The sequence below is a fragment of the Bacillus sp. CZDM1 genome (assembly GCF_055502545.1).
The window spans coordinates 115,344-167,131 of sequence record NZ_JBUESO010000011.1; the positions used below are offsets into that span (position 1 = coordinate 115,344).

Here is a 51,788-nt window from a genome sequence, read left to right on the forward strand (position 1 = left end):
TCCATGACAATAATCTTGTCTGCTTCTCTTATTGTCGAAAGTCTGTGAGCAATGATGATCGCCGTTCTTCCTTTTAAAATTGTTTTTAAAGCTCTTTGAATCTTTACTTCAGTCTCTGTATCAATACTTGCTGTTGCCTCATCAAGAATGAGGATTTTTGGATCCGCGAGCAGAGTCCTTGCGAAGGAAAGAAGCTGGCGTTCACCTACAGACAAAACATTACCCCGCTCTTCAACTTCAGTATGATACCCATTTAAAAGTTTCGTAATGAAAGAATCAGCACCGACAGCTTTTGCGGCTGCAACTACTTCTTCATCGCTCGCACTTGGGTTGCCGAAGCGGATGTTTTCCATGATTGTACCTGAAAAAATAAACGTATCCTGCAGGACGACACTAATTTTCGAACGCAAACTGGCAATCGATAAAGCCTGAATCGAATGGCCGTCAATTTTAACTACTCCTCCCGTTGCATCATAAAATCGGCTGATTAAATTAGCGATTGTTGTCTTCCCTGACCCTGTGTGCCCAACAAGCGCCACAGTCTCACCTGCCTGAATCGAAAAAGAAATTCCATTTAACGCCAGTCTTTTTTCATCATAGGAAAACTTTACGTCTTCAAACTCAATCGAGCCTTTCATCGAAGGCACCACCCGTGCGTTTGGAGCTTCTGCCACAAGCGACCGTTCATCTAAAAACTCAAAAATCCGCTCGGAAGACGCCATTCCAATCAAAAGCTGGTTATATAATTGCCCAAGACGGGAAATCGGTTCCCAGAACATCCCTAAATAAAAGGCAAACGAAACAAATTCCCCAATGGTACTTTCGCCGTTCATCACAAGAAAAGCACCATACCAAATTAGAATCGCCGTCCCAATCGCATTCGTCATTTCCACAAATGGACCAAACATCGCATTTTTCTTGACTGCTCCCTGCCATGTGTCAAAGTTTTCTTGGTTGAGTCCTTTAAAAAATTGAATGTTTTCATCTTCTTGGGTAAATACCTGTGTGACTCGAATCCCTTGAATGCTTTCATTCAAATGAGAGTTAATTTTTGATTGTTTCAGCCGGACCATCTGCCACGATAATCGGATCTTTTTACGCAGACTTGTCGAAATGAAAAACATAATCGGTAATATAACCATTATCGCTAACGTTAGTTTAGCATTCAACGAGAATAAGATAAAAATGACCGCCACTAACAGCAGAAAATCAGTTAATAGATTAATAACACCATTGGTAAACAGCTCCTGCAGTGAGTTAATATCATTCATGATCCTTACTAGAATCGAACCTGCCGAACGCTGGTCAAAGAACCGGTGGGATAATGATTGGACATGGGTAAATAAATGCTTGCGTAAATCATAAATCACATTTTGCCCAAGCTTATTCATCCAGCGAATTCTTAAGGCATTGACCACATAAGACAGCAAATATAATCCTGAAATGATGAAAACTAGATTCAATAGCAGTCCTGTATCTTTTTCAATAATCGCCCGGTCGAGTGTATAGACACCAATCAAAATCGGAATGATTAATCTGATGGCCGTTGACAGGATAACGGCCAGGAATGAAAGTGGCAGATAAGATTTCGCATACGGTTTTACATACTGCAATAGCCGCCATATTTGCTGCCAGTTAAACGCTTTATCAATCACTTGCTCATTTGAGTAGTGAAACCGTTCTAAAATTAATTTTTTCTTACGCTGATCTTCCATTTTCCCACCTACCTTGCCTTTTCCATGATTGCTGCATGATCCTGATATTGAATGTGATAAATCCTTTCATACGGGCCGTGATTATTTACCAACTGTTCATGTTTTCCACGTTCGATAATTTTTCCGTTTTCCAGCACTAAAATTTCATCGGCATGCTTTAACGACGATATTCGATGCGCAATAATAAAGGTTGTTCTCCCCTTCATCACTTCCCTTAGAGCCTGTTGAATTTGAAATTCTGTTTCCATATCCACCGCGCTTGTCGAATCATCTAAAATGAGAATCGCAGGATTGGTACAGATCGCACGGGCAATGGCAATCCGCTGTTTTTGTCCCCCTGAAAGCCCCATTCCCCGCTCCCCAAGTATTGTGTTATATCCATCCGACAGCTCCATAATGAAATCATGTGCATCGGCACATTTAGCAGCAGCGATAATCTCCTCGAGCGTTGCCTCTGGTCTCCCATAAGCAATATTCGCTTGGATTGTCGTTGAAAAAAGGAAGGTTTCCTGTAAGACAACCCCAATCTCTGAACGCAGCGTTTTTAAGGGATATTCATTCAATTGACGGCCATCAATGAGAATCTTACCTTCCGTTGGTTCATACAAGCGGGATAAAAGCTGGATGATGCTTGTTTTCCCTGAACCGGTTGCACCAATCAAACCAATCGTTTTACCCGGATGTGCTTCAAAGCTTATATCCTGAAGTGCCGCTGTTCCTTCACTTTGATAATAGAATGTCACTTGGTCGAAGACCACACTTCCCTCGATTTTTTCAATATTCCTGACATCCTCTCGATCATATATCGTTTCATCGGCTTCCAAAATTTCCAGCAGCCGCTCGCCAGAAGCTTTCGCCTGTGAGAACATATTAATCGTGAATCCAAGGTGCATAATAGGCCACAAAATATACCAAATAAGGCTGTAAAATGCGACCAGCTCACCTGGTTTTAGGGCGCCATTGATGACTTGATTGCCGCCATAACCTATTAAGATAACAACAGAAATATTTCCAATCAGCTCCATCAGCGGAAAATATTTGGACCAAACTGCAGCGGTATTCAGCTGTTTCACCCGGTAGTCTTGATTTGCTTTTGTAAACCGCTGAATCTCCACTGCTTCTTTTGAAAGGGCCTTAACTGTATGTATTCCGCTGATATTTTCTTGTACTTTTGTATTTAAGCGTCCAAACGATTCACGAATCCCACGGAAAGCCGGGTGTACGTCTTTATCAAATTTATAGACGACAACACTAATAAACGGCAGTGCCACAATCGTGACAAGCGTAAGAGAAACCGAATAATTAAACATGACAAATAAACTAGCAGTGACCACAATAACAAAGCGGAGAACCTCACTAAACCCGAAGGAAATAAAAAAACGAAACCCTTCTACATCTGCGGTCAAACGTGACATAAGATCGCCAGTCTTTGCATTATCGTAGTAGCTGAACGGGAGCCGCTGCAGTTTTTCATATAAGGTATTGCGCAGATGAAAAACGGATTTAATTCCAAACATATCTGCCAAATAATGTTGAATAAAGGCCGACAATCCTTTTACCGCCATAACTACAATAAATCCTAAAGAAATCCAAGGTACCAAATCATATCGGTTCCCAAGAACTACTTCATCAATGGTCAGTTGCAAAATCATTGGATAAACTACTGTAATTCCAGCTATCAACACCAAGAAAAGCATCGACCAAATGAAATCCTTATTATAAGGAAGATAAAACGACTTTAATTTTTTAAAAATTAACATAACTACCTCCTCTTAAACTAAAATTTCCCTTAGCTTACTGTGAAAAGGACTTCGGGTAAATATGTAAAATTTATTGGAATTGTCTGGCTATATCATTACTCAGTAAGCCTATAAATGATGATATGTTATTTTTGCTTGAGTATGTAATTTTTTGGATTTTAATTGGTATGAAAAGGCTTAAGCCACAAAACTTAAGCCTTTGAACATATTGTCTCTTTTTGTGTAACCCATCCATACTCCGGTTAATTCGGCATAGCATTGTTTCTATTATTTAAACACTGGCAGCCATTCTCCATGTGCTTCGATTAAGTCATCACACAATGAAACAATATCATCTAATGATAATTCCGATGCTGTATGTGGATCCAGCATGGCTGCCTGGTAAACATGTTCTTTTTTTCCCGTAACCGCAGCTTCGATGGTCAATAGCTGGGTATTGATATTGGTTCGGTTTAGTGCAGCAAGCTGTTCAGGAAGCTCGCCCATATAGCACGGTGTTATTCCGCTGCGGTCTGAAACACACGGAACTTCTACCACTGCCTTCCGAGGCAGATTACTTATTAAGCCGCCTGTATTTAAGACATTCCCGCCGAACTTAAATGGAATATTGGTTTCCATAGATTCAATGATTCTAGAACCATATTCATTTGAACGGTTATGAGAGAGATTGGAATTACTTGTTAGTTCTTCACGCATTCCCTCCCAGCCGCGGATTTGATTTTCACAGCGTCTTGGATATTCATCAAGCGGAATATTGAATTTTTCAATTAAATCCGGGTATTGACGTTTAATGAAATAGGGATGATATTCCGCATTATGTTCAGAAGATTCAGTCACATAAAACCCGAATTTGTCCATTAACTCAAACCGCACCATATCGGGATGCTTGGACAACTGCCTCTGTTTAGCAAGTTTTTTAATTTCAGGATATAAATCTTTTCCATCCTTCTTTACCTCAAGCAGCCAGGCCATATGGTTAATTCCGGCTACTTTCTCAATGATGCCTTCATGCTCCATTCCCAATGATTCGAATAGATCCCTTGTGCAGGTTTGGACACTATGGCATAATCCGACCGTTTTCACGTTTGTATGGCGAAGCATCGCACCAGTTAAAGCGGCCATCGGATTTGTATAATTTAGGAACCACGCATCCGGGCACACCTCCTCGATATCCTTAGCAATACCAAATAAAACTGGAATGGTCCGTAATGAACGAAATATCCCGCCAATTCCAACCGTGTCTGCAATTGTCTGGCGGAGACCGTATTTTTTCGGTATTTCAAAATCAATGACTGTACTCGGTTTATAGCCGCCAACTTGAATGGCATTTATCACATATTTAGCTCCATGTAACGCTTCCTTTCTGTCTAAATAGGCATTAATATGAACACTTTTGTTATAACGATTTCTCAAATTCGTCAGCATAGCCTCTGATTCTTTTAGGCGTTTTTCGTCAATATCAAATAAAGCGAACTCAAATCCCTCAAGAGCTGGTACCATTAAGCAGTCCCCAAGGACATTTTTAGCAAAAACTGTACTTCCTGCACCTATAAACGTAATTTTTGACATAAATATTACACTCCTAAAAAAAATTGTCATATATCGTTTTGATTAATTGATTATTCAAGATAAACAAAAACTTGATATACTCATAGTATGGCGCTTACGTTATTTCTACAATGGTAATAAATTGCGAATGGAGGGTAAAATATTGTCTAGTGGAAAACGTTATGGTAATTATGGGTTCCGTTTTCAGGATATGCCCCAGATTAATATTGCAAATATTTCATCGATTGGATTAGAGCAACAAACTTCCACAGATTATCACTGGGATGGGATGCTGAGAAAGGATATTCAAGGGGTAGAAAAATATGTTTTTCAATATACCCTCTCCGGTCAAGGTGCCATTACCTTCGAGGATAAGCAGTACTCCTTACATCGCGGGGATGCATTTTTTGTCCAGCTGCCTAGTCAGCATTGTTACTTTCTTCCCGAAAGCAGTGAAAGCTGGGAATTTATTTATATTACATTAATAGGAGGAGCCGCTACTTCCTGCTGGAACTTTATTCATGATCATGCTGGGAAGATTGTACCTATTCCTCCTGAAGCGAGTCTCATTCAACTATTGCATCGGATCCTCCAAGAAACAAATGAAGAAAAAATGATCGATGCTTATCTTTCATCAGCCAGAGCCTACGAATTTATCATGGAATGTTACCGTTTCACAAAAAACCTGAATACAACCAATCAAGAATTGCCTGAACCCATTTCGCGGGTAATTACCTTTCTTCACCAACAATATGGGGACTACATAACTGTTGAAAAAATGGCGGTCATAGCTGGGCTATCAAGCTATTATTTCATTAAACAATTTCGGAAGTACACCAATACGACGCCGTCACAATACTTAACGAAAGTCCGAATCAAGAAAGCTTCGGAAATGCTTCGTCATACCGATTTATCAATAAAAGACATCGCCGCTAAAACAGGATATGAAAATTCCAACTATTTCAATAAAGTCTTTCGAAAAATTACGGGTTTTACTCCAGGAGAATTTAGAGAAAGCCGAATAAGCAATCTGGATTATTTAATCCTGTAGTAAGGGTGCCTTTGATTTTCTTTTCTCTGGTTTCTAATGATTTCGATGTTCTGTCGTCAAGCAGCCAATGCACATTAAATATTCCGAGAAAAATAGAAAGCCCTGACGTTGATGTCAGGGCTACAGTTGTTTTCAATTACTCTATATTTTGACTTTAAAAACAGCTTTTCTCACCTTTTCGGAACCATTAACCATCATTCCAGCCATATGGGCATCTTGCGGATAGCAAATGATAAAGTCACCTTTTTCAAGCTTTACCTTTGATTGCAGGCTTCCTTCTAAAAAATAAATATCATCCTGCTCATTGTAGTCTTCTTTGATTTTCATTCGATCAAAAAGTTCATACCCGATGAATTCATTTCCCTCGACGATGACTTGGATATCGATATATTTTTTGTGTGATTCCCACACACGCTCTTCGACACTTTTTGTTTCATATTCAACGAGATTTAAGAAAAGTTCTTCTCCTTCTATCTCATAGAAGCCTGGCTCCAACTGTTCAAGGTTCGTGTTTTGGATATAGTCAAAGGCTTTACCAAATTTCTCATTGAGCCCTTTGTAAAATTTGAAATTGCTAATATGATTAACGATCATGATGATTGCTCCTTTTTAGACGGGTTTCTCCCGTAAGTTATCCTAATACAGGCTGGTCCACAAACCTTATACTTTCTTTATGGTCATGTAATTCCAATATGACAATTTCGTTTTCACCCTTTTGCAAAAATGGAGCTGGTACATAGAGAGTTTGCTGTGGACCGATTTCCCAGTAACGGCCAAGATTATGACCATTCACAAAGACGACCCCTTTCGTCCACCCAGACATATCGATGAACGTATCGGCCGCTACATCAATATCTAAGGTTCCCCGGTGTAGATAAGGATGGTTTTCTTTTACCTCATTACAGGTGAAATGCAACGAACTCAAATCATTTAGCGGTAATGGATATACAGTCCAATCAAATAAAAATTGATTGCCTGCTCTCACACCTTGGGTAATCCCTTTAAAATCATTAAGGAACGGACCATAATTAACTCTTCCCATATTTTCAACGACAATCTGCAGTTTTGTTTCTGCCTCGGTGATATCAACCTCAATACTTCTGCGGCCGCCAATTCGCTCGACTAAGCCAGCATATTCACCGTTTAAATAAATTTGCCCGCGGTCATGGATGTCCTGAACCGTGATTGTCTGCTTCCCGTAAGCTCCTTTAATCACCGTTTCATAGACAATGAATCCATAACCTTGCCCATACTCCTCCATCGTTAAAGGAGTTCGGCTCTCTAGTGGACTTGAGAGTTGATTTAATGAATCTAGCAAAGCAACGCGCTCCCCCAAAATGACCTCACCATACTGTTTTTTTGGTGTCACAGGAGGTAATTTCATTTCTGGCAGCTCAACGTATTTTTCAAACGTCTTTCGCACCGCAAAGAATTTTTCTGTTACATCCCCGGATTCTGTCAACAAGCCATCATAGTCATAGCTTGTAATCGTCGGCTGATAGACTTCCTCATTATGATTGGCTCCATTATAGAAGCCAAAATTCGTCCCGCCGTGGGCCATATAAAAATTGACAGAACCATTTTGCTCTAGAATACTATCCAATGTCTCGATGACACTTTCAGAGGAACGCGTATGATGCTCCTCCCCCCAATGATCGAACCATCCATGCCAAAACTCCATGCACATCAGCGGTGCGTTTGGCTGAAACTGCTTTAATTGCTCAAATGCACTTTCTGCTCGTGAACCAAAATTGACGGTTTCAAACACACCCTCAATCATCCCGCCATTCAGCATACTTGGTGCCGGACCATCAGAAGTAAAAAGCAGCTCCTGACCAATCCGCTTTTGGATACTGTCTCGCATATAGTGCAAATACTTTTGGTCATTCCCATAACTGCCGTACTCGTTCTCAACCTGGATGGCAATAATCGGACCGCCGCTTCCACGCAGCAATGGCTGTAATCGTTCAAATAACACATCGAAAAACGCATCTACTTTTTCTAAATACGGTTGATTATAACAGCGTAGTTGAATATTCGGCACTGTCAATAACCAATAAGGGAAACCGCCAAACTCCCACTCGGCACAAATATATGGACCTGGTCTGACAATGACATGAAGACCAACTTTTTCAGCCGTTTTGATGAAAGTTTCAATATCAGCGATACCCTCAAAAACAAATTGTCCTTCCTCAGGTTCATGTAAATTCCATGCAACATAGGTTTCGACCGTATTAAAGCCACATTCCTTTAACTTTATTAAACGATCCTCCCAGTATTCTGGCACGGTACGGAAATAATGCATCGCCCCGCTTAATAAGCGAATATCTTTGCCATCCAATAAGAAGGATTTTTGATTATAGGTTAATGCTGACATACTACACCTTCTCTCTTAATTTTTTCATTAATCTGTTCCCTTTTTTGAAGGTACCACTCTTGGTCTTGTGGATATTGATCAAAGGTTATTTCATAATCCAGCCCTTCTTGCAAAAGTGCTAATACTTCCTCTCTGCCAACAACGCCTTCTAGCAATTGAAGCGCTCTTAAATCTTGCAGTGCTTCATTCATTACCTCGAGTCTTATCGATTCAATCGGACCATCTTCACCCGGATAAACGAGAAAAGCGTCTCCGGAAGGGAATGCATAATTGGCATCAGTATTTTTAAATGGATCAATCGCCTTTTTTGAATATTGTGCATACCAAAAATTATAACCCCAATGAAGAAAGCCAGCGATTTTATATTTATATAGCTGGATACCTAAAACTCGATTACGAAACGATGGCATCGAGAAAAATCGGTTTGCAACCTTTTTATATTGGGCACAGCAATAATAGGTCCAAAGATTTTCTACCCCATTCTCTATAAAGGCATTGATATGATCATTGGATGGAATCGGATTTTGGACAATGCCTTTTTCATAGAAGGTATAGTCTGAAAGCGCGTCAATAACTGGAAAATCCTTTAGTAATTCTTGCAGGATTAAACTAGCATTTTTATAAGATTCAACCTGTGTCAGATGCGGCTCATCCGAAACATGGAAAAAGCATTGATCTTCTAAATGATTCTGGTTAATAAATTCTATCAAACTAGGAAGAAATTGCTGTAGAAAACCTCGATATTCAAGACTCATTGCATCCGTTTCCCAGCCAAATAATTGTTTCAATTCTCCATTTTCATATCCAACTATTTTCGGCGCATGATTTGCTCCCCATTGTGTAAAGAGATGAGAAAACTCAAAATACTTTATTCCTTGTTTTCTACATAAATCAATCCATCTTTTCAGCTTTTCAAATTTGAAAAAGTAGCTTTCACCTGACTTTTCTACGCCAACTAGCTGCACAGTTGGCCGCTCTCCCCCGACTTCGGTATCTAAAGGAGGTGTAAAGATTGGTGTGAGAATCATATTCATTCCATGCTTGGCCGCAGTTTGAACAAATTGCTCAATTCTTCTCCAATGCTCCTCACTAAAGACCTCTGTATTGTAATGAGTAGCCAGGCAATCCGTATGGAACCATTCTGTATGTATTAATTTTTGTTGTGGCAGTTCGGCGGCTATAACCTCTAATTCGAAAACCTCCTTCCCAAGAATTTCCCCGTTTTTCTTTTCAAAGATTACTTCAATAGGGTATCTGCCTGGATTACTTTCACCCTGAGGATCGACAGTAATCCAAATAGCACGCCACTGTTCTGGAAAGGCTATTAAACCATCTATATCATGCACCGGATAAAGGGGATCTGGATATAATCCTGGTGTGGATTTAAGTATGAGCTCATCATGATCATGGTAACATGGCAATTCAGATGGAACGAGCCCGACTGAACGGACTGTGATCTTCTCATTAAAAGCAGAATTTACTTGCACTCGAATATTTTTTAAAAGTGTTCTAGATTTATAGGCAATCTGGAAAGAGTACGATTCATTTTTAAGTGCTGAACCTTTGTTAATAGGCTCATCTTTCAGTTCTTGATCAGCAAAGACCTTTGTTAAGGAGCTTAAACTTTTTGTTAAAAATTCCTGTCCCACCAAATTATCCCACCCTCTCAACCTAATTTACATAAATTATATCACCACAACTTGTTGTGTCAACCCAACAAGTTAAGCTTTGATACAACTTTCTTAACTGTCACTCTGTTAGACACAGCTGTTGATTGGAGCGAAAAAGCTTTTTCTCCAATCAACAGAGTTATAAAACCTACTTTAACAAAATTTATAAGTGTTAAGATTCGATTCATATAAAGATTATTTTAAAGTAAATGAATATTGATATGTTTGATCAGAAAATAATGTGAATTCAGGATGCGTCTTTGCATTCCAAGAATCATCTCCGCCGACACCCATTTGCTTATGATTTACTCGTAAATACGTTTTTGTTCTTTCAGGCAATTGATACGTATGGCCTGCTTCCTGCAATTCTGTGGCAGAGTAAGCACTTGCATTTATTTCGAGTAATGAATCACTCGTAACGTGGAGCTTCACCCCGGCACCATTGTCAATTTCAAACGAACGAACATCGATTTTATTCCCGTGTTCCTGCGGTTTTAAATAAGGTATGAACTCATTTTCCACTGTTGATACGTAGCAGCCAATTTTCGCCCCTTTTTCACGGTCCCAATAGTTTTCATGAGGACCTTTTCCGTACCAAGAAATATTTTCGAACGATTTTACTAAAGGAAGGATCATCCCGATTTCAGGAATTTCAGGCAAAGAATCACCTGGAAAAAGTTCAAATGCAACGCGGATTTCTCCATCTCCTGTTATTTCATAATGAATTGTACATTGTGATGCTGGTGAAGTTTGTAATTGCAGTACCGTTTCTATTTGAACAGTTTTATCCGCTTCCGTTACCTTCATTTGTTGCAAAATTGCCGTCCTGCCTGCATGTTCCCAGATTCCTGCACGATCACCTAATTTGTTTCCACGGTCATTATCGGTTAACGCCCGCCAGAAATTTGGTACAACCGGCCCTGCTAAAACCTCTTCACCTTGTTTGATAAATGAAGTAATGAAACCAGATGTTTTACTTACAGTTATCGAGAATTCCTCTACCTCCACCTTCACTTGCTCATTTGTTTCCTCAATGTTCTTCAGGGACAGGCTAGGTGCTGGCTGAACATAGATTCGATCGTTTAGGACAAATTGATCGAAAGCAATTTCATAACCCTTTTCGGCCCCAAGACTATCTTTCAACGTGTGGAAACTGATGGTTAAAATATATTCATTACCTTCCATTATATAGATTGCTAGCACGTCTTTAAGATCAATCGTTACAGATGATAATGGCTTACAGGAAACACTTATGCTGTCACTCGCTATTTCTTCCCCATCTTTCAGCATTGTCCACCTTGCTTCATATTCATTAACATCGGTAAATAAATTCTTATTGATGACTGTAAATTGATCATCCTCCAATTTGACATCAATTGGTTGATAGCATTTTTTCACTTCATAAATTTTCGGTGTTAACGTCCCATCTGCAAATAACAGTCCATTACCGCAGAAGTTACCATCATGTGGTGATTCACCAAAATCACCGCCATAGGCTAAATACGTTACTCCTGATTCCGTTGTCGTTTGGATGGCTTGGTCTTTAAAATCCCAGATAAACCCGCCTTGTAAAATCGGATACTTATTAAATAGATCGGTATATTGACAGAGATTCCCTACAGAATTTCCCATCGCATGAGCATATTCACATACAATATAAGGCTTGGCCGGAATTTCACTCTGTTCTGCATGTAAGGCATATGCTTCTAGTTTCGAAGGATGCTCGTACATCATGCTTTCAATTTCCGATGCTTCACTTGAGGCACGATAATGGGCCACCCCTTCATAGTGAACAAGACGCGTTGGATCCTCTTCCTTCATATAATTCTTCATTTTAATAAAGTTGGTTCCGCCGAAAGACTCATTTCCAAGCGACCAAATCACGATGGAAGGATGATTTTTATCACGATGCAGCATCGAATGGCAGCGATCGATCACATTTGCCGTCCACTCTTCCTTATCTCCTGGAACCGTATCAAGGATTTCCTTTTGGCCATAACTCCAGGAACCGTGCGTTTCTAAGTTTGCTTCATCGATTACATATAAACCATATTGATCACATAATTCATACCAATAAGGATGGTTCGGATAGTGGGAAGTTCTTACGGCATTAATATTATGCCTTTTCATTGCGAGTACATCTTGAAGCATATCTTCTTTCGTTACAGAACGGCCTCGAAGATGTGAAAACTCGTGGCGATTGACTCCATTAAACAGAACCCTTTTTCCATTCACCAACATTAGGCTGTCTTTAATTTCGATTTTCCGAAAACCAACTTTACAGCTTTGCGCTTCTATTATAGTGCCGTCAGAATTTTTCAATGTAATGACAAAGGAATAAAGCGTTGGCTTCTCTGCACTCCATAAGGATGGTGATTCCAAATGTTTTGAGAAACTCAAATCGCTTTCTTCTTCATTTTGCAAATATTGGTCTGCAATCACTTCACTAAATACTTTGCTGCCATTTTGATCAAATAAATGTGCTTCGATAGACACTGGCTCATGAAAAAGACCAGCATAATTAGATACTTTCAAGTTTACAAGAAGCTCTGCATCCACATAGTCAGCATCCAAATTCGTTTGTACAGAATAATCAGAAATGTGGAGGACAGGTGTGGAATATAAATATACATCCCTGAAGATTCCACTTAAACGCCAAAAGTCCTGGTCTTCTAACCAGCTTGCATCACTCCAGCGATAGACCTCAACAGCAAGCTTATTCTTTCCTTCTATTAAATAGGGAGAAATATCAAACTCACTTGGAGTAAAACTATCTTCACCATATCCAACGAGGTCACCATTTACCCATACGTAAAAAGCGGACTCCACTCCTGCGAAATGTAGATATACAGGCTGGTTCTCCCACTCTTTTGGAATATTAAAATAGGTAATGTATTGACCAACAGGATTGTATTTTGTTGGTGCAAACGGAGGTTTTAATTCTTCCTGGTTTTCCCATGGGTACCGAACATTCGTATATTGCGGATAATCATATCCTTGGAATTGCCAATGGGAAGGAACTTGAATCGGTTTCATCTCACTTTCATCGAAACCATCTTTATAAAAATCTTTACTTCTGCTATCAGGATTCTTTGAAAATAAAAACTTCCATTCACCATTCAATAATTTGCAGAATGGTGAATCCATACGGTCTACTGCTAATGCATCTTCTACTGACAAAAACGGCATACTTGTTGCATGCGCAGGCAAACGATTTAATTGAAAAATTTCAGGATTGTTATTCCATTCTGGATAACCATTACGAGGTGGTGCATAAACATACTTTTGTTTTGCTTTTAACATCGTTCCTTTTCCTCCTTTCACTATCACCTAGTAAACTCTTCTTTTTGAGAGTGCAAATAGTGGTAAACCGCCCCAATCATTCCGGCATGATTGGATAGTTTAGCAAGAACAATTTCCGTATTTTTATTAAAGGAAGGTAACAAATATTTTTCGACTTCCTCTTTTACTTCTTGCAAAAACTTCTCTCCCCGAGCTGTAATGCCGCCGCCTATGATGACTTTTTCCGGGTTAAAAATACAAATAAGATTCGAGATGCCCATCGCTAAATAACGGAAAAATTGTCTGACAGCCAATTGAATCTCTTCATCACCTTGGTCATATAAATCAAAAATTTCTTTTCCGGTCCATTGACGTGTTTCTTTATAGTGATTGGCAAACTGAATTAATCCAGACACTGAGGCATTTTTTTCAAAGGGTTCTCCGTCAACAAGCATATAGCCCCATTCCCCTGCACTGAATGAATGCCCCGAATACATCTTTCTATCAATCACAATCGCTCCGCCGATGCCTGTCCCCACAGTCAAAGCAATGAAATTGTTTGATCCGTGATCACCAAGCCACATCTCACCAAGCGCTGCACAGTCGACATCATTTCTAACTTCAACTGGCAGTCCGAGTGCCTCACTGACAAGCTTCTTGATTTCAACACCCGTATAATGAGGGATTGTATCACCAGCTGCGACAATCGTTCCCGTACGGAAATTAACCTGACCGGCTGTGCTAATGGCAATTCCACTGAGGGAATGGTCCGCCACAATGCTTTTACCTGCTGCAATTACTTTTTCAATGATCGCCCGGCCGCCAAGATGGGCTTCTGTATCCATCATAAAGTGAGAAAGAATATCTCCTTTTTCGGTCACAATCCCATATTTAATTTGTGTTCCTCCGATATCAAAGGCCAGATAGTGCTTCATTCTTAGCGAATTCCCTCCGCAAAAGCTTTTGTGATTAATTGGGGTCTTGAGATTGCGCCACCTACTACGATTGACCAAGCACCTAATTCCAGCATTCTGCGTGCTTGTTCTGGTGTTTGGATACGGCCTTCGGCAATGACAGGGATCGGTAATCGTTGGGATAGCTTTTCGACTAGTTCAAAATCTGGATCATCTTGTTTCGGACTGTCATCCGTATAGCCGGAAAGAGTCGTAGAGACCATATCGACACCACATTCCAGTGCATATTCGGCATCCCTAATGGTTGCAATATCCGCCATAACTAACGCATTACTATTTTCATGAATATAGTCGACTAAATCCTTTAAGTTTTCCCCATTTGGACGCTTACGATAAGTGGCATCTAACGCAATGACATCAGCCTCTACTGCCAATAGTTCCTTTACCTCTTTAAGGGTTGCTGTGATAAAAACCTCACTGTCTGGATAATCACGCTTGACTAATCCAATGACCGGAAGTCCTGTTTGGAGTTTAATCGCAGCGACATCAACTGCAGAATTGCTTCGAATGGCACATGCCCCACCTTCTTTGGCTGCCTGAGCCATTTTCGCCATGATTTCAGATCCGTGCAGCGGTTCATGTTCAAGCGCTTGGCAAGATACAATTAAATCTTTGTGTATAGTCGTGAAAAAAGGATGATTGTTCATGTGATGATCTCCTTATCGTTTTATTATTTAAAGTATTTTGTCCTTCATAAAGCTTATGAAGGACAGGTGTAAAAAGAAGGCGCTATTAAGATACTTTTTCCACTTCTTTTGTATAGGTGCTAATCAATTGCTGGATATGATCATTTAACTCTGACAAGGAAGCATGATCCTGCTGAGCTACTGGTAATAATGGAAGCCTTGGGGCACCCGTTTCAATATTTCGTAAGGATAAAATATACTTACAAGCACCGTATAAAGATGGATAGCTTAATAGCTTTTTAATCACGCTATTAATTTCAAATTGTAATTGCTGTGCCTTTTTGATTTCATTGGCGCGGTACAATTTGTCGAGTGAACAGAATAGTTCCGGCATAACTCCGTATGTTCCGCCAATGCCGCCATCTGCACCCATAATCCTGCCGCCTAAGAATTGCTCATCCGGTCCGTTATAAACGAGGAATTCCTTTCCTGCATTCGCTTTAAATTGTTGTAAGTCAAAAACACTTTCTCCAGACATTTTAATCCCGATTACTTTTTCTTGGGCAGCCATTTTTTGAAATAGAGATTGAGTCAAGTTAAATCCTGTTGTTTGTGGGATGTTGTAAATAATAAATGGCAAGGAGGTGCTGTCAATCATTTCCTGCCAATGCTTTTCAACCGATTGCTCAGATAAACGGTAATAGATTGCTGGAACGGCTGAGATCGCATGGGCACCGCATTTTTCTGCGTGAATGGCTAGCTCCTTGCTTTCTTTTGTAGAGTTTGCCCCGACATGGACGATAATCGTTAGCTCTCTGCCAACCTCCTCTGTAACAGCTTCTACTACTTTCTTTCTTTCTTCCGCTGTTTGCAGGATCCCCTCACCAGAGCTTCCTCCTACATATAAACCTGTTACTCCGCTATTTACATAAGAACGAGCAAGCTTTTTCACTCGTTCCTCACAAACCTCGCCTGCCTCATCATAGGCCGAATACATCGCAACAAATACACCTTTAAATTGATCTAAATCCCAAGCCTTCATGTTGGTATCCCCTTTTTGGACTTTTTATAGTAAAACTAGTATTTGTACTTCTGGAAATTTATCTATTATTCTACGAATATATTTGCTCTAAACTTGATTGATTTGGTTTATGTCTTCCTTGCTCAATCTGGACAACTTTCCCTCCTGAGCGAATCGATTCCGTTGCTGCACAGCCAACGGCTACACTCATACGGCCGGCAAAAGGCGTTGTTAAAGGCTGTTTATTATATAAAACTAAATTCACAAAGTCCTGACAGATGCGTGGGTCTGCTCCGCCATGAGTCCCAGGCATTTTCTTCATTTCATACGTGATATCACTCATTTCCTGCCACGACCCAGATTTTCTCGTTTTTACGTAGATCTTGTCATTCACATCATCATTTTCGAGACGGCCTTTTGTTCCAATAAAGGTATAATTCCGTGAATAGTCAGGTGTAAAATGACATTGCATATAAGAAGCCTTAATACCGCCTTCTAATTCCATAATCAGCATATTATTATCTTCTACATCAACTTCTTGTCTGAAGGCACACTGTGTTAATGTTTGTAAACTAACATCCGGACAAGTATCTTTGATTTCGCAATCCGGGCAATGCAGGTCATTCGGCTGATCGCCGCCATAATAATCAAGACTGCCAAATGCAGAGACTTTTGTTGCATAACTGCCTGTCAGCCAATGAATCACATCAATATCATGAGAGGCCTTTTGTAACAATAATGATGTTGTATTTGCTGCAGTACCGTGCCAATCATGGTAATAATAATAGCCTCCAAGCCCGACAAAATGTCTGACCCATACAGCTTTAATATCGCCAATGACACCGGAATCAATGATTTCTTTCATGGTTTGGTACATGCTCATATAGCGCATATTAAAACCGATCATTAAATGTTTTCCTGATTTTTCTGCTTCATCGATAATTCTGTCGCAGCCCTCAGGGGTAATGGCCAAAGGCTTTTCACAATATACATGCTTTCCTGCCTGTAATGCTGCTGCTGCATGTTCTTCGTGTAAGTAATCAGGCGATAAAATCGCAACGGCATCGATGTCTGCCCTTTCAAGCAGTTCTTTATAATCGGTCGTTACAAATAAATCTTGATCAATCTCATTTTTAAATTTTTCCAGTGCTTTCACAGACACATCGGCTGCGCCAACAACAACTGAATTCCCCTCAGGGTTATGCCAATATTTCGCAATCGTACTCCTTAAGCCTGTACCAATTACACCGATTCTTAACTGTGTCATGATATCCACCTTTTTAGATCAAGTTTTTATAATAAGCTCTTTTCTTAAACTTTGTTGCTTTTTGGTACAAAATTTTAATCATTACGAAAACAGCCTTATACTAAGCCATTATTTATCTTTTCTAATTTTGAAACCTTTTGTTCCAGTCTCGTAAAGGCCGATTTCGCCATCCACATTAGTCCAAACGCCAGTACACTGAAACTAAAAAACGGAATAAGTGCTGGAACCAGAACCATCACCATGCAGAAGCCTGCAATAAGCGCAGCCATACTTAGACAATGAAATGGATTTGATATAGCAATGATTAGTGCATACTTAACAACATTAATCAGTTTGATGTCAAAATGAACATAGACTGGAATAATAAGCAGGGCAGTCATCAAATAAAGGATGCCTACAATCCACACGGCAATGAGTAATACAAGATCTATCATTCCCTCTCCCCCTTTGAACAGTTGGAAATAATAATAGAGACTCAAGCCCGTTAACGTGGTAACCCAACCTAGTAAATTGGTCTTTAGAAAGCCTTTACGGTACATATCCCAGAATGTTCGAAAAATAGGAAACTCCGTTTGTTTATTGAGCCATTTTCGGCAAATAGCAAACATCGAAAAGGTTGCCGGGAATATGCCTCCAATAACCAGACCCACAAGACAGAATAATATCCATATTAATTGAAGGACAAAGAACCTCATTATCCATTCCATGATTGTGTTTAACTTCTCCATGTAGCCAGCATGAAACATATTCCCACCTCTTTTTAGATTTAAATTAACTTGGTACTTCTTTCTTGCTGGTGATTGCTGCATTCGCTTCGATCAACTGTTGAAAACGATCAGCGATGATTTTATCGCCTTCTCCATTTGGATGCAGCCCATCAGGCAAATATTTTTCAAACTCTTCTCCAAACATTTCAAGTCCGTCTATATAATAGACGTTTTGATCACCATGACGCTTTAGCATATCAATGACTTGAACGATTTCAGTTCTCACTTTTTCCAGTGACAACCCAACTTCATTTTCGTTTTTTTCTCTCTCCCTGTGAAAAATAGGAGAAATCACCACCAGTGGCACATCCTTGTGTACATCACGAATCGTTTGGATAAATCCAATTAATGCAGGCGAAAAGGTTCTTTCCGATAATGTATTTCCACCTACAATATTGATTCCTGCACATATCGAAATAAAATCAGCCGGCAGATCTCGAATCATTCTAGCTACCATCGGCTCTAGATGGCAATTTCCGCTATATCCAAGAGATGTAAGATTTAAATCCATCTTATTAGCAGCTAGTGCCGGCCACGTTTGTGAAGGACTATCTGAATAATAGCAATGAGTGATAGAACTTCCATACGTGATCCAGCGTAAACGGGAATCTTCGACTAATTCCCACTCTGCTCCTTCATCAATCCAAATTCCTGAAATCGGGACAGGCAATCTCTGGGATAAATAGATTTCAAACAACTTTGATTGACCAGGAAGGGAATCAAATGAAACCATTGTTTCCCCTGCTGAAAGGTAGACAGTTTTTACTAGAGTACCGTCAATCAAACAATCCATCTCCATGAATTCCGTTGCTTCTGCAATTTCAATCTTTATGGATTGGGTATTGCTTCGAAGTTTAATCCGAACACCTGCCGGCAGCTCCGCTTGACCGCTAATGCCATTGGGAGGGAAAAACTCCTTCTTGTCGAAAGGGATTCTCCAAGGCTTCATATACTCTTTCGTTATTTCCAATGAAACAGCTCCATGAAAAAACTTTTCAGATAATGGTACCTGCTGCACGTTCATTCCTCCAATTGTACCTAACTATGACTTTAACCAATCTAGCGAAAACTTAGCAAACTGAATGTCCATGTTATTCCAATCAGAGTAATCATACACCCGTTCATACAGGACACCAATTTCACCGTTTTTAAGGACCGTTAAGCAGGAATAACCATAGTAGCCTTCCTCAACAACTTTACTGTATGGCCATGTTTTACCGCCATCTTCACTCAAGCGAACGGTTCCTTTTACTCTCGTTTTTTCATCAGCAGGATTGGAGAATAAGACCCGTACCTTTCCGTCTCCTAAATCTGGATAAAGGACAACACTTGATTGGCAAATTGGATCAATTAATGTCTCATCAAACGTTACTTCACCCCATGTTTCGCCGCCATCCGTACTAGTTGTAACAGCGGTTCTTTGCAGCCCATAGTGGTTTCGCAAATAGTATTTCAATTCACCTGAAGGTAATTGAATGACTTGGGACTCCGTCAAATATTGTTTTCCTTCTGAAATCGTTTCGGCAGAGAGAACCTCACCATCCAGTTCCCTTCCGTCATTTGGCGATTCACCGCGCTGCCACGTAACACCGTGATCATCGCTATAAATACAAGCACAAGACAGAGCTCCCGCTTCATTGGAGAAATAGATTGGGAACACTAATCGACCTTTCTTTTCTCCGTGCTTCAGTTGAATACCGCAGCCCGGACCAGATCCAATAAACTTCATCCATTCTTCCTTAACCGAACCATTCAATTCTTTTGGTTTGGACCAAGTAAGTCCGTCGTCATCACTTTGAATGATTTGTAAAAAGCATGTTCTTGCTTCTAGTAAACTTTCATTCTTGTCAATTCCCTTTTTAAAATAAATATTTCCTTTAGCTTGACCATCATTGAAAACATAACCATTGTTGTCAACTGTATAACTCGTTACATTGTTTTCTGTATCATAAACGTTCCCTGATTGGGATAAAAAGTAAACATTTCCTTCGTTATCAAATAATTTTCTGCGTCCATCTGTATCAAAACCAATTCCCGGTTCACTATTCCATAGACCAATTCCACCTGGTGAATGGCAATAGATCATAAAGATGGTTCCTGTTTCCTCATCTTGTACAAGTGACGTATCAATTGCGGCAGCTCCGTCTAAACCTTCACCTGCAAATGCGACTAATTTTTGGACAGGTCCCCACGTCACACCATTGTCTTCACTGCGTCGGATGGAAGCATCGATTTGGTTTGGATTGTCTGTTTGATCGACAATTCTGGCATCTATTCCTGCAATAACCGTTCCCTTCGTTGTCGTTATCATTGATGGGATTCGATAAGCCTTTGAACCCGCAAGATTTGGATAAAAAATTGCTTCTGCTTGAATCGTTGACATATTTATTCCCTCCTAATCATGTAATTCCAAATAAATGTGGGTACCATAGCACCCACATTTATTTTTTTTTATTATTGCTTTAACAAATCGGATACCTTTGGAGCTTTTTCCAACTCAGCAAGGATTTCTTGTCCACCATTATTCTTCCAATTTTCAACATAAGAATCCCATTCTTTGTCGATATCAACTTCGCCAACGATCGCTTTCATTCTAAATTCGGCTACGATTGTATCAAGCTGTCCTTTATAACGCTTTTCAAGTTCCTTAATATTTGTTTCGTTAAATAAATCCCATTTATATGGACGAATCATCATTTTTTCTTTTACATCTTCACGGGCATATAATTCATTTTTTACCTTCATTGTATATTCAGATTGGAACCAGCCTACTCTTTCTTTATCATACGTACGGAAGTTATAAGCCCAGAAGCCAGAATTTCCTTCTTGCTCTGCAAATTCAGGACGTATTTTCAGAGCTGACTTTTCTGGTTCCCCTTCCCAGTCAGAGTGCACGCCAACCTCTCCATATAATGTCCATCTTGCATCATTATCGAAGTTAATATAATCAAAGATTTGCAGAATTCTCGCCAATTCTTCATCTGTTACATCTTTCGAAACATAGAAGGCATCTGCTAAATTTCCAACTGGAATAAATGCTCCTTCACCTTGTTGTCCATCCTTGCCAATTTCCGGTGCTGTCGCAAGTAATTTTGCAGTAGAATCTGGATTTTCAACGATGTTTTGCGGTGCACGTCCTTTTGCCCAGTCATCCATTGCAATATAAGAAGGCTGTGCTACATAGTATCCGACTTTTCCTTGCTTGTATTTTTCCCAGCTCTTTTTATCATCAAGAGTAGTAAATTCAGGGTCAATTAGGCCCATGTCATACCATTTTGCCATTTGTTTTAAGAATGCTTTATAGTTTTGTGAAATCTCTGTTGAAACGAGCTTTCCATCTTCCATTAAGTTAAACGTAGGAGCAATTCCGAATGAACCCATTAATGTATGTGCCCAGTTCGTATTATTATTCCAAGGTGAAATTCCGTACGTATCATCCTTGCCATTACCATCAGGATCGTCAAACGTAAAGGCTTTCAAAATCTCTTCCATTTCTTGAATTGTGTAAGCACCATCAGTATAGTAGATTTTTTCACGACCGCCGCTTGGACCTACTTGCTTGATTTCACCTGGTGGCTTAATTCCTAATTTCTCCATCCAGTCAAGACGGAATGTTGGCCCCCAAACTAAACCATCGACATGCGCATATTGGCCAATTAATGCTACGTATTCATTGTCTGTTCCTTTTTTGAGGTTCATCTTATCCCCAGAAGGATTTTCAGATAGCATCTTCATATATAGAGGTGCATATTTTTCAAGCATTTCTTTTGGAATCGTTCTTGTTAAGCCAGAATCGTATAATTCTTGTGCTGTCTTACCGCCTGCCGTAAAAGCAAATGTATCAGGAAGATCCCCGGATGCAACCATTAGGTTGACTTGGTCAGCATTCCAAGTATCCGTTTTCGTATTTTCAATTTTGACATTAAATTGCTCTTCTAATTTCTTTTGCACATAGTTTCCATCTTCAACCTTTCCTCTTGTCACAGATCCTGAAAGATTCAATGTTAACTGATCCTTGAAATCTCCGGCATCAGGTAAGCTTTCTACAGAAACTTTTTTCTCTTCTTTACTTGCTTCCTTACTGGAGCATGCAGATGTGAAAAGAAGTGCGCCAGAAACCGCTGCTACGGAAAGTGTTTTTGCAAACTTTTTCATTAATAATTCCTCCTATTATCCTTTTAATGAACCAATCATAATACCTTTTATAAAGTATTTTTGGACGAACGGATAAATTAATACGATTGGACCAATCGAAATCATAACTGTTGCTGCACGCACGTTGCTCAGTAACAATTCTGAACTTGCCATACCGCCGCCGCCGACTTGGGCATTTTGGTTATTGGAAAGATCCATTGCCGTCAACATGTCTCTTACCACAATTTGTAATACTGTTTTTGCATCATCTTGAATATATACCAAGGCATGGAACCATTCATTCCAGTGGTAAACCGCTGCCCAAAGTGCTACGGTTGCAATAACAGGCTTGGATATCGGAATAATAATCTTTGTCAAGATTATAAAATAATTCGCTCCATCAATCAGTGCAGATTCTTCAAGTCCCTTATCAATGGTCATAAAGTAGTTACGCATGATGATGATAAAGAATACATTGACTGCTGAAGGTAGAATCAATGCTAGACTATTGTCGATTAATCCAAGATTTTTAATTAATAAGTAATCTGGAATCATACCGCCAGAGAAGAACATCGCAATCAAGAAAAAGATTGTAAAGACATTTCGATATGGCAGATCTTTTTTTGAAAGCGGGTACGCTGCCAATATCGTAAAAGTAACAATTAAAAATGTTCCGGCAACAGTACGTATGATTGTATTTAAATAAGCAATCCCGATGTTATCGTTTGATAACATATATTTATAGGCATCTGTAATCCATTGATCAGGCCATAAATTCACCCCAAGACTTGATGCTGATTCAGCACTAGAGAACGATAAAACGATTGTTTGCCAAAAAGGGTATATTACAAGAATAGAAAATAGTACGAACCCCGTAATATTAAGAATATTAAACAGTGAGATTTTTTTACGAGCTTTTAGTTCCATTTTATATCCTCCTTTCTACCATATTCCATGTTCGCTTTTCCTTCGAATAATAGCATTTGCAGTAAGTATCAGTGTAATTCCGACTACGTTTTTAAATAGTCCTACTGCTGTTGCATAATCAAATTGGAATTGTTCCAAACCGCTTCGATACACATACGTATCAATTATGTCAGCAACTTCATATACTAATGGGTTGTACAAGTTAAGAATCTGGTCGAAACCGGCGTTCAATACACTTCCAAGTCGAAGAATAAACATGATGATGACCATTGGCATAATCGATGGAAGTGTGACATGGATCATTTTGTGGAACCTGCCTGCCCCGTCCATTTCAGCTGCTTCGTACAATCCTGGATCAATGGAGGCAATTGTTGCCAAATAGATAATGGCTCCCCAACCAAGCTCTTTCCACATATCGGTTAGGATTAAAATTGGAATGAAGGCTGTTTTGTCCGACATAAAATTAATTGGGTCTCCTCCAAAAAGGGTAATAACATAGTTAACAATTCCTCTTTGTGGTGAAAACACTTCAATGACCATTGCCGATAAAATAACCCAGGACATGAAATGTGGTAAATAGGAGATCGACTGACTCACCTTTTTAAATTTCTCACTTTTAATTTCATTTAATAGAATTGCAAAAATAATCGGTGCCGGGAATACAATGATAATTTTTAATAAACTGATGAAAACTGTATTTTGAAATGCCCTTAAAAATAAGAAATCACTGAACAACCTTTTAAAGTGTTCAAAATTATTCCACGGACTGTCCATAATACCTAAGCCTGGTGAAAAGTTTTTAAAGGCAATTATGACCCCATACATTGGGATATAATTAAAAATAAATAACATCACCATTGGAATAAGCATCATCACGTAAAGCGATTTCATTTTTTTCACACGGATCCATTTTTCATTTACTTGTCGCTCAGGTTTTGTCTTAATTCTCTCTAATGTTGTTTGCATTATATTTCCTCCCTTCTTTATTGAAAAACTCTTGAAAACGTTTCCTATTATTAGAATAATATAATTCCTAAATTAATAGTTTTAAATTCTTTAGGAAAAGTAACACTATTTTAAGGAGAGTGAAAGCGCTTTGAATATTGGCTGGAGTGAGCCAATAAGAAAAGCTACAGTACCTATGCGCAGTAGCTAGACAAGTAAAAATAGTAGAAGCACATGAATTTTTCATGCGCTTCTCCACGTGGTTCTAGTTATTTATTGCTTTAATAAATCGGAAACCTTAGGAGCTTTTTCTAACTCATCCAGGATTTCTTTCCCACCGTTTTTCATCCAACTTTCAACGTATTTATCCCACTCTTTATCGATGTCAACTTCGCCGACAATCGCCTTCATTCTAAATTCAGCGACAATGGTATCCATTTGACCTTTATAACGCTTTTCGAGTTCCTTAATTTTTGTTTCGTTTAAAATATCCCATTTATATGGACGGATCAACATCTTATCTTTCACATCTTCACGGGCATAGTACTCACTCTTTAATTTATTTGTATATTCAGATTGGAACCATTGTACCCTTTCTTTATCATACGTTCGGAAATTATATGCCCAAAATCCGGAATTTCCTTCTTGTTCTGCAAATTCTGGACGAACTTTAAGGGCTGACTTTTCAGGTGTTCCTTCCCAATCAGAATGCTTACCAACTTCCCCATATAATGTCCATCTTGCTTCATTATCAAAGTTAATATAATCAAAGATTTGAAGGATTCTTGCCAATTCTTCATCCGTTACATCCTTCGAAACATAGAATGCATCCGCTAAATTTCCAACTGGTAAATATGCTCCTTCACCCTGCTGTCCATCTTTGCCAATTTCTGGTGCTGTTGCAAGCAGTTTTGCAGTAGAATCCGGACTTTCGACGATGTTTTGTGGTGCTCGTCCTTTTGCCCAATCATCCATGGCAATATAGGAAGGCTGTGCGATATAGTAACCTATTTTTCCTTGCTTGTATTTCTCCCAGCTTTTATTATTGTCAAGGGTTGTAAATTCAGGATCAACCAATCCCATTTTATACCACTTTGCCATTAATTTTAGAAAATCTTTATATTCTTTTGAAACCTCAGTTTGAACCAATTTTCCATCTTCGATAAAGTTATAACCAGGAGCAATTCCAAATGCACCCATTAATGTAGCTGACCAGTGGATTTGGTTGTTATAAGGAGAGATCCCATACGTATCATCCTTTCCATTTCCATCCGGGTCATCAAACGTAAACGCTTTAAAAATTTCTTCCACTTCTTCAAGTGTATAGGCGCCTTCAGTAAAGTAAATTTTCTCACGACCGCCACTTGGTCCAACTTGTTTGATTTCTCCTGGTGGTTTAATGCCTAATTTCTCCAGCCAATCAAGCCGGAATGTTGGGCCCCAAGCCAAGCCATCGACATGAGCATATTGACCGATTAATTGTAAATATTCATTATCTGTTCCCTGCTTCAGGTTCATACTTGGCCCTGGAGGATTTTCAGATAACATCTTCATATATCGAGGTGCATATTTTTCAAGCATTTCTTTCGGTATTGTTCTCGTTAGGCCTGAATCAAATAATTCTTGCGCTGTCTTACCGCCTGTTGTAAAAGCAAATGTATCAGGAAGATCCCCGGAGGCTACCATTAAGTTTACTTGGTCAGCATTCCAAGTATCCGCTTTTGTGTTGACAATCTTAATGTTGAACTGCTCTTCTAAACGTTTTTGTACATAGTTTCCATCTTCAACTTTACCTCTTGTCACAGAGCCTGAAAGATTCAGTTCAAGCTCTTTAGAAAAATCTCCCGCTTCAGGCAGGCTTGAGGAATCAACCTTTTCTGCCTCTTTACTTGCTTCCTTATTCGAACATGCCCCTGTAAAAATTAGTGCACTTGAAACAGCTGCCAATGAAAGTGCCTTCAAACCCTTTTTCAATATTTCTCCCCCTTAACCAATTCGTGTTCACTTTTTCTTTACATATTTGCGTTCGCACTGATGATTAAACCAACTAGGTAAAAATATCCTCCTCTTTTTTATATACTGAAAACGTTTTCTATTTTTAGAATAGTATAGATTCCTTCAAGGAAGTTATACTTTCTTAAGATTAAATAGCACTATTTTAAGTTCCTTTAAATTTTTTAATGTAAAGTAAAACTATTTAAAGCTACTTTGTAGTTTCATTAACCACACAAAAAAGAGGCTGCCCCAAAGGAAAGAATCTCCTTAGAGTAAACCTCTAAAACATTAGATTTATAAAGCAGCCGGAAAAACAATCGTAACTTTTGTGCCCTCACCACGTACACTTGCTATACTAAGCCCATATTTCTCACCGAAATGAAGCCGTATTCTCCCGTTCACATTATAAATACCAGCTTTATCCAGCGATGATGAAGCTAAGTGACTTTTTATGATTGACAAGTCTTTCTCTCCTATACCAACTGCATTATCCTCTACAACGATATGAATTTCATCCTCTTTCAGCTTGCACGAAATATGAATTGTTACCAAGTCCTTGGTTTTCCTTGCACCATGATGAATGGCATTTTCAATGACCGGCTGCATAATCAGCTTAACCGTTTTATGATTCAATACATTTTCATCTACATCCCAAATGCATTCAAAATTATCAAAACGGTAGGACATTATTTTGACATAGGTTTTCGTATACGTAAGCTCTTCACGCAGTGTAATCATAAATTGTTCCCGATTTGTGATAAATCGGAAAAACCGGCTTAAGGAAGCAATCATTTCGGTCGCTCTATCCGTCTCATTGGCTTCGACAAGAAAAATCAAATTATCGAGCGTATTATATAAAAAGTGAGGATTAATTTGCGACTGAAGTGCATTAAGCTGCAGCTCACGTTTCTCGTATTTTAATTGAATTCGTTCCTGATTCGTTATAATCCTCTCATGGATTAATTCTTCTATTCTCTCCATCATTTGATTGAAGTTTTTCGTCAAGGAGTCCACTTCTTCAATCCCAGATAATCGTTCAATTACATCACGATGAGAGCCCTTTAAATCAAAAGTTCGAACCAGCTCATTCAACTGTCCAATCGGCCTGTGCATCCGCTTCGATATCCAATAGGCAAAAATAAGCAACATAAGGATGATGAAAAATAATAGATAGAGGTCACTGATAAACAATTGATTGACTTGCTTCTGAATATCAGAATAATTGTATTTTGAAATAAATACCCAGTTCAGGCCAGTAATTTCTGTGCTATAAGCATGAACATTAGACCCATCATCTTGCAGCATTTTCTCATTACTATCAAAAACTTTACCAATTTTAAGCGGATTCGGATGGGAAAGAATCATGTTTCGTTTATCCGCTATTAGCATTTCAAGACCCGTTTTTTGCCAATCAGAATAATACTTTTCCAATTGATTGTTTTCAATATCAACGGTTATATAGCCAATAATTTTTGAATATTCCACCGGAGAAAAAAGCGGCATCCCTATCACAATCGTAACATTATCAAAGCGGTCCCTTTTCAGTGTATAACTTATCTTCCTACCTGAACTTTCTAAATTTCTCATGAATTCAGAAGCTATTTCCTTCTGCTGATTGTACATGTTTGTATACAATATTTTTCCAGACTCATCATAAATTTTGATGTTTTGCCGCCCTAGTTCGAGGAATTGCCTTCTATCTACTAATTCTTGACCAATCTTTTCAGCGTCATGTTCCATAATGTGAAGCTGTACATTGTTATTATGCGCAATACGTGCCATCGTCAGCTCTCGTTGGTTAATCTCGTTATTCATCAACCGAGCCATCTTTTCATGTACAGAATGATAGCTCTCCTGCAAATCCCCCGAAACAAGCTTGGAAGTTTGTCCATAAAGGATCCCCAAAAAGAGTAATAAAGGCAGCAAAACTGTTATCACAAAGTAAAAAAAGAACCGTTCTCGTAAACTCATTTTCATACCAGTCGTTTTATTTTGCTGTAGGAGACTGTTGTAATCTCTGCTTTCTTCGTACTCCTTAATCGATTCTATTAACTGAGAAAGTGGCTGTATCACCTTTCTGCCGATTAATCTTGAAAAAATAATTGCTGCCAATGCCGAAAAAACAAATGTTAAGGCAATTATTTTCCACATAAGCTCCATTTGTTTTTTATAGAAACCTAATGGTTCTTCATAAACAAGCTGAAAATTATAATAGGGGATACTTGAATAATAGAGTCCTGTATTTCCCCAAGATACGAATTGTCCCTTTTTGCCATCCTTAAGTGTCTCAAGTTTAACAGGCATTACCTCAGCTGCTTTTTCACCTTTAAAAAATACTCGGCCATTTTGATCAAATAAGCGAATTTGGTCCGCATAAAACAGAGAGTCATCTAAATTTTTCGGATTGATAAAAAGTAAAATGACTCCTTTGTGCACCCCGTCCGCAGAAATGATATTCGTACCAAAAAACAACTGGTTATTTAACTGTTCCATTCGGATTCCCTTATCCGAGGAAGACAGATCAATTTTACTTCTTGCCTCGTCTAAATTAATAAAGTGAAAATTACTTTCCACTTCCGCTTTTACTTTCATCCCATTAAACTTGAAATCTATATAACTTTGATCAGAACTGTATTGAGTTTCCGGTGTAATAATCAGAATATTATTAATCAGTTTGTTATTCTGCCTGATTGTATTCAAGTAATCTTCAAGACCCGCGGCCTGGTAATACTTCTCTGATGGACTGATCTCTGTGCCACTCAATTCATCTATATAGCGAGTCACAATCTCGTTTGTTTTTAAACTATTCGTCGTATCATAAATTTTGTTAAACTCCGTTTGCAGCTCAGAAGAAATTTGATCCATTCGTAACTGTACCGACGTTTCTTTCTTTTCTTCAATAAAGTTTTTTATTTTTATAAAATAAAAACTACTTAACAGCAAAAGAAATACCAGTACGGCAACCAAACTGAATCTTAATAAAAAGGTGTGAAAATGGAGCTTTTTATCCTTTCTCATGGTGTACCTCCTGAAGAACTCCCATCTTACTGTCTTCTAAATACAACAGGGGTAACTCCTGTTTCATTTTTAAATACTTTATTAAAATACGAATGACTTTGGAAGCCAACCATATCGGAAATCACTTTAATTTTATAATCCGAATTTCTGAGTAGTTGAACAGCTTTTTCAACGCGTACATGATTGACGTAGTCAATAAAATTTTGGCCCGTCTCTTTTTTAAAGATTGCACTGAAATAGGCTTGGTGCAAGAATAACCGATTCGAAATATCCTCCAGTGTAATCCGTTCCTGATAATTTTCCTTTACATATTCCTTGCTCATAAGAACATAACTGTTTACATCCTTTTTATCCTGATGGATCAAATCAAACGAAACCGTTTCCAACATTTGTGTCAGCCATCGCTTTAATTCCTTCAAAGAATCAATCCCATAAATTCTGCCTAGGACATGCTGCTGGTCAATTGACGGGAATGATAGCCCCTTCTCTTTAAACCGGAACATAAGGATAATAATAAGTTCAGAACAGGAACTGCGTATTTCGGCAATCGGCAGACCGCCAATCCCTTTATGTGGGTCAAAAAAATGATTGACTAGCTCCCCAAAGGCCATTTTACCTTCTGATTTCATCGACTCCATCAGGTGACTTTCGATTTTGTTCACATGGTCTAACATGAAATTTTGCAGCTCTGTTTGATTTCCACTATTACCTTTAACAGTCAAATCTTCATAAAAGATTACCGTTTCATATTCATTGAAGTATTTATAGCTATACGCATAAACCGCCTCATTATAGGAACGGCAAATTTCTTTATACGTGCTTGCTGGATTGCCAACTCCAACAACAAAATTCTCCTGATCCTTAAAGAAGTCACCAAGATTAGCTATTAGTAAATCGATGAACAAGTGAATTTTCGGCAAATGATCCTTTTTCGAAACAAGCTTGGAATCTGTGCTTAACACTATCAGACTATTTCCATAAAACAAAAATGGGACTTGATAGCGATTCCAAAAATCAGCAGCCAGCTCGGTAATCTTCTGTCTGGTAGAAAAAGTTGACTCCTCTTTAAACAATCGATCAAAGGAAAAAATAGCCACCCTAAAGCTTTGTGTCTGTTGATTCCAATAGTCCGCATACTGAGGCAGATTATCGCCTTTAATTAAATCCAAAAGCATTAATTCCTCGACAGAATTCCCTTCTTTACCTTTTTCATCTTCTTTTAATTCTTCTGCTAGTTTCGTAAAAACATTGAAAAAGTCATTTTTCATCAGCGGCTTCAACAAATACCCCTTCACACCAAAGCGAATGGCATCTTGAGCATATTTAAAATCGTCATAGGCACTAAGAATGACCAATTTTATGTCTTCGTATGATGTTTGTATTTCTTTCGCCAGCTCTAATCCTGTCATCTCAGGCATAAGAACGTCTGTTAAAACGGCATGTGGACGTTCCTGTTTAATGAGTTCCAACGCTTCAACGCCATTTTCCGCTATACCAACTACTTCGAACCCTACGTCAGACCAAGGAAAAAAATGAGCCAATCGGTCACGGATGTTTTTTTCATCATCAACAATGATTACTTTGTACATTCTAATCCCGCCTTTTTCTTTTATATTCGGAAAAAATGATTGTATCTATTTTATTAGTTTATCAAACTAATAAAATAGCAAGTACTTTTTTATCAGATAAATTTTCCTAGAACCCTAATTTAGATACTGAATAAATTTTTTAACTTCATCGATTCGTTCCGTATTTGCTACAACTGCCAAAATAAGCGGTTTGTTACCCCCAGAAAGTGCAGAAAAATAAGAAACCTTGGAGACATCTATTCCCGTTATCGCAGCATGACTGGAAGAATATTTTGTTTCTTCCCAATCTTCTAGTCCGTTTATGCTGCTTAAATCATATAAATTACCTTCATCATTGAATTGATGAAAGGTTTTTTCATCTAAAAGCAGTAAATCCACCTCTTTTGCGGCGAGTTCCGCTCCTAATTTTTGAATTTTTCCTAATGCAGATGGATTGCCGGCTGCCTCGCTTGTGTTAACCGCTAGTACGGACAACTGCTCTTTTTGAGAGCGTTTACTATTAATCGCGAAGTGTTCTAACTCTCTTTGTACTTCTAATTCTAGTCTGTCATGAAAATTTTCCCCAACCATCCGTACTTCAAGCATCTCTTTCGGTTGATTCGCAAATGTATTAAATCCAATAAAAAGAAAGAAAATGACCACAATGACGGCAATAAAATGAAAGGAATAATATTCAATTAAATATTCTATTTTCCCTTTGGTTGATAAAGGCTTTAGTCGTTCACTTAACTTTTGCAATATTTATCACCTCTTGTCAATTATATTAACATACAATCAAGTACCGCACATAGGTACTATTTTTTGGTTTTTATTTTCTAATCAACAAATATTTATTATAAGAAATGCATGTTAGGAATAACACGAATATACCAAACTGATATAAAATATATCAATTCATTTTGAATTTTCAATAAAACATTTAATTTTCAAACAATATATAACCATTAAAACTTCATGTTATCGTTAACACTATTTCCTTGATAAATGTTAACAAAATACTTTAAAATACAATCCAGCCGATTACCTTACGATTCGTCTTAATTAAATAGATTCCTAACGCAATGGCGCCAAAAACGAAACCTAAGATTCCCCAGAGAACCGGGCTTTTGCCATACTTTTTAGCATCAATCGCCAAATAAATCGTAATGATAATATTGATTGCGAATCCAAAAAAGGCTTCCAATCTTCTCTCTCCTAACTATGTATACAAGTATTTTTATTAAAATTATACCAGATAATTCTCCTAGATTTTAATGATTTTGCCAGAAGCAAGTAGTTAGGATGTAATGGTAGCGGGTGGGACTTCCTACTTTTGATTTTCGGTTACTCTAATTCGTTATCATGCGTGACAGGCACCGCTTCACAATTATATTGGGACTTTGAAAACTACCTTTTTAATTTCCTGTACGGAGTCGATGTGAGCTCCTACTAAATGAGCATCTTCTGGAAAACAAATAAGGGCAAAACCTTCCTCTAAACTTCCGGAAAACTTTGAAGTTGAATTCGTATCACCAAATAAAATATCATGCTCATCATCATACTCTGTCATATCTATCAAGGAACCATTATTGACACACTCTACATATTCCTTACCTTCCAAGACAATTTGAATATCGATAAATTTCTTGTGAGCTTCAAATTTCTTTTCATTAACAGGTGTGGTGGTAAATTGGATTGTGTTTTTTTGAAAACTATCTCCAGTGTATGATTCTGTTAATGGCTTACTAAGAATATGTTTAATAGCTTCATTTAAATGATCATTTAAAAATGTATACATTGCTAAATTTTCTATTCTATCAAAAATCACCGTTGGACCCCCCCTTGAAAGAATTTCATTATACTTACTTCTCTATCAACATAGTGACTAAGGAACTAAAACTGCTTCCTTCGTCACAAACTTGTCCGCAAAATACTTTCTATATTTTTTACTTAGACCTATAGGAGAATGTGCATTTTTATCATATGGAAAAAGGGTAAATGCACATTGGAAATCCTCATTTTCTAGCCGATATTATTCTTGTACATCTTCTCCACAGCTTGCAGAACCTAAACCATATTGTTGTTTATCAATATGGACAGTAATATACGGCTGCTTGAATAGGTCATAGGTGTGCTTTGCTGTTTCTAGCTGTTCGACTGTATAGTAGCTTGCCGAAAAGTCAAAAGAATGACCTGTAACGAGCAAACTTTTTACGTTCTCTTGTGAAAAGCTTACCCATTTATTTTGATGGCGGTTGCCGTTTTCTTGCGGGAAAATATACGGTGTTTGCAACCCATCGACAGTTGATAACCAAACGCCCCTCCGAGCTGCCTGCTTGCTATCCACATAGGCTTCATTCGGTCCTAATCCATACCATTCAACCCCATCGTAACCATTATTCACTGTCATCTCTACACCAATTCGCGGCAGAGAGGCTGGACCTTGACCGACCTTTACCCCATTGAGTTCTACTAAAATACTTCCATTCGCTTGAATGGTATATACATAGGTCACATCAAATCCCCATGCAATAACAGGCGCCGCTGCCTTCGTCTCGCACTCAATAACGACTGCCTGCCGGATCTTCTTGGATAGTTACTTTCGTTTGTTTCATTCGATGCTGGATTGCATCTACGCCAAGTTCCTTCCATTCCTTTGCAACCGGCTTCGCACTAAACTCACCAAGCCCTAATAAATCATTATCAATCGGTGCTCTCCAAAGATTCAACCTTGGCCCATTATGCAGCATGAGCTGCCCATCATAGAAATATTCCTCAATCCGCCCGTTTTGCTTATTGAAAACCAATTGAAATTGAGAGCCTGATACATATATTTTTGACGCTTCTTCAGCTACTGTTACTTGTCCTGTTTGTTGTGGTTCAACTGCTGCATACTTAGAAATTGGAAGCTCATGCTGCGACCATGCAACCGTATGGCCTGAAGCTGCCCAACGAGTCGACTCCTTCGTTGTCCACACGAGATTTAACCAATAATCCGTATTATCGAGCACAACACTTGGTACGCGAATCGGCAATTCTATTACCTTTTTTTATTTGCAGCAATCGCTGGCACATTGACAATCCCGTTTTCGATTATCGTACCTTCTGCTTCGATAAACCACTGACACTGTAATTTTGTCAAATCGGAAAAATCATAGCGGTTTTGAACCTGTATCGTCTTTTCTTCAAAATTAAAATGGGATACTACCACTGGTTCAATTACTTTTTTCAACTCAGCTAATGCTGGTGAAGGCTGACGATCCGGACGGACGAGTCCATCGATGACAAAGTTTCCATCATGCGGTTTTTCGCCAAAGTCGCCGCCATAAGCAAAATATTCTTCCCCTTCTGGCGTATGTTGTCTTAAACCATGATCAACGCATTCCCAGACAAATCCACCCTGTAATCGATCATAGTCATAAAACGTTTCCCAATATTCTTTGAGACCGCCTGGCCCATTCCCCGTGGCATGGGCGTACTCGGATAAAATATGAGGTTTCTTCAAAGTGGTCAAGCCGCCAAGAACCTTCATTTTCTCAATCGGTGTGTACATAGTAGTGTGAACGTCTGTTGCAATCGGATCCCGCTCTGGAACATGATTAAACTCGTTCATAATGAACTAATCGTGAAGGATCACGTCTTTTCGCCCATTCATACATGGCTAATGATTTTTTCCAAAGCTTGACTCATTTCCTAATGACCACATAATCACGGATGGGTGATTTTTATCCCTTTCTACTAATCTTTCCATTCTATCAACATAGGCTGCCTGCCATGCTGGGTCATCACTTATTAAATGCGGCTGGCCAATATAGACGAGCCCATGGCATTCCAGGTCTGTTTCATCAATGACATAAAAGCCAAATTGATCACAAAGCTCATAAAAACGCGGGTCATTTGGATAATGGGCAGTACGGATTGCATTTATGTTATGCTGCTTCATTAATGTTAAATCCTCTATCATGGAACTGACAGGAACGGCGCGGCCAAAATCTGGATGTGCATCATGTCGATTAACACCTTTAAACATAATGGCAACACCGTTAACTAGTAATTGTCCGCCTTTAATTTCAACATTTCTAAATCCACACCTTTGTGGAATCACTTCGACTACATTCCCGGATGTGTCTAGCAGCGTAACAACCACATCATATAAAGCTGGAGTTTCTGTATTCCATTGGTTCACACGCTCAACCTCAAGGGACCCAGTCACAAGCTGACTTTCTATCTTTAGCTGTTGTCTGGATAGTACTGTGCCGTTATCAAGGATTTCCACGACGGCTTGGTATCCTTCATATTCACCTAATACAGCAAGTTCAAAATCAAGACGCCCATCTTGGAACTGATTTTCTAATGAACCATTCACAAACACATCTTGGATATGTGTTGTTGGTTTTCCCACAATATAGACATCTCTAAAAATGCCACTTAACCACCACATATCTTGATCTTCAATATACGAAGATTCCGCCCATTGATAGACTCTTACAGCAATGCTGTTTTCTCCTTCTTTGACGACATTCGTAATATCAAACTCTGATGGAAGACGACTTCCTTGACTATAACCGACCTCAATTCCATTTACCCATACATGAAAAGAGCTATCGACACCTTCAAAGATCAAATGCAGCTGTTGCGATAATGCCTCCTTCGTTAAATAAAACGTCCTTTTGTTGGCCCCTGTCGGATTTTCAGTTGGAATATAAGGAGGTTCTACTGGAAATGGATACTGCACATTGGTATAATGCGGCCTCCCGTAGCCGTTTAATTGCCAATGCGATGGAACAGGAAGATCCGGCCAATCATCGGTACAATAATCCTCTTTATAAAATTCGCTTGGTGATTCAATCGGTGCGTTTGCATAATGAAACTTCCAATTTCCATTTAACAACAAAAACCCATGTGAATCTCCTCGCTCATATGTTAGTGCAGTATTTATATTTTTTTTAGCTGAAAAAGTATGATCTTGGTTTTAGGCGATTCCTTTGAAGTACCTCTAGACTTTCCCAATCTTTTTGTAAAATCATTGTAATTTCTCCTCTCAATCTCTTTTTTCCTTTAACCATTCCTCTGAAAATACTAGGAATTTAAGTTTGTGGTTACGTGACCACATTAATAGCAGCAATGGATACGTAACCACAATAAGGAGCATGCATGGTCACGTAACCACATTTTTATAAAAAAAAGAACCTTCTTACAATTTGATGATACTATTAATATAAGATTCCTTGAAATCGCTGTCAATTCTTTTTACGGATTCTCTTTCAATTAAAGTTACTTCCTCTTCAATATTTCGCGCCAGTTTCCTCTCGTTATGGATTTGATCTAACAGCTGTTTAACAAGCAGTCTGCCAATTTCAATTTTTGGGATATTCATCGTTGTCAATGTGGGGGTCACAATCTTAGCTAATTCAATATTATCCACACCTATGACTGAGATATCATCTGGAACCTTCCTGCCGCTTTCAATAATCGCTCTTATTGCTCCTGCCGCCAGCGAATCATTTGTTGCTGCAACCGCTGTGAATGGTTGCCCCTTACCCAATAAAACCTTTATTGCATCATAGCCCACGCTCAACTTATCTTCATACGTTCCAATGGAGTTTTTATAATATTCCTTGATAGGCACACCCTGTGCTTTCATGGCATTTTCATATCCTTTATATCTGGGGTTTGCCTGTTTTTCATCATAATGTCCTAAATATATAATTTCTTTATGACCGCTTTCGATTAAATACTCGACAGACTGCCTCATTACTTTTTCCATATCGACAAAAACATGTGGAATGTCTGTTTTCTCAGGGCGATCCCAATAAACTGACAACGGCATTTTAACAGCACCTTTATTAAAATCCATAATCGAACTTAATTCGTACGGTGCCAGCAAAATCATTCCATCATAAGGTCCTTCTACGACCCGCCGCAAATAATTCCGTCTTTCCTTTGTAATATTATATAAAGATAGGGAATATCCAATCTCTAAGGCCATCTCTTCAATCCCGGCAAACATTTCTAAATAAAAGGGATTACGTATCGAAGGTGTTAAACAAGCTATTTGTTTATATGACTTCATTCGTAAATTTTGTGCTGCTCGATTTGGTATATAATTCAGTTCTGCAATCGCCGCTTCTATTCGTTTTCGTACATCTTCCGCAACATATCCATTATTATTAATAACACGCGAAACTGTAGATGGTGAAACGCCTGCCCGATCTGCTACTTCTATTCTTGTAACCATATATGCTCCTTTCTCTTTTTCAAGTCTTTATACTAACTATACTATTTTAGACTCAATAAATAATCTCTTTATTAAAGCAGGCGCATGAAAAATTTCATGCGCCTTTCTTCAATCCGCACGAGCGAATAGATTAAACCATTATCTTACAAATATCATTCGTAAATTCTACTGGATCCTGTATTGGCAGTCCTTCAATCAACAATGCCTGATTGTATAACAACTTCGTATACAGCTCTAATTTTTCTTTATCATTTTCAAAAGCGTCCTTTAAGGATTCGAATACTTCATGGTTTTTGTTAATCTCTAAAACCTTATCTGCTTTGATATTTTGGTTATCAGGCATGGCAGCAAGGATTTTTTCCATTTCGATGGAGATATCACCCTCGGTAGCCAGGCAGACAGGGTGAGACTTTAGCCTTTTAGAAATTCTAACATCTTTGACTTTGTCAGCTAAGATGTTTTTCATATAGTCAAAGATTTCTTTGCTTTCGTTCTCTTCTGATTCGGAATCTGTCTTGTTTTCTTCTCCTTCGATTCCTAAGTCACCGCTTGAGATGGATTTGAATTCTTTTTCCTTGTAGGCCATTAACATTTTGATGGCAAATTCATCAATGTCCTCAGTGAAATATAGAATTTCATAGCCTTTTTCAGAGACAAACTCTGCTTGCGGCAGTTTATCGATTCTATCGATCGATTCACCAGAAGCGTAGTAAATATACTTTTGCTCTTCAGGCATTCTTGATACGTATTCATCTAAGGTAACCAGCTTCTTCTCTTTAGATGAATAGAACATGATGAGGTCCTGTAATACTTCTTTATTCGCTCCGAATTCATTATAAACGCCATATTTTAATTGACGGCCAAATGATTTATAAAATTCTTCGTATTTTTCTCGTTCATTATTTAAGAGGCTTTGTAATTCACTTTTAATTTTCTTGTTAATGTTTTTAGAAATCAGCTTTAATTGGCGATCATGCTGTAACATCTCACGAGAAATATTTAGAGATAAGTCCTCAGAGTCCACCATTCCTTTGACGAAGCTAAAATGGTCTGGAAGCAGGTCTGCACACTTGTCCATTATTAAAACGCCATTTGAATATAGCTCCAAGCCTTTTTCAAATTCTTTTGAGTAGAAATCATATGGCGTTTTTTCTGGGATATATAAAATGGCATTGTAACGGATAGTCCCGTCAACACTGATATGGATATGTTTAATTGGCTTATCAAACCCGTAACGTTTTTCTGCATAGAAATTCGCGTAATCTTCGTCAGTGAGTTCGCTTTTATTTTTTCTCCAAATTGGAACCATACTGTTGATGACTTGTTCTTCAACATATTCCTCGAACTCATTATCGCTGCCCTCTTTTAGCCTGCTGGAAGATACATCCATTTTAATTGGGTAGCGGATAAAGTCGGAGTACTTTTTGATAATCGACTTTAATCGGTACTCTTCTATGAACTCATCATAATTTTCATCTTCGGTATTTTCTTTAATTTTAAGAATAATCTCTGTACCAATAGAATCTTTTTCGGCAGTCTCAATCGTATAACCTTCTGCTCCATCCGATTCCCACTTATAAGCTTCCTCGCTGCCTAATGACTTACTAATTACAGTTACAACATCTGCAACCATGAAAGCAGCATAAAAACCGACACCAAATTGGCCAATAATGTCATAGCCGTCTTTTAGTTCTGTTTCCTTTTTAAAAGCTAAAGATCCACTTTTAGCAATTGTACCAAGGTTGGTCTCAAGCTCTTCCTTTGTCATACCAATCCCAGTATCAATGATTTTCAAAGTTCTATTTTCCTTGTCTGGGATTACTTTAATAAAGTAACTGTCCTTGTCGAAGCTTAATGCATCATCCGTTAATGCTTTGTAGTAGATTTTATCAATCGCATCACTTGCATTAGAGACTAACTCTCGTAAAAATACCTCACGATGTGTATAAATAGAGTTAATCATCATTTCTAACAGCCTTTTAGACTCAGCTTTAAACTGCTTTTTTGCCATAGAAACCTCTCCTTACTCAAATTGTTAGATAAATATTACCTTTGATTAGCACTCTCACCTAAAGAGTGCTAATACCGACATTAATTAAATATCATATATCCTTATACCCTGTCAATAAAATAGCGGCACACTTTTTAATGTGCCGCTTACTTTTATTTTTGACTTTGGAATACCATTTGTATGATCATATTCACTTTCCAGGGGCCGGTCTTACTTCAGTTACCTAAAATACTTACTTTTCCAAAGTTAAATAAATGACCGAATGACCGTGAGTAAACTTAACGCTAATCCAATTAACATGAGCAGTGAAAAAACAATTAATTCTTTCATTTCTTTTCTTTTAATTAATTGTGGAACTTCCCAAGCAAAAAGTGAAACAAAAATGAGGATGATTAATAAAATTTTGAGCATTTTCCCTTCCTTTTTTAATTATAGTTGTTTTCGTAATAATCGTTGTTAAAATCCTAAAGCCGATTTTAACGTAGCATAAGCTATTTTGAGCTTTAGAATTAAGCTTGTAGGCTCTTTTCTCATAAGTTAGGGCCATTCCCAATGAAAATAGTGCTCAGGCAATCGAATCTTACTTCAATAGCTACAACGTTTGAGAAAAGAGCCTTAGTTATTTAATTAAACCGATTCTTCTTACGAAAGCTTTTGAATTTATCGTTACCTCTAATTGTGGAAATTCCTGTTCCCAATTCATTTTATAGTTTGTATTCCATTCATTAGGATATTTCTTGTATACGGATTGTCCAAATCCGAAAATATCTGACTGGTATTCCTTTTGCATTTTATCCACTACCGATTGAACTCGATCCCGGATCTCTTTTTCAATCTCCCTTTGTATATCCTTGATTACCTTTGTTTCAAACATGGTTAACTGCGAGTCATTTTCTATTACACCCAATTCGGTGGTCACATTTATTGTCAGCTTTAATTTTCCATTTTTAAGAATGGGGGCGATTTTCGTATCAGTACTGATAATTTCCGTACTAATGTTTCCCCCGCCATCCTCCTTAGGTACTTTAATGGTAATAACACCTGTTTTCACTTCATTTCGGAGCCATAAAAGGCCGCGGGTTTCAACTGCATCCATCCAGCCAATTAGCATGTCTTTTTTAAAGACAGCGACCCCATTTACAGCTTGGATTTTACCTGTTTTATTTTTCGTATTGACTTCTAGTGGTTCTAATCGAAACTGAGGGGCAAATGGCTCAAGACCATCCGCAAGAAGCATGTTCCAAAAATCCCTTACATAAATTTTTAAACCTACATTCAATTTTGCAAGTTCCTTCGTTTCTTCTGCTGAAATACTTTCAAATTTCGGCATACTATTGATGACGACAGAAGCTTTACCCTTTGTAAACATAATAAAACTGTTTATACGAGGTTCGGCATACCGGGTATGGAAATCGATAATATTATTAACACCATTTTTCGCCAATTCCTCACCAATCAATAGGACCCGGCTTTGGGAAAAGAAGATGCGTCTTGGCAGCTTCCCTTGAATATTACGGTATGCCTCAGAAACCGTTGCACCCGTTTCAGAAATAATGATTGTACTTTTTCCACTTTCGCCGCCTCCCCCTCCCGTTGACCCTAACTTTGATGGAATCGCTACTTGAAGTGATAAGCGGAGTTTATCACCTTCTACCAGATCTAACCCAATCGCCGTAACAATAGCAATATCATTAATTTCAATCCGGTTCCAACAACCAGAAAGCAAAACAACTGTCATTACCCCTATTAGAAGCTTGCTAATCACTTTCATCCGTACCATCCAATCCTTTAGAAACGAACTAGTATTTGCGATTACGGGAACCTAACCTCTTCAAGTTCCTTTTTCCCGTTTCTTGTGGACGTTCATTGACCATCCACCAAGGAACTCGGATAAATATATCCTTAAGGTTGTTAAAATGAAAAGGAGCGATTGGTGACAAATAGGGAACACCAAAGGATCGAAGCTGAACGAGGTGAACCAGGATAAAGAAAACTCCAAGCAGTATACCGTAAAAACCTAGCGTTGCTGCTAGAAAAATCAAAAAAAACCGAAGAAGGCGAATAGCCCCTGTTAAGGGATAACTAGGAAACATAAACGAGGCAATCCCTGTTGTTGCTACAACAATGACTAATGGAGCAGAGACAATTCCAGCCTCTACAGCTGCCTGACCCACTACCAATGCACCCACAATACTTACTGTCGAACCGATTGGTCTCGGTAACCGTAATCCTGCCTCACGCAATGCTTCAAAGGTTATTTCCATTAACAATGCTTCAATCACTGCTGGAAAAGGCACCTTTTCCCTTGAGGCAGCGACACTAAATATGAGATTGGTTGGCATTAATTCATGATGAAAGGTAGTAACCGCAATATAGATAGAAGGAAACAATAAGGCAACAAGTAAAAATAAATACCTGATAACCCTAATAAACGAGGTCATGATAAACCTTCCATAATAATCTTCAGGAGAATTCATCATTTCAAAAAATGTTATCGGAACAATGAGGGCAAAAGGACTATTTGCCACCAAAATTGCGATTTTCCCTTCAAGAAGATTACCGACCACCCGGTCCGGTCGTTCCGTCTGCAATACTTGCGGAAATAGTGAAAATGGATGATCCTCAATAAACTCAACGATGTATCCACTGTCCTCAATCGCATCGATATCAATTCTTTTTAATCTGTTCCGAACTTCCTCTACAATGGAATGTTCCGCAATATCTTCAAGATAGGTAATCACCACTTCCGTATTTGAAAGAGTCCCAATCTTCATATATTCAAATTTCAGTGACGTTGTTTGCAACCGTCTTCGAATCATACTTGTATTCGTTCGGATATTTTCCGTAAAACCTTCCCTTGGGCCAATAACGACTGCCTCAGACACCGGTTCATCCACCGAGCGCTGCTCCCATGCCTGTTCGCTTATGAAAAGTGCTTTTTTAGAGCCATCCATTAGGATCACTGTGCTGCCTGACAAAATAGAAGCAATCACTTCCTGGAAGTTTTCGCCCTGCGCTACTTGAGCAGAACTTAGAACCCCTTTCAAATCACCAATGGTTATTTCAGTTTGCTTCATGAAATTCTCTTTACCGTTTAACAAAGGATTGATCACATGAAATTCCATTCTTTCCACGTTGACCAGCCCGGTAAGAAATAAAATGACTGCCGAGTCAGCAGCATTTAGGTTAATCTCCCGGTAAGTGAAATCAGCAGCTCCTTCAAACAGCTGCTTAATCCGATTAAAGTCTTCGTCCAGACAGCCTGATAATTCATCCTTTTCATTGAGATCCTGAGTTGCCCCTCGAATAGGAGGTTGTTTTTTTGTCGTTAATTTTTGTAAATGCCTTAATTTTCTCAACAACAGCACCATCCTATCTTTAAATGCAACTAAACATTACCCAATTTTTTTCGAATAAACGCGATGGAAAGAAATATGATTGGCAGGATGATTTGCAAAACGGTATGTACATATGGAACATAATATTTAAATCCGATTTCGATATGTTCCACAAAACTAGATGCGCTTACAAGTGATAATGGAGTAATGACAGCTCCAAGCGCAAGGAGTACAGACCGATTCTGTTTTAACTTTAGTAATTGGGAAATTCCAATAGCTGCTCCTAATATAAACGCTCCTACCTTAAAAAACACACCTGCGACCATCATTAAGATAACAAGGGCATCAAAGCGTTCGAGGAAATCCGCGACGGATACCATTTGCGTAGCTGCAAGCAGGCTAAATATGTCCCTGCTATAAATTTCTGGCCCTAATACAGAAATCATCATAATGGAGTTAATGGTTAAAAGAAGTCCTCCAACTAAAATGCTGTACACTCCTACCTTTCTTAAATGCTTCTTATCACTTAGATATGGAAATAACATCATGATGACAATAGTTTCCCCAAATGGGAAGTTAATAGAACTAGGAATGGCTTCTTTCAATAGCTGCTTTACCCCATTTCCTAGTATAGGAGTTAGATTTTTTACATCAAATTGATCCACACTAAATAGAAGAATCCAGATTAAAATAAGAGAAAAAATATATATTGGAAACACGATTTCCGCCATTCGGCCAAACGTTTCAATACCGCCAATTAAACAATAAATCATCAGCACCATAAAGCTTGCGATTACCACCATGATTGGTGTCTCAGATAGGATTGTTGTAACCATAAGGTGGCCTAATTCCCTGGACCCTCTGGCCGCAGAATAGATAAAATGTAAAATATAAAGCAAAATGACCGGATATGAAAGAAACTTCCCGATAATCTTTGGAAGCATCTCAACCAGTGTATCCCCTGGATAATAAGCAGCTAATTGGGAATATACTGCCATTAAGATTAAACCGAATAACATACCGATGGAAATAAATATCCATGCATCCTGCTTTGAATCTAAGCCTAACCCTAAAATAATCGCAGTCCCTAACACGTATCCAGCCATTAAATAGAAAAGTTGGAGTCCACTTATTTTTTCCGTATTCATTACAATCTCCCTTAAACTGAATAAAAGGTGTTTGATATTTTAAGGTAACCTCTAACTTTGAAAAAAGTTCATTTATATCTAATATTTTCCATAGGGGAGAATTTATACATATAGGATACTGACGAGTACTTAATAGCCTTTAATTACGGCAGTTATTATAATGCTTTTTCTGAATGCTCTTCTGTCGCTCCAGGCCCCTTGAGTTACCAAAATTCTTTTTCTAAACGCTCTTCGGTCACTCCAGATACCTTGGAGTTACCAAAACGTTTTTTCTGAATGGCCTTTGGTCACTCCAGCCCCCTTGGAGTTACCCAAACGCTTTTTCTAAACGCTCTTTGGTCACTCCAGACCCCTTGGAGTTACCCAAATGATTTTTCTGAATGCCCTTTGGTCACTCCAGACCCCTGGGAGTTACCCAAATGATTTTTCTGAATGCACTTCGGTCGCTCCAGACCCCCAGACCACATAAAAAAACCGACATTAATTTTTGTCGGTTTCATCTGATTTCATATCGTTCAAGTTTGGGTTTTCAACGATATGTTTAAGGATCGAAAGCTTGTTTTCCCAAAACTTTTCATAATAAGACAGCCAGTCTTTTAGCTCGGTTAACGGTTCTGGATGCAAACGGTAAATTTTTTCCCTTCCTACCTTCCTTCCACTGACTAATTCAGCTTCAGATAGGACCTGAAGATGCTTGGCAACGGCCGTTCTGCTTATCGGAAAATGAGAGGTTATTTCTGAAATAGGTAATTCCCTTTCCGCAAGCAGTCTTAATACCTCTCTCCGCGTAGGATCAGCAATTGCTTGAAATACATCATGCTTTTGGCTTGTTGCTGACACTTAGCTCTCCAAAAGCTTACGAAGGTTTTCAAGGATGCCTGTCCAGCCTTGAGACATGCGATCACGAATAACAGAAGCTTTTTCTCCTGCTTTTCCAACCATTTCATCTGCTGATTTCCAGCCGCCATGGATAAGGGTAAACTCTGTTTTACCGTCTATTTCTTTTAAGATAAACGATAAAAACCAGCCATCTGTGTCCCACGTAAACGAAAGCGTATTAGGGGGGTCAAATTCAGTCACTTTACATGGTGATGGACCAAAAGGAGATTGTATGTGGAATTCATGTCCTATTTCTGGTTTAAAGTCATTTGGCATAAACCATGCTGCAATACCCTCTGATGTTGATACCTGTTCCCACACCTTTTGAATAGGTGCGTTGAATACTAGCGTTTGTTTAATATCTTGTAATGTATTTTGCAAGAATTTCTCCTACCTTCATCTTTTATATAAAACCATTTGGTTGCACTTCTTGTATTATATAAAACCTTTTGGTTTCATGTCAATTCATTTTCCTCATATACTTTACCCTAGATCAAAGTTTTACAATCAAAAAAAGACACTTCTATTTGAAGTGCCTCAGGTGTCAAATTCCTTCGTTCTTGTTAACACCTTCAAGCTTTATATATATCGTATTCTTGTTATAATAACGGGCTAAAAAATATCCTGTAAAAGAAGCCAGTACCTGCTGGAACAACATACCGACAACTACTGGAACTGCCACTGCTGGTGGAAAATAAGTGACCGCAATAACAGCACCAGCACTAATATTTCTCATTCCGCCCGAGAAGGTCAAAGATACCACAGTATCTCGGTCACTTCTGATTAGTTTACCAATAAAGAACGAGAACACATAACCTGTAGCCGCAATAAAAAAAACCACAAGTATGATACTAATTAATTTTAAATTAATATTTCTTAAATAAGGTGCAATGACTGCACCGTTAAGCATGACAACAATTCCCAGAGTGATTTTTGAAAAAGGTGCCAAGGTCGCGCTCAGCTTTTTCGTCACACTGCCTTTTAAAAATTGATTTAGCAGCATTCCAAGGATAGAAGGCAGTACGATCATTCCAACTAAACCTTGCATGATTCCGACAATGTCCATGTCAATTTTTTCACCTATTAATAATGAAAGACAATAAGGAACAAGTAACGGGGAAAGCAGCGTATCGATTAAGATAATGGATAAGGTCAACGGAATATTTCCTTTATAAATCGAAACCCAAATAAAGCTCGTTATACCAGTTGGAATCGCCATTCCTAACACAATACCGGTAATGGTAAAGATATCGTCTTGAAAAGTTATATGACCGACAGCCCAAGCCCAAATTGGCATGAGTATGTGTAATAAAATCATTGCAGCAAAAATCGGAAGTGGATGGCGTACCACATCTGATAATGATTTGAAATTCGAGTTCAAGCTCCCAGAAAAGGTCATAAAAGCAAATATCCAAGGAATTAAATACGAAAAGTCCTTTATATAGGCAGAAAGTATTACACCCAATACAACACTCGCAGGAGTGATTAAAGGCATTATTTTTTCTAGTTGTTTATTTATCGTCAGCAGCATATTGCTTCTCTCCAAGCTATTTTCTATATTCCTTCCAAGCGGTGAGGCCGCCTTCTAACACTTCAACTTGGTAGCCGAGATCGTCAAGAATCTTTGCACACTTTGCCGCTGAGTTTCCAGTCGTACAAGTAACAACAACCGGGCGTTCCTTTGACAGATGTGAAAGATCCGCACCTTCTTCAAGATTGAATATTTCCGTCTTCGGGATATTTAGGCTCACCACCTGGGGATCTTCGATATGGAATTCTTTATATTTTTCGACTGCTCGAACATCAAGAAGAACAATCTGGTCCTCACCTTTTGTTCTCTCATAAAGTTCTTTAGGGGTAATATTTTTTAATGTCATGGTTAACACCTCCAATACAAAGAATATCACAATTTTAATAGTTCGGAAATCGAATAAGATTTCCACTTTGTCTGTCAATATACGTCTCAAGCCTTAGAAATAATTAAATCTCAGGTTCATTGGTGGTTCACTCAAATCCCTTATGATAGAGCTATAAGAAATGAAGGGCAGGGATTTATATGAAGAGGATTGTGATTCTTTTATTAATCATCACCGGGTTATATATTGTTTTTAATCAGTCTTTTCAATTTGATGGTTTTGCAGTTGGCGCCAGTAAAGATGGGAGGTCAGCGATATCAAATGACATTGAATCCATTGATATTAATGTGGCAGGTGTAAAAACAACCATTATTCCTGAGAACCGTGATGATGTTAAGGCGATTTTAACGGGGAAAGGCTCGCTCATTGTGAAAGAAGAAGGCAGCAGTATAGTAGTTGAAACGAAAAGAAAAATGTTTGATTGGTTGTCTTTCTCTGAAAAAAGACACCTTAAAGTTTATATACCTGAAGATTATAACCGAGATATGGAGATTCAGATTGGCTCAGGCAGCCTGCATTTCTCCGGACAATCGATGAAATTAGATGAACTTTCTTTAGATATTGGTTCTGGGAATGTGAATATTGATCATTTAGAAGTGAATGCGTTTACTCACGATGGTTCTTCAGGCAATGTTAAAATGGATACATTAAAGACTAAATCAAGCAGCTTTGACCTTAGCTCTGGAAATTTAGAGGTTAACCACTTTACAGGTGCATTGAAAGCAGATGTATCTTCTGGAAGGTTCTCCATGCAAATGGATAAGCTTAATGATTCAATTGAGATTGACCTTAGCTCAGGAAATGTAAATCTAGATTTACCTGATAATGCGGATTTCAACCTAGATGGGGAAGTGAGCAGTGGAAATATTTCGAGTGATTTTCCATTAACCACTAATGGAGCGGATAAAAAGAGTTTAAAAGGAATACACGGTTCCGGGAAGAATCAAATAAATGTTTCGGTTTCTAGCGGGAATGTTCATATTTTCTAATACTGTAAAGAGCGCTTGGAGCCAAACTCCAGGCGCTCTTTACTTGTAACCAAAAAAGTCCAACATACATACCGTATATTGCCTTGTGTTTTTACTATGGAAGGAGCGTCATGATGTACTATTACCACTATCCTTACCCACCATATCCTCAGCACCCTACTTACCCAGGTTACTACTTTTATCCCCCAGTAACCAGGCAATATCCGCAGGTGGATGTAAATATTTTCACGAAGTCCATTAAATCCTATCGGCTATTAATGGACCAAGGCAGTATCCTGTTGGACCGGTTAGGTGATGAAGGTTTTGATGTTAAGTTAATGAGTTTTGCTCAGCAGGGAAACAAAACCGAAGTAGATAAGTTAATCAAAACGATTGGTCTTAAAGTACCTGTGGAAACAAAATACACGCCAACCGGAATAACCTTCGAGCTTACCGCCCATCCGGATCCAAGCACTCCCTTGTCCTGCTGTACGTTAAGTGTACACATGAAATGGGGAAACTGAAAGACCTTCAACTGAAGGTCCTTTTTTTGCAAAAAAAAGAGGCAGAGGGTTCCGCCAAAATCCTATTCGATAGGAACATTGCCTTTTATTAAAAATTCTTCCAGCTTCTCAGCAGACAACGGCTTACTGTAGTAATACCCTTGTCCAATCTGACAGGCATTCCGTGTTAAGAACTTAACCTGCTCTTCTGTTTCGATACCTTCTGCAATAACTGTGAATTTTAGATTCACGCCCATGTCAATAATCGTTTTCACCATCATTCCTTGATTTGAGTGAGAGATTATGTCATCAACAAAGGATTTATCGATCTTAATTTTATCAATGGGAAGATGTTTTAAATAGCTTAATGAGGAATAGCCCGTACCAAAGTCATCCACCGATAGGAGAACACCTACCTCCTTTAATTGATTCAGAATGATGATAGAGTTCTCTAGGTTTTGCATAAGACTTTCCGTAATTTCAAGTTCTAAATAATTTGCCTCTAATCCAACTTCTTTCAGCGTATCGGAAATAAACTGGATAATATGCTCATCCTGAAATTGTCGAACAGACACGTTAACCGCTATTGGAAAATCTCCATATCCCGCATCCTTCCACGCCTTCCTCCGCTCACACGCCTCTCTTAGTATCCATTTTCCTAAAGGAACAATCAGTCCTGTTTCTTCTGCAAGAGGTATAAATTCAGATGGCGCAATATATCCATATTCTGGATGATTCCAGCGGATTAATGCTTCCACTCCAACAATTTCTCCAGTACGTAAATCCAACTGCGGTTGGTAATGGAGTGTCATATGTTTCTGCTCCATTGCTCTTCTTAACCAGTTCTCTAATTTCATTTTCCACGTTGAAATTCCATCAAGGTTAGTGGAGTAGAATTGGTAATTATTTTTCCCACGTTCTTTTGCTTGGTACATAGCAGTATCAGCATTTTTAATAAGTGTTTCCTCATCACTTCCATCAATTGGATAGATACTGATTCCAATACTTGGTGTGACAAAAAATTCTTCACTGTTTACTTCAAATGGATTTGAAAATTCGTTAAGAATTCGCTTAGCTACCTGTGATGTGTTTTCCTTGTCTACATCTTTAAGGACGATAATAAATTCATCACCGCCCTGGCGAGATACTAGACCTTCATTTTGTACTGCCTTTTCTAATCGACCTGCTACCTTTTGGAGAATAATGTCCCCAACTGAGTGACCTTTTGTATCATTGATAATTTTAAAGCGGTCTAAATCTAGGAATAGCACTGCGTGCATCTTTTCCTGTTGATGACGTAATACTTCGTAAAGGTGGTTCCTGAACTGATTTCGATTTGGCAATCCTGTTAATGAGTCATAATAGGCCATGTATTTAATCGTTTGTTCCGATTTCTTCCTATGGGTAATATCTCTTCCCACTACCTGAACGGCAAATCGGCCTTCATATAAAATAGACCTGGCAGCCATCTCCACATCAATGCTTTCACCGTCAGTTCGCTTAACCTGGAATTCAAGCCTAAGTCGCTCATTTTCTACTTTTTCAGCAGCGAATACTTTACTTTTAATTAAGTCTGTAATATGTGAAGGAGCAAAATTCCTAACTGATTGCCCAATCACCTGCTCCTGACTTTCAGCACCAATTAATTTGCAGCCCGCCTCATTTATATATTCAATTTTCCCATCATAAACGACAGCAATAATATCAGGTGACATTTCAACTAGACTTTGATAGAGCCCTTCGCTTTCTTTCCGATCTGTAATATCGAATAACACACTTGTAAAGTCAACAAAGTCTCCTTTTTGGTCAAAGGTTGGTATCCCTCTGTCCTGTATCCAGCGCACTTCACCATCAGGGCGAATAATACGATATTGGCTAGTGGCTGTTTCTCCAACTGCAAGTTTCTTTTCCCTTTCCTTTAAAACAGACAAATCCTCTGGATAAATAACTTCTTTCCAAAGATTCGTATTTTCATAAAAATCATCCAGCTTATATCCATATAGTTTTTCTATTCCAGGAGTGATTAATAAGGTGTCTGACTTTAAGTCATGGGACCAAATGGCAACATCCAGCGTATCAAATATATTTTTCATTTTCTTCTGGTTTATCGTATATTCATCGGCTTTCTTATCGAATTCTTTAACTAAAAAAAATAGGAAACCGCTGGCAGCGATCGAAATAACTGAAGCAATATTACTTACTGTTTTAAAAGAATGAAAAAGGTCTGGATTCATTAAATCTATAAATTGTAAAAGGACAAATAAGCCAACAATGAGGATTAACAAATACCTGTATAAAATTCTTTTTGTAACCATATTTGTCCCCCATTTTAGTATTGTTATAGTTTAAAAATAGCAAATTCAAAGCTTGATAACAATCTTATATTCTTTCCATATGTGTTCCCTTTTTTGAAAAAACCTTTCAACCTTAATTTCCTATTCCTATATCACCCTTAAAGGAGTAAAATAAAACATTATTAATTAAAACCGCTAGGAGAAAATCGTGGAGGAACAAAAAAACACCTATCAAGAACAGACTCTTTTCAGTATTACCTGGCCGCTCTTTATTGAACTATCTCTTCATATGGGGATGGGTATTGTGGCTACACTGATGTTAAGTCAATACTCTGACCAAGCAGTAGCGGGTGTTGGAGTCGCTAACCAACTGCTAAATATTTTTATTTTAGTTTTTAATGTCACATCGATTGGGGCAACTGTTCTAATCAGCCAGAATCTTGGTGCAGGAAAACTTCAACGTGCAAGACAATTATCCTATTCCGTATTTGGATTGAATTTCTGGTTTGGAATATGCATTGCTATTATTGTTTTTATTTTAGGAGAGCCGATGCTTCGTTTGTACGATGTTCATGGTCCGGTTTTCGACTACGGACTTACCTTTGTACAAATATGTGCACTTTCACTCTTTTTCGAATCACTCTCTCTGGCTTTAAGTGCAATCCTTCGCAGTTATGGATACACGAAGGAATCTATGATGGTTACTGTTGTTATGAATTTAATCAGTATTGGCGGGAATATTATTGCGACAACCGGAATCTTAGGGCTGCCAATTACAGGTGTAACGGGTGTATCCTGGGCTATCTTTGCAGCTCGAGCCTACGCTGTTTGTGCTCTATTGTATTTGCTATATAACAGACTTTCTTTAAAAATCGTTATCAAGGACATCTTCAACGCAAAAAAACAAGATATCCGGGAATTGCTCGAGATTGGAATTCCTTCAGCTGGAGAAAATCTTTCCTACCAATTATCTCAAGTAGTTATTACTAGCTTTGTGGTTACAATGGGTACAGCCTCTTTGGCTGGTAGAGTATATATTTTAAATATCAGCATGCTTTGCTTTTTGTTCACAGTCGCGATTGCTCAAGGAACTCAGCTTTTGGTAGCACGTTATATTGGCGGGAAACAATACGATCGCGCCTTAAAACGAGGAATTCAAACTCTGAAGATCGCTATGTTTGCTTCCACCTTCGTATCACTCATTATCGCTTTTGGAGGAGACTTCGTCTTAAGAGTATTCACAGAGGACCCTGCCATTATTATGGTTGGACTCCCTGTCCTATGGGCCATAGTTTTCGTTGAGCCCGGAAGAGCTATGAATATCGTCTTAATGAGTTCATTAAAGTCTTCAGGAGATGTTCGTTTTCCCGTTATTATTGGCATTATTTCAATGTGGGGAATAGCAGTATCACTTAGTTATTTACTAGGCATTCACTATGGTTTGGGACTTCTAGGCATATGGCTTGCCCAAGGGGCAGATGAGTGGCTGCGCGGCTGTTTCGCCTTAAAACGCTGGCTAAGCAAACCGTGGGAACGGCTTACGAGAGCAGTTTTAAATTAAATCGACTTAAATGGTACTGATTCCTGCTTCCAGTCAAGGTGGTTCGCTTCAGTTGGGGGATGAGGTTAAACATCCGACTTTCTAAATAGACGGAGAAATTCCGCTTATTTAGAAAATGCCTTATAAAAAAGCCTAAATAGACGGAGAGATTCCGCCTATTGACTCGAAATATATGGTAATGGGGGAGATTCCTTTGAATAGACGGAAAACCTCCACTAGCATTGCATATGTATCCACAGGCAAAAAAATAAATTTATTACCTCCTATTAATTGAAATAATAGGGGGC

At 38.5% G+C, this 51,788-nt stretch carries 41 protein-coding genes and 1 pseudogene (1 of these 42 only partly in view); 4 read left to right on the forward strand and 38 right to left on the reverse strand.

Annotation, left to right across the window (positions count from 1 at the left end):
- The 3 genes from ACY3XC_RS22155 to melA all read right to left on the reverse strand — a co-directional run.
- Positions 1 to 1,715, reverse strand: partial view of an ABC transporter ATP-binding protein gene (locus ACY3XC_RS22155; protein ID WP_464870488.1) — the 5' portion only. The gene continues 106 nt to the left of window position 1, outside the view; only the first 1,715 of its 1,821 coding nucleotides appear in the window; the start codon lies at positions 1,713 to 1,715; its stop codon lies beyond the left edge, outside the window.
- Between the two features lie 8 nt (positions 1,716 to 1,723).
- Entirely contained in the window at positions 1,724 to 3,475 is a 1,752-nt protein-coding gene (locus ACY3XC_RS22160) for an ABC transporter ATP-binding protein (RefSeq protein WP_464870489.1), read from the reverse strand.
- Positions 3,476 to 3,742: 267 nt separating this feature from the next.
- Positions 3,743 to 5,044: an alpha-galactosidase gene (gene melA / locus ACY3XC_RS22165; RefSeq protein ID WP_464870490.1), complete on the reverse strand. Its 1,302-nt coding sequence runs from the start codon at positions 5,042 to 5,044 to the stop codon at positions 3,743 to 3,745.
- A gap of 142 nt (positions 5,045 to 5,186) precedes the next feature.
- Here melA and ACY3XC_RS22170 point away from each other — a divergent pair, with 142 nt between their 5' ends.
- Positions 5,187 to 6,074 carry an AraC family transcriptional regulator gene (locus ACY3XC_RS22170; RefSeq protein WP_464870491.1) on the forward strand — a complete coding sequence of 296 codons (888 nt, stop codon included), beginning with the start codon at positions 5,187 to 5,189 and terminating at the stop codon, positions 6,072 to 6,074.
- 141 nt (positions 6,075 to 6,215) lie between these two features.
- Here ACY3XC_RS22170 and ACY3XC_RS22175 read toward each other — a convergent pair whose 3' ends face one another.
- The 34 genes and pseudogenes from ACY3XC_RS22175 to ACY3XC_RS22340 form a co-directional block, all read right to left on the reverse strand.
- A complete protein-coding gene (locus tag ACY3XC_RS22175) occupies positions 6,216 to 6,668 on the reverse strand; it encodes a NanQ anomerase/TabA/YiaL family protein (protein ID WP_464870492.1) in 453 nt (150 codons plus the stop codon).
- Between the two features lie 37 nt (positions 6,669 to 6,705).
- Positions 6,706 to 8,451: a glycoside hydrolase family 35 protein gene (locus ACY3XC_RS22180; RefSeq protein ID WP_464870493.1), complete on the reverse strand. Its 1,746-nt coding sequence runs from the start codon at positions 8,449 to 8,451 to the stop codon at positions 6,706 to 6,708.
- Positions 8,439 to 10,100, reverse strand: a complete 1,662-nt coding sequence (locus ACY3XC_RS22185; protein ID WP_464870494.1) for a DUF4091 domain-containing protein — start codon at positions 10,098 to 10,100, stop codon at positions 8,439 to 8,441. The genes ACY3XC_RS22180 and ACY3XC_RS22185 overlap by 13 nt, the downstream gene beginning before the upstream one ends.
- Before the next feature lie 216 nt (positions 10,101 to 10,316).
- Positions 10,317 to 13,424, reverse strand: a complete 3,108-nt coding sequence (lacZ, locus tag ACY3XC_RS22190) for a beta-galactosidase, LacZ type (protein WP_464870495.1) — start codon at positions 13,422 to 13,424, stop codon at positions 10,317 to 10,319.
- A gap of 23 nt (positions 13,425 to 13,447) precedes the next feature.
- The gene (locus ACY3XC_RS22195) at positions 13,448 to 14,338 is read right to left on the reverse strand and encodes an ROK family protein (protein ID WP_464870496.1); all 891 of its coding nucleotides are present in this window, start codon (positions 14,336 to 14,338) and stop codon (positions 13,448 to 13,450) included.
- 2 nt (positions 14,339 to 14,340) lie between these two features.
- Positions 14,341 to 15,024: an N-acetylmannosamine-6-phosphate 2-epimerase gene (locus ACY3XC_RS22200; RefSeq protein ID WP_464870497.1), complete on the reverse strand. Its 684-nt coding sequence runs from the start codon at positions 15,022 to 15,024 to the stop codon at positions 14,341 to 14,343.
- An 85-nt stretch (positions 15,025 to 15,109) separates the two neighbouring features.
- Complete coding sequence (locus ACY3XC_RS22205) at positions 15,110 to 16,045, reverse strand: dihydrodipicolinate synthase family protein (protein ID WP_179157855.1); 936 nt, start codon at positions 16,043 to 16,045, stop codon at positions 15,110 to 15,112.
- A gap of 70 nt (positions 16,046 to 16,115) precedes the next feature.
- Complete coding sequence (locus ACY3XC_RS22210) at positions 16,116 to 17,291, reverse strand: Gfo/Idh/MocA family protein (protein WP_464870498.1); 1,176 nt, start codon at positions 17,289 to 17,291, stop codon at positions 16,116 to 16,118.
- Between the two features lie 95 nt (positions 17,292 to 17,386).
- Positions 17,387 to 18,037, reverse strand: a complete 651-nt coding sequence (locus ACY3XC_RS22215; protein ID WP_179157857.1) for a YesL family protein — start codon at positions 18,035 to 18,037, stop codon at positions 17,387 to 17,389.
- 25 nt (positions 18,038 to 18,062) lie between these two features.
- Complete coding sequence (locus ACY3XC_RS22220; RefSeq protein ID WP_179157858.1) at positions 18,063 to 19,082, reverse strand: SGNH/GDSL hydrolase family protein; 1,020 nt, start codon at positions 19,080 to 19,082, stop codon at positions 18,063 to 18,065.
- Between the two features lie 18 nt (positions 19,083 to 19,100).
- Positions 19,101 to 20,441: a sialidase family protein gene (locus tag ACY3XC_RS22225; protein ID WP_464870499.1), complete on the reverse strand. Its 1,341-nt coding sequence runs from the start codon at positions 20,439 to 20,441 to the stop codon at positions 19,101 to 19,103.
- A 71-nt stretch (positions 20,442 to 20,512) separates the two neighbouring features.
- Positions 20,513 to 22,213 carry a type 2 periplasmic-binding domain-containing protein gene (locus tag ACY3XC_RS22230; protein WP_464870500.1) on the reverse strand — a complete coding sequence of 567 codons (1,701 nt, stop codon included), beginning with the start codon at positions 22,211 to 22,213 and terminating at the stop codon, positions 20,513 to 20,515.
- A gap of 15 nt (positions 22,214 to 22,228) precedes the next feature.
- Complete coding sequence (locus ACY3XC_RS22235) at positions 22,229 to 23,119, reverse strand: carbohydrate ABC transporter permease (protein ID WP_179157861.1); 891 nt, start codon at positions 23,117 to 23,119, stop codon at positions 22,229 to 22,231.
- Positions 23,120 to 23,134: 15 nt separating this feature from the next.
- Complete coding sequence (locus ACY3XC_RS22240) at positions 23,135 to 24,085, reverse strand: ABC transporter permease (RefSeq protein ID WP_179157862.1); 951 nt, start codon at positions 24,083 to 24,085, stop codon at positions 23,135 to 23,137.
- A 252-nt stretch (positions 24,086 to 24,337) separates the two neighbouring features.
- On the reverse strand, positions 24,338 to 26,038 hold the full coding sequence (locus tag ACY3XC_RS22245; protein ID WP_464870501.1) for a type 2 periplasmic-binding domain-containing protein: 1,701 nt from the start codon (positions 26,036 to 26,038) through the stop codon (positions 24,338 to 24,340).
- A gap of 315 nt (positions 26,039 to 26,353) precedes the next feature.
- Positions 26,354 to 29,077, reverse strand: a complete 2,724-nt coding sequence (locus ACY3XC_RS22250) for a sensor histidine kinase (RefSeq protein ID WP_464870502.1) — start codon at positions 29,075 to 29,077, stop codon at positions 26,354 to 26,356.
- Positions 29,078 to 29,103: 26 nt separating this feature from the next.
- Positions 29,104 to 30,666, reverse strand: a complete 1,563-nt coding sequence (locus ACY3XC_RS22255) for a response regulator (protein WP_464870503.1) — start codon at positions 30,664 to 30,666, stop codon at positions 29,104 to 29,106.
- Positions 30,667 to 30,780: 114 nt separating this feature from the next.
- Positions 30,781 to 31,404 (reverse strand): hypothetical protein, encoded by a 624-nt coding sequence (locus ACY3XC_RS22260; protein WP_464870504.1) that lies wholly within the window; start codon positions 31,402 to 31,404, stop codon positions 30,781 to 30,783.
- Between the two features lie 262 nt (positions 31,405 to 31,666).
- On the reverse strand, positions 31,667 to 31,849 hold the full coding sequence (locus ACY3XC_RS22265) for a hypothetical protein (protein WP_464870505.1): 183 nt from the start codon (positions 31,847 to 31,849) through the stop codon (positions 31,667 to 31,669).
- Between the two features lie 183 nt (positions 31,850 to 32,032).
- A complete protein-coding gene (locus tag ACY3XC_RS22270) occupies positions 32,033 to 32,473 on the reverse strand; it encodes a NanQ anomerase/TabA/YiaL family protein (protein WP_464870506.1) in 441 nt (146 codons plus the stop codon).
- Between the two features lie 204 nt (positions 32,474 to 32,677).
- Entirely contained in the window at positions 32,678 to 33,160 is a 483-nt protein-coding gene (locus tag ACY3XC_RS22275) for a beta-galactosidase small subunit (RefSeq protein ID WP_464870507.1), read from the reverse strand.
- Between the two features lie 46 nt (positions 33,161 to 33,206).
- Complete coding sequence (locus ACY3XC_RS22280) at positions 33,207 to 33,680, reverse strand: beta-galactosidase small subunit-related protein (protein WP_464870508.1); 474 nt, start codon at positions 33,678 to 33,680, stop codon at positions 33,207 to 33,209.
- Between the two features lie 5 nt (positions 33,681 to 33,685).
- Positions 33,686 to 33,856: a beta-galactosidase domain 4-containing protein gene (locus ACY3XC_RS22285; protein WP_464870527.1), complete on the reverse strand. Its 171-nt coding sequence runs from the start codon at positions 33,854 to 33,856 to the stop codon at positions 33,686 to 33,688.
- Between the two features lie 57 nt (positions 33,857 to 33,913).
- A pseudogene (locus ACY3XC_RS22290) lies at positions 33,914 to 35,539 on the reverse strand (glycoside hydrolase family 2 TIM barrel-domain containing protein); the annotation flags it as partial.
- A gap of 300 nt (positions 35,540 to 35,839) precedes the next feature.
- A complete protein-coding gene (locus ACY3XC_RS22295; protein WP_464870509.1) occupies positions 35,840 to 36,883 on the reverse strand; it encodes a LacI family DNA-binding transcriptional regulator in 1,044 nt (347 codons plus the stop codon).
- Positions 36,884 to 37,013: 130 nt separating this feature from the next.
- Entirely contained in the window at positions 37,014 to 38,894 is a 1,881-nt protein-coding gene (htpG, locus tag ACY3XC_RS22300) for a molecular chaperone HtpG (RefSeq protein ID WP_464870510.1), read from the reverse strand.
- A gap of 246 nt (positions 38,895 to 39,140) precedes the next feature.
- Entirely contained in the window at positions 39,141 to 39,305 is a 165-nt protein-coding gene (locus ACY3XC_RS22305; protein ID WP_179157873.1) for a hypothetical protein, read from the reverse strand.
- Between the two features lie 208 nt (positions 39,306 to 39,513).
- A complete protein-coding gene (locus tag ACY3XC_RS22310) occupies positions 39,514 to 40,665 on the reverse strand; it encodes a Ger(x)C family spore germination protein (RefSeq protein WP_464870511.1) in 1,152 nt (383 codons plus the stop codon).
- A 28-nt stretch (positions 40,666 to 40,693) separates the two neighbouring features.
- Positions 40,694 to 42,253 carry a spore germination protein gene (locus tag ACY3XC_RS22315; protein ID WP_464870512.1) on the reverse strand — a complete coding sequence of 520 codons (1,560 nt, stop codon included), beginning with the start codon at positions 42,251 to 42,253 and terminating at the stop codon, positions 40,694 to 40,696.
- A 29-nt stretch (positions 42,254 to 42,282) separates the two neighbouring features.
- Positions 42,283 to 43,380, reverse strand: a complete 1,098-nt coding sequence (locus ACY3XC_RS22320; RefSeq protein WP_464870513.1) for a GerAB/ArcD/ProY family transporter — start codon at positions 43,378 to 43,380, stop codon at positions 42,283 to 42,285.
- A 480-nt stretch (positions 43,381 to 43,860) separates the two neighbouring features.
- Positions 43,861 to 44,220, reverse strand: a complete 360-nt coding sequence (locus ACY3XC_RS22325; protein ID WP_464870514.1) for an ArsR/SmtB family transcription factor — start codon at positions 44,218 to 44,220, stop codon at positions 43,861 to 43,863.
- Positions 44,221 to 44,640: an SRPBCC family protein gene (locus tag ACY3XC_RS22330; protein WP_464870515.1), complete on the reverse strand. Its 420-nt coding sequence runs from the start codon at positions 44,638 to 44,640 to the stop codon at positions 44,221 to 44,223. It abuts the gene before it with no gap.
- Positions 44,641 to 44,803: 163 nt separating this feature from the next.
- Complete coding sequence (locus ACY3XC_RS22335) at positions 44,804 to 45,790, reverse strand: bile acid:sodium symporter family protein (RefSeq protein ID WP_464870516.1); 987 nt, start codon at positions 45,788 to 45,790, stop codon at positions 44,804 to 44,806.
- A 16-nt stretch (positions 45,791 to 45,806) separates the two neighbouring features.
- Positions 45,807 to 46,136, reverse strand: a complete 330-nt coding sequence (locus tag ACY3XC_RS22340) for a rhodanese-like domain-containing protein (protein ID WP_464870517.1) — start codon at positions 46,134 to 46,136, stop codon at positions 45,807 to 45,809.
- 179 nt (positions 46,137 to 46,315) lie between these two features.
- On the opposite strand from ACY3XC_RS22340, the gene liaG reads away from it, so the two are divergent.
- Both liaG and ACY3XC_RS22350 read left to right on the forward strand, forming a co-directional pair.
- On the forward strand, positions 46,316 to 47,164 hold the full coding sequence (liaG, locus tag ACY3XC_RS22345; RefSeq protein WP_464870518.1) for a LiaG family protein: 849 nt from the start codon (positions 46,316 to 46,318) through the stop codon (positions 47,162 to 47,164).
- A 110-nt stretch (positions 47,165 to 47,274) separates the two neighbouring features.
- The gene (locus ACY3XC_RS22350; protein ID WP_464870519.1) at positions 47,275 to 47,667 is read left to right on the forward strand and encodes a hypothetical protein; all 393 of its coding nucleotides are present in this window, start codon (positions 47,275 to 47,277) and stop codon (positions 47,665 to 47,667) included.
- A 62-nt stretch (positions 47,668 to 47,729) separates the two neighbouring features.
- Here ACY3XC_RS22350 and ACY3XC_RS22355 read toward each other — a convergent pair whose 3' ends face one another.
- Positions 47,730 to 49,961 (reverse strand): sensor domain-containing protein, encoded by a 2,232-nt coding sequence (locus ACY3XC_RS22355; protein WP_464870520.1) that lies wholly within the window; start codon positions 49,959 to 49,961, stop codon positions 47,730 to 47,732.
- A 187-nt stretch (positions 49,962 to 50,148) separates the two neighbouring features.
- Between ACY3XC_RS22355 and ACY3XC_RS22360 the strand changes: the two genes are divergently transcribed.
- Positions 50,149 to 51,501, forward strand: a complete 1,353-nt coding sequence (locus tag ACY3XC_RS22360) for an MATE family efflux transporter (protein WP_464870521.1) — start codon at positions 50,149 to 50,151, stop codon at positions 51,499 to 51,501.
- Positions 51,502 to 51,788 lie beyond the last annotated feature (287 nt).

Excerpts from the sequence above, each read along its gene's own strand:
- melA (WP_464870490.1), bottom strand. The coding sequence starts at position 5,044 with ATGTCAAAAATTACGTTTATAGGTGCAGGAAGTACAGTTTTTGCTAAA.
- ACY3XC_RS22220 (WP_179157858.1), bottom strand. The coding sequence starts at position 19,082 with ATGAACGTGCAGCAGGTACCATTATCTGAAAAGTTTTTTCATGGAGCT.
- ACY3XC_RS22225 (WP_464870499.1), bottom strand. The coding sequence starts at position 20,441 with ATGTCAACGATTCAAGCAGAAGCAATTTTTTATCCAAATCTTGCGGGT.
- ACY3XC_RS22200 (WP_464870497.1), bottom strand. The coding sequence starts at position 15,024 with ATGAACAATCATCCTTTTTTCACGACTATACACAAAGATTTAATTGTA.
- ACY3XC_RS22335 (WP_464870516.1), bottom strand. The coding sequence starts at position 45,790 with ATGCTGCTGACGATAAATAAACAACTAGAAAAAATAATGCCTTTAATC.
- ACY3XC_RS22195 (WP_464870496.1), bottom strand. The coding sequence starts at position 14,338 with ATGAAGCACTATCTGGCCTTTGATATCGGAGGAACACAAATTAAATAT.
- ACY3XC_RS22205 (WP_179157855.1), bottom strand. The coding sequence starts at position 16,045 with ATGAAGGCTTGGGATTTAGATCAATTTAAAGGTGTATTTGTTGCGATG.
- ACY3XC_RS22180 (WP_464870493.1), bottom strand. The coding sequence starts at position 8,451 with ATGTCAGCATTAACCTATAATCAAAAATCCTTCTTATTGGATGGCAAA.
- ACY3XC_RS22355 (WP_464870520.1), bottom strand. The coding sequence starts at position 49,961 with ATGGTTACAAAAAGAATTTTATACAGGTATTTGTTAATCCTCATTGTT.
- ACY3XC_RS22340 (WP_464870517.1), bottom strand. The coding sequence starts at position 46,136 with ATGACATTAAAAAATATTACCCCTAAAGAACTTTATGAGAGAACAAAA.
- ACY3XC_RS22310 (WP_464870511.1), bottom strand. The coding sequence starts at position 40,665 with ATGAAAGTGATTAGCAAGCTTCTAATAGGGGTAATGACAGTTGTTTTG.
- ACY3XC_RS22305 (WP_179157873.1), bottom strand. The coding sequence starts at position 39,305 with ATGCTCAAAATTTTATTAATCATCCTCATTTTTGTTTCACTTTTTGCT.
- ACY3XC_RS22250 (WP_464870502.1), bottom strand. The coding sequence starts at position 29,077 with ATGAGAAAGGATAAAAAGCTCCATTTTCACACCTTTTTATTAAGATTC.
- ACY3XC_RS22215 (WP_179157857.1), bottom strand. The coding sequence starts at position 18,037 with ATGTTTCATGCTGGCTACATGGAGAAGTTAAACACAATCATGGAATGG.
- ACY3XC_RS22230 (WP_464870500.1), bottom strand. The coding sequence starts at position 22,213 with ATGAAAAAGTTTGCAAAAACACTTTCCGTAGCAGCGGTTTCTGGCGCA.
- ACY3XC_RS22235 (WP_179157861.1), bottom strand. The coding sequence starts at position 23,119 with ATGGAACTAAAAGCTCGTAAAAAAATCTCACTGTTTAATATTCTTAAT.
- ACY3XC_RS22175 (WP_464870492.1), bottom strand. The coding sequence starts at position 6,668 with ATGATCGTTAATCATATTAGCAATTTCAAATTTTACAAAGGGCTCAAT.
- liaG (WP_464870518.1), top strand. The coding sequence starts at position 46,316 with ATGAAGAGGATTGTGATTCTTTTATTAATCATCACCGGGTTATATATT.
- lacZ (WP_464870495.1), bottom strand. The coding sequence starts at position 13,424 with ATGTTAAAAGCAAAACAAAAGTATGTTTATGCACCACCTCGTAATGGT.
- htpG (WP_464870510.1), bottom strand. The coding sequence starts at position 38,894 with ATGGCAAAAAAGCAGTTTAAAGCTGAGTCTAAAAGGCTGTTAGAAATG.
- ACY3XC_RS22210 (WP_464870498.1), bottom strand. The coding sequence starts at position 17,291 with ATGACACAGTTAAGAATCGGTGTAATTGGTACAGGCTTAAGGAGTACG.
- ACY3XC_RS22240 (WP_179157862.1), bottom strand. The coding sequence starts at position 24,085 with ATGCAAACAACATTAGAGAGAATTAAGACAAAACCTGAGCGACAAGTA.
- ACY3XC_RS22350 (WP_464870519.1), top strand. The coding sequence starts at position 47,275 with ATGATGTACTATTACCACTATCCTTACCCACCATATCCTCAGCACCCT.
- ACY3XC_RS22255 (WP_464870503.1), bottom strand. The coding sequence starts at position 30,666 with ATGTACAAAGTAATCATTGTTGATGATGAAAAAAACATCCGTGACCGA.
- ACY3XC_RS22320 (WP_464870513.1), bottom strand. The coding sequence starts at position 43,380 with ATGAATACGGAAAAAATAAGTGGACTCCAACTTTTCTATTTAATGGCT.
- ACY3XC_RS22295 (WP_464870509.1), bottom strand. The coding sequence starts at position 36,883 with ATGGTTACAAGAATAGAAGTAGCAGATCGGGCAGGCGTTTCACCATCT.
- ACY3XC_RS22160 (WP_464870489.1), bottom strand. The coding sequence starts at position 3,475 with ATGTTAATTTTTAAAAAATTAAAGTCGTTTTATCTTCCTTATAATAAG.